Annotated in this window: 53 protein-coding genes; 13 read left to right on the forward strand and 40 right to left on the reverse strand. The window is 55.1% G+C overall.

The genetic code is table 11. The features are described 5' to 3' along the window. Positions 1–239: 239 nt before the first annotated feature. Entirely contained in the window at positions 240–650 is a 411-nt protein-coding gene (locus IAE55_RS23410; RefSeq protein WP_200634024.1) for a MerR family transcriptional regulator, read from the reverse strand. 608 nt (positions 651–1,258) lie between these two features. On the opposite strand from IAE55_RS23410, the gene IAE55_RS23415 reads away from it, so the two are divergent. The 3 genes from IAE55_RS23415 to IAE55_RS23425 all read left to right on the forward strand — a co-directional run bounded on the left by IAE55_RS23415 (position 1,259) and on the right by IAE55_RS23425 (position 3,970). Next, positions 1,259–1,561, forward strand: a complete 303-nt coding sequence (locus IAE55_RS23415) for a hypothetical protein (RefSeq protein ID WP_200634025.1) — start codon at positions 1,259–1,261, stop codon at positions 1,559–1,561. A gap of 99 nt (positions 1,562–1,660) precedes the next feature. Continuing rightward, a complete protein-coding gene (locus tag IAE55_RS23420; protein ID WP_325168678.1) occupies positions 1,661–2,824 on the forward strand; it encodes a winged helix DNA-binding domain-containing protein in 1,164 nt (387 codons plus the stop codon). 252 nt (positions 2,825–3,076) lie between these two features. After that, a complete protein-coding gene (locus IAE55_RS23425) occupies positions 3,077–3,970 on the forward strand; it encodes a helix-turn-helix domain-containing protein (protein ID WP_442793345.1) in 894 nt (297 codons plus the stop codon). A gap of 39 nt (positions 3,971–4,009) precedes the next feature. On the opposite strand, the gene IAE55_RS23430 is transcribed toward IAE55_RS23425, so the two are convergent. Continuing rightward, positions 4,010–4,387 (reverse strand): winged helix-turn-helix transcriptional regulator, encoded by a 378-nt coding sequence (locus tag IAE55_RS23430; protein ID WP_145162569.1) that lies wholly within the window; start codon positions 4,385–4,387, stop codon positions 4,010–4,012. Positions 4,388–4,649: 262 nt separating this feature from the next. On the opposite strand from IAE55_RS23430, the gene IAE55_RS23435 reads away from it, so the two are divergent. Continuing rightward, positions 4,650–5,189 (forward strand): NAD(P)H-dependent oxidoreductase, encoded by a 540-nt coding sequence (locus IAE55_RS23435; RefSeq protein WP_145162566.1) that lies wholly within the window; start codon positions 4,650–4,652, stop codon positions 5,187–5,189. A 117-nt stretch (positions 5,190–5,306) separates the two neighbouring features. Here the strand turns inward: IAE55_RS23435 and IAE55_RS23440 are convergent, their stop codons facing one another. Further along, positions 5,307–5,954, reverse strand: coding sequence for a FusB/FusC family EF-G-binding protein (locus IAE55_RS23440; RefSeq protein ID WP_145162564.1), 648 nt, complete (start codon positions 5,952–5,954; stop codon positions 5,307–5,309). Between the two features lie 700 nt (positions 5,955–6,654). Here IAE55_RS23440 and IAE55_RS23445 point away from each other — a divergent pair. After that, positions 6,655–8,190 carry an ABC-F family ATP-binding cassette domain-containing protein gene (locus IAE55_RS23445; RefSeq protein WP_145162561.1) on the forward strand — a complete coding sequence of 512 codons (1,536 nt, stop codon included), beginning with the start codon at positions 6,655–6,657 and terminating at the stop codon, positions 8,188–8,190. 132 nt (positions 8,191–8,322) lie between these two features. Here the strand turns inward: IAE55_RS23445 and IAE55_RS23450 are convergent, their stop codons facing one another. The 11 genes from IAE55_RS23450 to IAE55_RS23500 all read right to left on the reverse strand — a co-directional run bounded on the left by IAE55_RS23450 (position 8,323) and on the right by IAE55_RS23500 (position 23,514). Continuing rightward, positions 8,323–10,149: an APC family permease gene (locus IAE55_RS23450; RefSeq protein ID WP_145162558.1), complete on the reverse strand. Its 1,827-nt coding sequence runs from the start codon at positions 10,147–10,149 to the stop codon at positions 8,323–8,325. Between the two features lie 196 nt (positions 10,150–10,345). Next, positions 10,346–11,764 (reverse strand): hypothetical protein, encoded by a 1,419-nt coding sequence (locus IAE55_RS23455; RefSeq protein ID WP_145162555.1) that lies wholly within the window; start codon positions 11,762–11,764, stop codon positions 10,346–10,348. Between the two features lie 76 nt (positions 11,765–11,840). Further along, positions 11,841–12,815, reverse strand: coding sequence for an aldo/keto reductase (locus IAE55_RS23460; RefSeq protein WP_200634026.1), 975 nt, complete (start codon positions 12,813–12,815; stop codon positions 11,841–11,843). Between the two features lie 99 nt (positions 12,816–12,914). Next, positions 12,915–13,784, reverse strand: coding sequence for a DMT family transporter (locus IAE55_RS23465; protein ID WP_200634027.1), 870 nt, complete (start codon positions 13,782–13,784; stop codon positions 12,915–12,917). Positions 13,785–14,000: 216 nt separating this feature from the next. After that, positions 14,001–15,407 (reverse strand): YfcC family protein, encoded by a 1,407-nt coding sequence (locus IAE55_RS23470; RefSeq protein WP_200634028.1) that lies wholly within the window; start codon positions 15,405–15,407, stop codon positions 14,001–14,003. A gap of 4 nt (positions 15,408–15,411) precedes the next feature. Further along, the gene (locus tag IAE55_RS23475; RefSeq protein WP_200634029.1) at positions 15,412–16,608 is read right to left on the reverse strand and encodes a M20 family metallopeptidase; all 1,197 of its coding nucleotides are present in this window, start codon (positions 16,606–16,608) and stop codon (positions 15,412–15,414) included. Positions 16,609–16,831: 223 nt separating this feature from the next. Then, entirely contained in the window at positions 16,832–17,722 is an 891-nt protein-coding gene (locus IAE55_RS23480) for a LysR family transcriptional regulator (protein WP_200634030.1), read from the reverse strand. 339 nt (positions 17,723–18,061) lie between these two features. Further along, positions 18,062–19,657, reverse strand: coding sequence for a PTS sugar transporter (locus tag IAE55_RS23485; RefSeq protein WP_200634031.1), 1,596 nt, complete (start codon positions 19,655–19,657; stop codon positions 18,062–18,064). 342 nt (positions 19,658–19,999) lie between these two features. After that, positions 20,000–21,673 (reverse strand): class I adenylate-forming enzyme family protein, encoded by a 1,674-nt coding sequence (locus tag IAE55_RS23490; RefSeq protein WP_234489809.1) that lies wholly within the window; start codon positions 21,671–21,673, stop codon positions 20,000–20,002. An 84-nt stretch (positions 21,674–21,757) separates the two neighbouring features. Then, complete coding sequence (fabF, locus tag IAE55_RS23495) at positions 21,758–22,996, reverse strand: beta-ketoacyl-ACP synthase II (RefSeq protein ID WP_200634032.1); 1,239 nt, start codon at positions 22,994–22,996, stop codon at positions 21,758–21,760. 62 nt (positions 22,997–23,058) lie between these two features. Continuing rightward, positions 23,059–23,514 carry an acyl-CoA thioesterase gene (locus IAE55_RS23500; RefSeq protein ID WP_145162534.1) on the reverse strand — a complete coding sequence of 152 codons (456 nt, stop codon included), beginning with the start codon at positions 23,512–23,514 and terminating at the stop codon, positions 23,059–23,061. A gap of 265 nt (positions 23,515–23,779) precedes the next feature. Between IAE55_RS23500 and IAE55_RS23505 the strand changes: the two genes are divergently transcribed. Further along, complete coding sequence (locus IAE55_RS23505) at positions 23,780–25,660, forward strand: S-layer homology domain-containing protein (RefSeq protein WP_200634033.1); 1,881 nt, start codon at positions 23,780–23,782, stop codon at positions 25,658–25,660. A 41-nt stretch (positions 25,661–25,701) separates the two neighbouring features. On the opposite strand, the gene IAE55_RS23510 is transcribed toward IAE55_RS23505, so the two are convergent. The 5 genes from IAE55_RS23510 to IAE55_RS23530 all read right to left on the reverse strand — a co-directional run bounded on the left by IAE55_RS23510 (position 25,702) and on the right by IAE55_RS23530 (position 28,736). Further along, entirely contained in the window at positions 25,702–26,487 is a 786-nt protein-coding gene (locus tag IAE55_RS23510) for a GNAT family N-acetyltransferase (protein WP_145162528.1), read from the reverse strand. 146 nt (positions 26,488–26,633) lie between these two features. After that, complete coding sequence (locus IAE55_RS23515) at positions 26,634–27,002, reverse strand: hypothetical protein (protein WP_145162524.1); 369 nt, start codon at positions 27,000–27,002, stop codon at positions 26,634–26,636. 17 nt (positions 27,003–27,019) lie between these two features. Further along, on the reverse strand, positions 27,020–27,766 hold the full coding sequence (locus IAE55_RS23520) for a class I SAM-dependent methyltransferase (protein WP_145162521.1): 747 nt from the start codon (positions 27,764–27,766) through the stop codon (positions 27,020–27,022). Between the two features lie 162 nt (positions 27,767–27,928). Beyond that, the gene (locus IAE55_RS23525; protein WP_234489810.1) at positions 27,929–28,282 is read right to left on the reverse strand and encodes a hypothetical protein; all 354 of its coding nucleotides are present in this window, start codon (positions 28,280–28,282) and stop codon (positions 27,929–27,931) included. A gap of 142 nt (positions 28,283–28,424) precedes the next feature. Next, positions 28,425–28,736: a B12-binding domain-containing protein gene (locus IAE55_RS23530; RefSeq protein WP_181153119.1), complete on the reverse strand. Its 312-nt coding sequence runs from the start codon at positions 28,734–28,736 to the stop codon at positions 28,425–28,427. 427 nt (positions 28,737–29,163) lie between these two features. On the opposite strand from IAE55_RS23530, the gene IAE55_RS23535 reads away from it, so the two are divergent. Beyond that, on the forward strand, positions 29,164–29,394 hold the full coding sequence (locus tag IAE55_RS23535) for a hypothetical protein (RefSeq protein WP_186382041.1): 231 nt from the start codon (positions 29,164–29,166) through the stop codon (positions 29,392–29,394). A gap of 76 nt (positions 29,395–29,470) precedes the next feature. Next, positions 29,471–33,094, forward strand: a complete 3,624-nt coding sequence (locus IAE55_RS23540) for a CheR family methyltransferase (protein WP_200634034.1) — start codon at positions 29,471–29,473, stop codon at positions 33,092–33,094. Positions 33,095–33,165: 71 nt separating this feature from the next. Here IAE55_RS23540 and IAE55_RS23545 read toward each other — a convergent pair whose 3' ends face one another. The 3 genes from IAE55_RS23545 to IAE55_RS23555 form a co-directional block, all read right to left on the reverse strand. Then, entirely contained in the window at positions 33,166–33,381 is a 216-nt protein-coding gene (locus IAE55_RS23545) for a hypothetical protein (protein WP_200634035.1), read from the reverse strand. Then, positions 33,351–34,412 carry an LLM class flavin-dependent oxidoreductase gene (locus IAE55_RS23550; RefSeq protein ID WP_152399807.1) on the reverse strand — a complete coding sequence of 354 codons (1,062 nt, stop codon included), beginning with the start codon at positions 34,410–34,412 and terminating at the stop codon, positions 33,351–33,353. Before IAE55_RS23550 ends, IAE55_RS23545 begins: the two co-directional genes overlap by 31 nt. Before the next feature lie 155 nt (positions 34,413–34,567). After that, positions 34,568–35,155: an NAD(P)H-dependent oxidoreductase gene (locus tag IAE55_RS23555; RefSeq protein WP_116233299.1), complete on the reverse strand. Its 588-nt coding sequence runs from the start codon at positions 35,153–35,155 to the stop codon at positions 34,568–34,570. A gap of 124 nt (positions 35,156–35,279) precedes the next feature. Here IAE55_RS23555 and IAE55_RS23560 point away from each other — a divergent pair, with 124 nt between their 5' ends. Then, positions 35,280–35,717 (forward strand): MarR family winged helix-turn-helix transcriptional regulator, encoded by a 438-nt coding sequence (locus IAE55_RS23560; RefSeq protein ID WP_105445443.1) that lies wholly within the window; start codon positions 35,280–35,282, stop codon positions 35,715–35,717. Positions 35,718–35,851: 134 nt separating this feature from the next. On the opposite strand, the gene IAE55_RS23565 is transcribed toward IAE55_RS23560, so the two are convergent. The 4 genes from IAE55_RS23565 to IAE55_RS23580 all read right to left on the reverse strand — a co-directional run bounded on the left by IAE55_RS23565 (position 35,852) and on the right by IAE55_RS23580 (position 39,263). Then, positions 35,852–36,868, reverse strand: a complete 1,017-nt coding sequence (locus IAE55_RS23565) for an SDR family oxidoreductase (RefSeq protein WP_145162509.1) — start codon at positions 36,866–36,868, stop codon at positions 35,852–35,854. Between the two features lie 87 nt (positions 36,869–36,955). Next, positions 36,956–37,699 (reverse strand): hypothetical protein, encoded by a 744-nt coding sequence (locus IAE55_RS23570; RefSeq protein WP_145162506.1) that lies wholly within the window; start codon positions 37,697–37,699, stop codon positions 36,956–36,958. A 117-nt stretch (positions 37,700–37,816) separates the two neighbouring features. After that, positions 37,817–38,140, reverse strand: a complete 324-nt coding sequence (locus tag IAE55_RS23575) for a DUF6944 family repetitive protein (protein WP_234489811.1) — start codon at positions 38,138–38,140, stop codon at positions 37,817–37,819. 172 nt (positions 38,141–38,312) lie between these two features. Then, positions 38,313–39,263 carry a bile acid:sodium symporter family protein gene (locus IAE55_RS23580; RefSeq protein ID WP_200634036.1) on the reverse strand — a complete coding sequence of 317 codons (951 nt, stop codon included), beginning with the start codon at positions 39,261–39,263 and terminating at the stop codon, positions 38,313–38,315. A 183-nt stretch (positions 39,264–39,446) separates the two neighbouring features. On the opposite strand from IAE55_RS23580, the gene IAE55_RS23585 reads away from it, so the two are divergent. The 3 genes from IAE55_RS23585 to IAE55_RS23595 all read left to right on the forward strand — a co-directional run bounded on the left by IAE55_RS23585 (position 39,447) and on the right by IAE55_RS23595 (position 41,853). After that, the gene (locus IAE55_RS23585) at positions 39,447–39,944 is read left to right on the forward strand and encodes an RNA polymerase sigma factor (RefSeq protein ID WP_313958244.1); all 498 of its coding nucleotides are present in this window, start codon (positions 39,447–39,449) and stop codon (positions 39,942–39,944) included. After that, complete coding sequence (locus tag IAE55_RS23590) at positions 39,941–40,651, forward strand: zf-HC2 domain-containing protein (protein ID WP_200634037.1); 711 nt, start codon at positions 39,941–39,943, stop codon at positions 40,649–40,651. The genes IAE55_RS23585 and IAE55_RS23590 overlap by 4 nt, the downstream gene beginning before the upstream one ends. A 164-nt stretch (positions 40,652–40,815) precedes the next feature. Further along, positions 40,816–41,853, forward strand: coding sequence for a C40 family peptidase (locus tag IAE55_RS23595; RefSeq protein ID WP_200634038.1), 1,038 nt, complete (start codon positions 40,816–40,818; stop codon positions 41,851–41,853). Between the two features lie 120 nt (positions 41,854–41,973). Here the strand turns inward: IAE55_RS23595 and IAE55_RS23600 are convergent, their stop codons facing one another. The 14 genes from IAE55_RS23600 to IAE55_RS23665 form a co-directional block, all read right to left on the reverse strand. Continuing rightward, entirely contained in the window at positions 41,974–43,368 is a 1,395-nt protein-coding gene (locus tag IAE55_RS23600) for a sugar porter family MFS transporter (RefSeq protein ID WP_200634039.1), read from the reverse strand. Between the two features lie 279 nt (positions 43,369–43,647). Beyond that, complete coding sequence (locus IAE55_RS23605) at positions 43,648–44,997, reverse strand: AraC family transcriptional regulator (protein WP_200634040.1); 1,350 nt, start codon at positions 44,995–44,997, stop codon at positions 43,648–43,650. After that, the gene (locus IAE55_RS23610) at positions 44,972–46,453 is read right to left on the reverse strand and encodes a sensor histidine kinase (protein ID WP_200634041.1); all 1,482 of its coding nucleotides are present in this window, start codon (positions 46,451–46,453) and stop codon (positions 44,972–44,974) included. Before IAE55_RS23610 ends, IAE55_RS23605 begins: the two co-directional genes overlap by 26 nt. Then, positions 46,450–47,439 (reverse strand): sugar-binding protein, encoded by a 990-nt coding sequence (locus IAE55_RS23615; protein WP_200634042.1) that lies wholly within the window; start codon positions 47,437–47,439, stop codon positions 46,450–46,452. The genes IAE55_RS23610 and IAE55_RS23615 overlap by 4 nt, the downstream gene beginning before the upstream one ends. 297 nt (positions 47,440–47,736) lie before the next feature. Continuing rightward, entirely contained in the window at positions 47,737–48,744 is a 1,008-nt protein-coding gene (gene pdxA / locus IAE55_RS23620) for a 4-hydroxythreonine-4-phosphate dehydrogenase PdxA (RefSeq protein WP_200634043.1), read from the reverse strand. Between the two features lie 2 nt (positions 48,745–48,746). Next, on the reverse strand, positions 48,747–50,045 hold the full coding sequence (locus IAE55_RS23625; RefSeq protein ID WP_200634044.1) for a four-carbon acid sugar kinase family protein: 1,299 nt from the start codon (positions 50,043–50,045) through the stop codon (positions 48,747–48,749). 39 nt (positions 50,046–50,084) lie between these two features. Next, positions 50,085–51,047, reverse strand: coding sequence for a 2-keto-3-deoxygluconate permease (locus IAE55_RS23630; RefSeq protein ID WP_145162479.1), 963 nt, complete (start codon positions 51,045–51,047; stop codon positions 50,085–50,087). Positions 51,048–51,224: 177 nt separating this feature from the next. Then, complete coding sequence (locus tag IAE55_RS23635) at positions 51,225–52,919, reverse strand: sigma-54-dependent Fis family transcriptional regulator (protein WP_145162476.1); 1,695 nt, start codon at positions 52,917–52,919, stop codon at positions 51,225–51,227. 237 nt (positions 52,920–53,156) lie between these two features. Next, positions 53,157–53,648, reverse strand: a complete 492-nt coding sequence (locus IAE55_RS23640) for a GNAT family N-acetyltransferase (RefSeq protein WP_234489812.1) — start codon at positions 53,646–53,648, stop codon at positions 53,157–53,159. Further along, positions 53,629–54,003 (reverse strand): MerR family transcriptional regulator, encoded by a 375-nt coding sequence (locus IAE55_RS23645; RefSeq protein ID WP_145162473.1) that lies wholly within the window; start codon positions 54,001–54,003, stop codon positions 53,629–53,631. The genes IAE55_RS23640 and IAE55_RS23645 overlap by 20 nt, the downstream gene beginning before the upstream one ends. Positions 54,004–54,066: 63 nt before the next feature. Then, on the reverse strand, positions 54,067–54,807 hold the full coding sequence (locus tag IAE55_RS23650) for an SDR family oxidoreductase (protein WP_145162470.1): 741 nt from the start codon (positions 54,805–54,807) through the stop codon (positions 54,067–54,069). A 132-nt stretch (positions 54,808–54,939) separates the two neighbouring features. Further along, entirely contained in the window at positions 54,940–55,341 is a 402-nt protein-coding gene (locus IAE55_RS23655) for an ester cyclase (protein ID WP_145162467.1), read from the reverse strand. A gap of 47 nt (positions 55,342–55,388) precedes the next feature. Beyond that, a complete protein-coding gene (locus tag IAE55_RS23660) occupies positions 55,389–55,739 on the reverse strand; it encodes an ester cyclase (protein ID WP_200634045.1) in 351 nt (116 codons plus the stop codon). A gap of 114 nt (positions 55,740–55,853) precedes the next feature. Next, on the reverse strand, positions 55,854–56,405 hold the full coding sequence (locus IAE55_RS23665) for an NADPH-dependent FMN reductase (RefSeq protein ID WP_200634046.1): 552 nt from the start codon (positions 56,403–56,405) through the stop codon (positions 55,854–55,856). Positions 56,406–56,598: 193 nt separating this feature from the next. Here IAE55_RS23665 and IAE55_RS23670 point away from each other — a divergent pair, with 193 nt between their 5' ends. Continuing rightward, positions 56,599–57,369, forward strand: a complete 771-nt coding sequence (locus tag IAE55_RS23670; RefSeq protein WP_234489813.1) for an ArsR/SmtB family transcription factor — start codon at positions 56,599–56,601, stop codon at positions 57,367–57,369. Positions 57,370–57,671: the final 302 nt, after the last annotated feature.

Consider the following 57,671-nt stretch of genomic DNA (forward strand, 5'->3'; position numbering starts at 1 on the left):
GGTAATTTTTCTTGCAATATCAGGAAGCCATGGCTCTGGAGTTTATACTTTGATATTATAAATAGAACAGCGGAGAAGCTCGGCTTCCCCGCTGTTCTTTTTGCTAAATAAATCAAAGCCTGAACACGAATGCAGCCGGTACATTTTTGTGTGCTTAATATCTATCGTTCACTCATCCATCTTGTACACGCCAGCCGTTTATCCATATTGTAAATCGGCACTTCCTTAAACCTTTTTGTTCATGAAGATTGGTTTGATTGCTCGGCTGAGTTGCTCACTGTTCCTTTCGTTCTCTGGCGTCTCATTTGTTCAATACGCTGTTCCAATTTTTGTTGTGCTACAGTCAGCGTTTGAATTTGCTGTAAGATTTCTGCATGTTTTTCCTCATAGGCACCGAGCAATTCCTCACAGAAATCATCGCTGTCGTAAGCATCATAATTCTCAGGACAGTTCAATATTCCATTAATTTCCCTCGTCGACAGACCGATGTCTAAATAAATCTGTATCGTTTTGATCCGTTTAACATCAGATTCGTCGAATTCACGATAATCATTATCCATACGTTTTGCTGTCAACAGATTTTTCTTTTCGTAATATCTGATCGATCGAGTGCTGGCACCGGTCGCTTTGGATAGCTGGCCTATTTTCAAGGTATCGCCCCTTTCAATGTAGTGAACAAATTCCCCAATTATATAGCAGCACCGAACATCCCGCCAAATAAGACTAAAGAATCTTCTTACACTACTATGATTTTGAATTAGGCATGACGATGAATTCAAGCAGACGCCCACTGTCCGTCCCATCATCTGAATGTTGGTTCGCCGTATTTTTTTGATTAGTGATAGCTCCTGAAAAAAGGAATCCCTTTTTCCACTATTTACCCATTATACCGCATCGTTCTCTACGCAGACAGCGCCCCAGCCACTGCACTGGGATATACTACAAGTCCTTTTATTCATTACGTGAATTTCAATAAACCAGCTTTAAAGGAACGCTGGAATTGAACTCCACTGCCTTTTGCATCACTCCCCAATAGCGTGTTAATGTGGAGACATCTGCCCCAAAAGTACCAATAATTGGACAGTTCAGATCATTCTCTGCCCCATTTCCTAAATCGGGAGGGATTTATATTTTTAGGGTTTGTTATGTTCTGTGGACAAGCCTTTCTGTCGTCTGGTGCGCTTTCAGCCTGCTTGCCTTCTGGCCATGGTACGGTCCGGGGCAAGAGTTTCCCTTGTTCCAGGATATCGTCACAGTCATGCTGTTTCTCCCTACCGTTTCGATGTTGTGCTATTCGCTGCTTCTGCAAGCCGTTTCCAGGTTAGTTGCAGCTTATTGGAAGCCGCGGCCTGGAGTACTGCCGCTTGTATGGTATGTTCTGGTGTCCTGCCTATTGCTGTTCTATCTGAATCATAAAAGCATATCGGCCCGGCCGCCGCTGATTCTGCTCTTCTCAGTTCCCGGCCTGCTGCACTATTGGATTTCCACCATGCTCCGTATTTTGGCTTCCGTCCCGAAAACCCACAGCGATCCCCGGGACGAGGATCACAAATTCCTTTGACCGTACTCTCCAAACCCTGACATATTGTTGTCAGCGTTGATGGCTATACTGAAGTTATAAGATCGTATAGACCATGAACCTTAAGGAGGCGCTGCCGTCGTGACCGAGCCGATGCCCAAGCCAACCGATACATCCCCTTTTACGAAAAATGTTCCCACGGTGCTCAGCCGCCGAGCCTTGAACCGGGCACTGCTCGAACGGCAGCTCCTGCTGCGCCGGGCAGAGATGCCGGTGCTTGACGCGCTGCGGCATCTGGCCGGCATGCAGGCCCAAGCCCCAATCCCGCCGTATTACGGCCTGTGGGCCAGGCTGGCCGGTTTTCGGCAAGAGGAGCTGTCCCGGCTGATTGAAACGCGTCAGGCCGTGCGCATCGCGATCATGCGGTCGACGATCCATCTCGTGACGGCCGAGGACGCTCTGGCGCTGCGCCCGGTCATTCAGCCCGCGTTGGAGCGCGGCCTGAAGGGAGGCTACGGCAAGGAACTGGCCGGCCTGGATACCGGCGCTGTCGCCGCAGCCGGCCGGGCCCTCGTGGAGGAGGCCCCGCTGGCCTATGGCGAGCTCGGCGCCCGCCTGCAGGAGCGCTGGCCGGACCGCAGCCCGGCCGCGCTCGCCAACACGGTGCGCACGCTCGTGCCGCTCGTGCAGGTGCCCCCAAGGGGCCTGTGGGGCGCCAGCGGCCAGGCCCTGCACACCACCGCGGAGGCGTGGCTGGGCAGCCCGCCCGCGGAAGCTTCCAGCTCCGGACTCGAGGAGCTGGTCCTGCGTTACCTGGCCGCCTTCGGTCCGGCCTCGGTCAAGGACATCCAGGCCTGGTCCGGACTGACACGGCTGAGCGACGTCATCCGCCGGCTCGAGCCGCGTCTGCGGACCTTCCTGGATGAAAAGGGCGTCCTTCTGTACGACCTGGCGGACGCCTCCCTGCCGGCGGAGGATACACCCGCACCTCCGCGCCTCCTCGGCGAATTCGACAACATGCTTCTCTCCTTCGCCGACCGCTCCCGGATTATGGATGAGCGCTACCGCCGCCGTATCTTTACGGTGAACGGCATCATCCGGGCAGCGGTGCTCGTCGACGGCTTCGTTTGCGGCATGTGGAGCCTGGAGCGGAACAAGCAATCTGCCGAGCTCGTGATCAAGCTGTTTGAGCCTATCTCGGACGCCGATCAGGAGGCATTGGCCAACGAGGGCCGCCGCCTGCTGGATTTCGCCGCAGCGGATTGCCCAAACCGGGAAGTCCACTTCAACCTTTCCGAGCTCTAACACCGAAGCCTAGCTAGTGGTTGCTGTGGTGTGTCTTCTTTGAACAAAGGGGAGCGCGACGGCCCTTAATGACCGAATTTATTCACCACGTGGAAACCGCCCAACTTTCCCGTTCGCACCCGACGATTCCGCCCATGCCTCCCATATTCCAGCCCGAATGGCCTGCCCATCCCGGGCTTTTTCGCATGTTAGCAAGAACGGTCAAAACGCACCCTCTCCCATCTGCTATGCTGATATCAAAGGAGGGGCACGCTGGTGTATTCAAATCGGATTCAACACAGCATCCGGTTCATGGAGGAACAGCTTCACGAACCGCTGATACTTGAGCAGATTGCGGCGGAGGCCGGATTCTCGCCGTTTCATTTTCACCGTCTGTTTCGCAGGGAGACCGGGCTGAGCATCGCGGAATATTTGCGAAGCCGCCGGCTGTGTCTCGCCTCGCGGATGCTCCTGTACTCGGAGGAGCCGATCATCGGCATTTCGCTGCAGTGCCATTTTGAGAGCCAGGAGGCGTTTACCCGCGCCTTTAAAAAAATGTACGGCATGCCGCCAGGGCGATACCGGAAGATGTTCAGTCTTTATACCCAGACCCATGCCGCTCAAGGAGGAGAAATGAACATGATTGAGGAATCGATGGTAAAAGGCTGGATGCTGAGCGGCAGCCACCCGCATCAGTATGAAATCGGCCTGGACCGTCACAACGTCCATCAAGGGAACGCCTCGGGTTATTTGAAAGCCGTCACCCCGGAAGGCCCGAACGTGTTCGCCACGATGATGCAGCAATTTAAAGCTGATCGGTGCCTGAAACGTAGAATGCGCTTCTCCGGCTTCGTCCGGACGGAAGGGGTTACCGAGTTCTGCGGATTGTGGATGCGCGTCGATAATCAAGCCGAGGACGTGCTGCGGTTTGACAATATGAACAACCGCCGAATTGTGGGCGACACGCATTGGAACCACTACCCCATCGTGCTTGATGTCCCGGACAATGCCGCGACGATTTCGCTCGGCGTGCTGCTGATGGGACCGGGGCAGGTATGGGTGGACAGCTTCCGGTTTGAAGAGGTTGACGAGAGCGTACCCATCACGAATTTGGAGATCGTCTACGAGCTCCGGGACGAGCCGTCTAACCTGACATTTGAAGAGTGACATCCAATATACAGTAAGGGAGGGCCCTCAGGCCCTCCCTTACATAGTTCCGTCCGCTTCGGAGGCGGTATCCTCCTTGGCGGCATTCGCCTTGAATTCCATATGCTCAAAACCCCAGCTGCACATATCGTGGAGCACGGATCTCAGCGACTCCCCATGTTCCGTCAAGGAGTATTCTACCTTGGGAGGAACCTCCTGATATACCTTCCGGTGGATCAATCCATCCTGCTCAAGCTCACGCAATTGGTTGGTCAGCATGCCCTGTGTAATATGGGGAAGTTGTCTGCGCAGCTCCCCGAACCGTTTCGTCCCCTGGTGCAGCAGTATAAACAAAATGAGCGGCTTCCACTTGCCTCCGATCGCCTGCAGCGTCGTGATGATTCCTCCCGTGTTTCCCGTCCCGTGGTCCTTACTCATCTCGCTAGCTCTCCCCTTTCCCACCGAAGCGGCAGTGCTGTCTTTGCTGCCATTGTACCAGAGTACACGGAATGGTGACAGTACTCTTTTGAATCGTACATAGTATGATTTTTCGTACTACTCGGCAATACGCTCTCCTGATCCAGAGTACGGTTTGCAAGACTTAGTCTGTTAAAACTGCGTACTTTTCAAGAGTATCGGCCCTGAACCATACTGGAGGTGCAACACTCATAACGCATACCGCCCGAAAGGATGATTTGAAATGAAAACCATGGTCATTGTATCCCACCCGGATCTGTCCAAGTCCAGAGCGAACCATGCGCTTCTCGAAGCGCTGCCGAAGCATACCGATATCCACGTCCGCGATCTGTATCAGGAATATCCGGATTGGCAGATCGATGCGGACCGGGAGAAGCAGCTGCTGCTTGCTTACGACCGGATTATTCTCCAGTTCCCTTTTTATTGGTACAGCTCACCGCCCCTTCTCAAAAAATGGTTTGACGATGTGCTGACATCCGGCTGGGCTTACGGCCCCGGAGGCGAGCATTTAAAGGGCAAAGAATTCATCGTCGTCACTACCGCGGGCGGCACAGATAAGTCATTTCAGGCCGGAGGAGACAACTGGTTTACGATCAGCGAGCTGTTAAAACCGATCCACCTTACGATTGCCCACTGCCACGGTACCTTCCTTCCCCCGTTCGTGGTGTACGATGCCAACCGGGCCAGCCAGGAGCAATTGAAAGCGGAAGGTATCCGGTTCGCCGAGTATATCCAGACGCCTTCGCCTGTGCTGATTCACTAAACCGTCTCCTGATAGCTCAAAGGGAAAATAAAAACGGGCAAGGCCACCTCGGCCTGCCCGCTGTATTTCTCCCGGAATCAACCCGGGTTCTTCTGAATTTTATGCATGGTCAGCATGTTAGTTCAAGACATCCTTCATAAACCGTTCCAGTTGAAACACATCGGTAATATTCTGGTTGCACTTGGCGCTGTCGATACACATATAATTTCCGACCCGCCCGAAATGATCCAGTGCCGAACCTTTGGCTTTCGTCTGCGCGGTCACGAAGGCCACCTCTTCATGCTTGTTGCAGAGGCAGCAAACCCCCTTCTTGTTCGTAGGGGTGAACCGGCCCTCAATGCCTGTCATTTTCCCGTCCAGGTTGTAGACGATGAACAGTTTATTCGTTGAAATGTCGGTCCAGCCGATATAGGTCAGGAAGCGGAAATCGAGCTCGGCCAACAGTGGAAGCTTCAGCTTTTTAACTTTGGGATAAAGCTTCTTCAGCTGCTGTTCCGTTACCTGCGGAAAGGCCGTAACGTATTGCTCCAGCTCGCTCAAAAAAGCATGGAATTCCTCGGCACGGTTTAGAGTCGGAATCCGGTCGAAGAACCGCTTCTGCACCTCCGTCGCAGCAGGGAACATCTCTATGACCCGGGTCCAAGTCGTGTGCCGGATCGCGGATATGACTTTCTGGTCGGCTGTGGTCTTGATGTTATATTCGAGGCGCCCCACCAGGCGCTTGATCAAATTATATTCGTGGTTTTCCATAAATGGCGTTAGCATGTGTTTTCCTCCTCATTTCACCAAAAAACGGAGTACCTCAAATAAGGCACTCCGTCGGTATCGAAAAAAATACGATGCGAGAAGTTCCTTGTATTAGGTCAAAAGGGCATACGTATCCCGTGAACGAACTCACGAAATTTTTGCACTTTTGCCGGCTACAAGCAAACAACTGCCACTTATGGATTCCCCTTTCGAACTTCTGCACATACATCGACATTATAAATTCTCATGTCAGCCTTGTAAAGATATCTCCGGGCAAAGGATTCTTAACCGCCTGCGGCGGGTGGAAGAGCTAAGCTATCCCGGGCAGGTGTCCGATTGACAACTGCAGGAAGCCTCGCTTATACTGTGTGGCGTAACGATAAACTTGAATGAGGTGGAAAGGTAATGGAAATTTTGTCTACTGTTCTTAGAAGAGATTTGGCTTGATACGGGAGAAGTCTGCCCTTTTTTAGCCATCTCGAGAACAGTCGATATGATTTCCACATCTTTTCCAGCTTTGGCATGTAAGCGGGTAGGGTGTGTTCACCTTACCCGCTTTCTGTATATTAAAGCGGGGCTGTAGGATACCTAATCACCAGGTACAGACCCCTAGGGCCGGAGTATCTTGCAGTATTTACAACCGGATCGTCACGTCATTTCGCTGTCCTCCTGATGGCTTCATTTGTTCGCAATCAATGAAACCTAAGGAGAGAGAACCATGAGCATATTAAATGTCACAAATCTTACGCATATGTACGGAGATCAAGTTACTTTTCGCCATATTGAGTTCCGCCTGCTGCCGGGCGAGCATGCCGGACTGGTGGGCATGAACGGCGCCGGCAAGTCGACACTGTTCCGCCTGCTGACCGGAAGCCTGCTGCCGGAGGAAGGACGGATCGAGTGGTCGCCGCGCGCCAAGGTCGGCTTCCTGGAGCAGCACATCTCGCTGCAAGAAGGAATGACGGTCCTGCGGTATTTGGAGCGGGCCTTTCAGCACTTGTTTGATATGGAACGCGAAATGAATGAAATCGCGGCCCGATTCGGTGAGGCGGGAGACGGGCTTGACGCGATGCTCAGGCGCTACGGTGAGCTGCAGGATGGGCTGGAGCAGGCCGGCTTCTACGCCATTTCCGCCAAAATTGAGGACGTGGCCCGTGGGCTGGGTCTTGCCGAGATCGGCCTGGACACCGACGTAAGCCGCTTAAGCGGCGGCCAGAAGACGAAACTGCTGCTTGCCAAGCTGCTGCTGGAGGAGCCCGATGTGCTGCTGCTCGACGAACCGACCAACTACCTGGACGCCGTGCATATCGAGTGGCTGACCGGCTACTTGAAAAAGTACCCGCACGCCTTTATCGTTGTGTCGCATGACGAGCATTTCCTGAACGAAATCACGAATGTGATTTTTCATCTGGCCCATCAGACCTTGAAACGCTATACGGGCAGCTATGCCGCGTTCCAGAAACAGTATGCGCTCGCCCAGAAGCAGCAGGAGGCCGCCTATGAGCGGCAGACCCGGGAGATCGAACGGCTGGAATCCTTTATTAATATCAACCGGGTCCGCAAGGCGAAGCAGGCCAAGAGCCGCGAGAAAATGCTGAGCCGGATCGAGCGGGTCGAGAAACCGGGAGAAGGCCCGGCGCCCCGCTTTGAGTTCCGGGCGGAAGGAAACCTCAGCGGCTCGGTGCTGATCGAGGCCAGACGGCTTCAGGCGGGATACGCGGTGCCGCTGTTCCGGCCACTTGACCTTACTGTCAAGGGAGGTGTCAAAATCGCCATCATCGGGGAGAACGGCGCCGGCAAGTCCACGCTGCTAAAGACCCTGCTCGGCGGTATCAACGCACTGGGCGGCGCCGTAACCGTTCAGAACACGGTCCGGACCGCTTATTACCAGCAGGAAGACACCCCGTCTTCGGACACGCCGCTGCAGTATGTCTGGTCCTTGCGTCCGGATTTGACGGAGAAGGAGATCCGCCGCACGCTGGCCATGGCCGGCCTGAGCGCCGATCATATCCGTAAGCCCATGCGGACGCTGAGCGGAGGAGAGCAGGCCAAGGCCCGGCTCGCCGAGCTGATGCTTACCCGGAGCAATCTGCTCGTTCTGGATGAACCGACGAACCATTTAGACGTCCGCGCGAAGGAGTCTCTGCAGAAGGCACTGGCCGCCTACCCCGGCACCGTGCTGCTGGTGTCCCACGAACCCGCCTTCTACGAAGACTGGGTCACGGACATCTGGCGGGTGCAGGATTGGAAGTAAGCCCAATAGGCAAGGCGATCAAGGCGCAAATCACGAATGCAGTATCGTTTCGCATCTACTGATCTTCGAGGAAGAAGCTGCCGCACCGGAAGAACCCGGTCGGCAGCTTCTTTTGTGTAACGGGTGAACCGACTACTTTTTCAAATGGTACGGCACCGTGGTGACGATGATATTTTTCCGGTAAAGCAAAAAGGCACGGATCAGCAGACTCGACTGGTTATGCAGAATGTTGTGCCAACTCTTCTTGGGAATAAACTGCGGGATAAGCACCGTCACCCGGTAGTGCGACTCTGAAGCTTTGTACTCCACGGTATCCACGAATTTCGTCAGCGGCTGGATAATGCTGCGGTAAGGCGACAACAGCGTCACCAGCCGAATGTCGGGCTGCCACTGCTTCCACTTCTCCTCCATCTTCCGCTCCGATTCCCGGTCATAGGCTACATAAACAGCGATGATCTGGTCGGGCGACAGCGACTTGGCGTAATTGATCGAGTTCTCCACCACATGGGTGATCCCGGCGACGGGTACGATCATCACATTACCCTCGACGGGAACGGCCGGCTCGCAGGTCGTAATCCGCAGCTGGTCGCCGACGGCCTCGTAGTGCCTTTTGACCGCATGAAATATATAAACGATCAGCGGCAGAAAAATCAGCACAGGCCACACCTGGCCAAACTTGGTAATAAAGAAAATCATCATGACCGTGAAGCTGATCAGCGCCCCCACAAAGTTGATGATCAGCTTGCCCAGCCAGCCTTTCGGCTTTTCACGAATCCATTTGACCAGCATCCCCGTCTGGGCCAGCGTAAACGGAATGAATACCCCCACCGCATATAGCGGGATTAAATGCTCCGTGCGCCCCTTGAAGGCGATGATCAGAATGATCGATGCCGTGGCCAGAAACATAATGCCGTTGGAATACCCGAGGCGGTCTCCGCGAACGGTAAACATCCGGGCGATGTATTTATCCTTGGCCAGGTTGACGGCAAGCAGAGGAAAGGCGGAATAGCCGGTATTAGCCGCAAGAACGAGAATAAGGGCGGTTGTCGCCTGGATAAAATAATACAGGAAGCTCCTCCCAAAGGTGGTGGAGGCGATTTGGGATACGACCGTTTCTTTATCATTCGGTACGATCCCGTAATAGTAAGCGAGAAAGACGATGCCGGCGAACAGGATTGCCAGCAGCGTACCCATCGCCATCAAGGTTTTGGAGGCATTGTTCGGCGCCGGGTCGCGAAAGTTCGGAATGGCATTGGAGATGGCCTCCACCCCGGTGAGCGCCGAGCTCCCTGAAGCAAAAGCCCGCAGCAGCAGAAACAGGGAGATCCCTGCTACCGGCGTGCCTATTGGCGCGTGCAGGGTTGGCGGCACCTGTCCGGTTGCGATTTTGTACAAGCCTACCCCGATCAGAATGAATAGCGCGAGCACGAACAGGTAAACCGGATACGCCAGAATTGAAGCCGATTCGGTAATCCCGCGCAGGTTCAGAATGGTAATCAGAACGACCAGCGCACAGGCGATGACCACATTATACGGGTGAAGGCCGGGAAACGCCGACGTAATGGCATCCGTCCCGGACGACACGCTGACCGCCACCGTCAAAATATAATCGACCAGTAGCGAGCCGCCGGCAATCAGTCCCGGATTGATCCCCAGGTTCTTTTTGGAAACGACATACGCTCCACCGCCGTGGGGATAAGCAAAGATAATCTGCCTGTACGATAAAATGAGGGCCAGCAGCAAAATCAGAATGCCGATACCGATCGGGATCGTGTACCAGAAGGCTACTGCGCTGACCGTTACCAGCACGAGCAAAATTTGCTCGGGACCGTAGGCAACGGAGGACAGCGCATCGGAGGACAGGATGGCCAGCGCTTTGGTTTTATTCAGTTTTTGTTCACCCAATTGGCCGGACTTCAGCGGGCGGCCGATCAGAAATCTTTTGACGGCTGACAACATGAATAACACCTCGATCTCTGTCGATAGTATGGTTTCCTTAGGGTATCCCTTTCCCAGCCAAACGACTCCGGGTATATCTAGGAATCCCCTCCCCAAACATTTAAACCGCCGCAGGGCATGAAACAACAAAAAAGCCTTCCGTTTTAGGAAGGCCTTGTGTGAATGGATAGAGATGGCAGGAATCATCGAAGCCCGGCTATACCAAAAAGATCGCCACGGCCGTGGTCACCGCCAGCCCGATCAGCACGGGCTTCAAGTTCCGTCTCGCCAGCTCGAACGGGCTGACGCCGCAAATGGCCGCGGCGGGAATCAGCGCCCAGGGGATCAGCGTGCCGCCGCCGACCCAGATCGCCGCCACCTGGCCGAGGGCCGTCAGCGTGGCTGCATTGGCATGCGTGGCGGCTGCGAACAGCTGGGCGATCGAGCCGGCGAGCGAAATGCCGGAGAAACCGGAGCCGTCGAGTCCGGTGATGGCCCCGGTGATCGTCAGCGTGACGGCGCCCACCGCTCCGTTCAGCGGCACCACATGCGCCAGCGCGGCGCCCAGATCGTTGACGATGCCGTTCGAGGATTCCGGCAGCACCTTGCCAAAGAGGTCGGTAAACGCCGCATCGCCGAGGTAGAAAAAGGCGGCGATCGGAATGACCGGACCGAATACTTTAAACCCGAAGGTGAAACCGTCGATCAGGTAAGAGGTCACCTTTTCAAGCCCTTGGTTCCGGTGCGCAAGCAGCGTTACCGCGATCAGGATCAGTACGGCCGTGCCCCCTACGAGCGCCGTGGCGTCTCCGCCCTGCAGCTTCAGCACAAACATGGCGGCTACGTCGATCAGGAACAACACCGGGATGATAACCGCCAGCCACACCCTCACGCGTGGAGTAAGCGGCGCTGCCGATTCTTCCGCTATCCCGCCTTCGCCCGTAAGGGCACCCGCCCCGTTGGACCCGGCGACCAGACCGTCGCGCCACGTGCCGTTCTTCATGTCCCTTCGCATCATCCAGTAGGCCGTCACGGTTGTCACCAGGCCCATCACGATGACGAGCGGAACGCTCGCTTCCATGACCTGCGATACGTGAAGTCCCGCCGCGTCGGCGGTCAGCTTGGGCGCGCCCTGAATAATATAGTCCCCGGAGAGCGCGATGCCGTGCCCGAACAGGTTCATCGCGATGGCCGCGCCCAGGGCGGGCAGCCCAACGCGGGCAGCGACCGGAAGCAGCACCGCCCCGATCAGCGCGACCGCCGGCGACGGCCAGAAAAACAAGGACGTGACCAGCATGATCAGTCCGATTCCCCAGAAGGCGACCGCCGGTGTCCGGATGAACCGCGTCAGCGGAGCAACCATCGTCTCGTTAATGCCGGTGCGGATCAACACCCGGCTCATCGCCACGATGATCGAAATGATCATGATGGTGCCCATCAGCTCTTTGGTCGCATAAATAAAAGAATTAAAGACGCCCGACACCGAGCCGCTCAGCGTCTCGGTCGCCAGCCATCCGAGCACGAAGATGCCTGCCACGCAGATCATCGTCGTGTCCCGCCGCTTGATCAGCAGCGCCATAATGAACACGATAAACGCCAAGTACACATAGTGTAAGGCCGTTAAATGAATGACCATACCGGTCACACCCTTCCCCTGCTGCAATTGTGCTATATGCTATGCGGGGGCCTGGGCATGTGTTCATGTCTATGGCTCAGGACAAACGGTAGGTGGCGAACGGCTCACCGTTTCGGAACGGCTCGCTGATGCGGTCCAGTTCTTGGATCGTCTCCTCGCTCAGGGTCATTTCTACGCTGCGCAGGTTGTCTTCCAGCTGGCTCGTGCGCGTCGCCCCGACGATGACGGTCGAAACCGCCGGACGTCCCATCAGCCAGGCCAGTGACAGGCTGCTTGGCGATAATTCCAGACCGGCAGCCAGCCGTCCAACCTCTTGGCTAAGCCGGATGTTGCGGTCAATGACAAACCGGCTGAAGTTCGGATCGGTATCGGCCCGGGATTGCTCCGGCGCCCGGTTCTCCAGCGAATACTTTCCAGTGAGGATGCCTCCGGCCAGCGGAAAATAAGGGATGATGCCGACGCCTTGATCCAGGCACATCGGGACCAGCTCCCGTTCCGGCGTCCGGTCTGCAAGCGAGTAGCTGACTTGTGTGGACACAAACCGGTTCAGCCCTTTGGCTTCGCTGATGCCGATCGCCTTCATCAGCTCCCAGGCGGCATAATTGGACGCACCGATGTAACGGACTTTGCCGGAACGGACCATATCGTCCAGCGTCCGAAGTGTTTCTTCCAGCGGGGTATGCGGGTCAAACGTATGAATCTGGTACAGGTCGACGTAATCCGTCTGCAGCCGTCTCAGGCTGTTCTCCAGCTCCTGCATCAGATGGTACCGGGAAGAACCGCGGCCGTTAGGGCCCTGCCCCATGACCAGCCCGGCCTTGGTGGCAAGCACCGCCTCCTGCCGTCTGCCTTCCAGCGCCAGGCCGATGATGCGCTCCGACTCGGTCCCGGCATAAATATTGGCGGTGTCGATAAAGTTCACCCCGCGATCCAGCGCGTGGTGGATGATCCGGATGGAGGTATCCTGATCCGCCCGCTTTCCGAAGGCGTTCGTGCCTAATCCCAGGACGGATACTTCCAGTCCGGTATGGCCGAGGTAACGGTATTTCATCAGTTCATTTCCCCTTTACGATAAAGTGAGTGTTCAGCGGCACGTCTTGAGTCTTAAGTCATTGTGCAGCTCAGGTTCATATTCCTTGCTCCCCGGGCCTTAGCTTTCCGCCGATGCTTCCGCCTTCGGCTTCCCGCCCCCGTTGACGAGCCAGATCCCCAGCAGCACAAGCACAATGCCAACCGCCACGACGGGGTTCAGGCTTTCCTTCAGGAACAGGCATCCGCAGACGACCCCGACGACAGGCACCAACAGCAGCGAAATCGAGGCTTTGCTGGCCTCCACCTTGGACAAAATGTACGACCACATCACAAACGCCAGCGCCGAGCCGACGACGCCCGAGAACACGACATACACGGCCGGCATGACGCCCCAGTGGCTCGTCCCGTGCTCGAAAATCGCCGAGTACAGCAGCAGTCCTGCTGCGCCGGCCACCATCTGCCAGGTCGTAAACTGGAGCATGTCGCTGCCCGCAAGCTTTCGCTTGATGAGAAGGTTGGACAACGCCCAGGACAGACCTGAGGACACTGCGAGCAGCAGCGCTCCGGTGCTGCCTCCCCAGTGGGCATCCATGGCGATGAAGAGTCCGATGATGCCAATGATAATGCCGGCGAGTTTGCGCAAACGCAGCTTCTCTCCCGGAAGCCAAAAATGGGCCATCAGCGTCAGCCAGAGCGGCATGCTGTACGTGAGGACCGACGTCAGACCGGCGCTTAGATCCTCCAGCGATATCTGGATCGCCAGGTTAAAATACATCGTCTGCAAAATGCCGCATACGATATACCACTTCAAATCCTTCCAGCGGGGCAGCGGCACCTTGCGGAAATAACAAACCGCCAGAAGTACGAGCGCCCCAAGCGCAAAGCGGTAGCCGGCAAAAAGCACCGGCGGAAACACGCCGTTGGCCAGCTTCATAAAAACCCAATTGGAGCCCCATATTAAACAGAGAAGACCGATCAAACCATTCATGTTCACACCCCGGATGTCTGAGATTGAAACCCCCGCCCGCAGGGTGCAGACCGGTGAACCCTGCCTGCGGCGGTTTCAGCTATCTTTCATGTTAGTCCAATTTCGGACCCATGTGAAGAAAGAAAAATCGCACCTCCATGCGGTTGGCACGGCGGTACGATTGGATTCCTTGCAGATTTTGGCCCGGCACTGACACGGCTATCCGCTTCTGCAAGGCTAGTATTTGATAATGTTGGCAATTACGATCAGAATCGCCCCAATGGCGATCCACATGCACATCAGCGGCCAGAAAAATTTCACCCACTTCTGATACGCGATGCCGGATACGGCCAGGCTTCCCATCAGCGCCGAGGACGTCGGCAGTATCATGTTCGTAATTCCGTCCCCAAGTTGGAAGGCGAGCACCGTCGTTTGGCGGGTTACGCCCAGAATATCCGACAGCGGCACCATGATCGGCATGGTCGTTACCGCCATCCCGGTTCCGGACGTAATAAAGACGTTCATTACGTTCTGGAACACGTACATGCCGAGCACTTGAACGGATCCCGGCAGCTCGCCGACCACAACGGCCAACCCGTTCACGATGGAATCGATCACGTTGCCTTGGTCCAGCACGACCATAATTCCCCGGGCAAAACCGATGATCAGTGCGCCGTACGTAATCGACTTGGCGCCTTTGACGAATTCCGAGGCGATCCGGCTCGGTCCGTACCCGGCGCAGAAGCCGGACACGATGCCCATGGTGAGGAACAGCGCGGCGAGCTCCTCCATCCACCAGTCCTTTTTCGATACGCCCCAAATCAGGGAAGCAAACCCGATCACGACGGTGGCGATGGTCAAGTAATGCTTGAGCTGCATGGGAGGCAGCTTGGAGAAGTCGAGTTCCTGCTTGTCCGCATTCTTCTCCAAATCCTGGACAAGGCTGCGCTCCGGATTTTTTCTCACTTTACCGGCGTACCGGACAATATACAGACTGGTAACCGTAATCAGACACACGAGCAGGATGATCCGCAGCCAAGCGCCTGAAAATATCGGCACCTGGGCGATAGCCTGCGCCAAGCCCACATTGAACGGGTTCAGAATCCCTGCGGTGAACCCGCACGATGCGCCGAGGGAGATCATCGCGGTGCCCGTCAGGGCGTCAAATCCGAGCGCTCGGGCAATGGCGATGCCGATCGGCACGAAAACCATGACCTCGGTCGACATCCCCATCGTGAAGCCGGCGACCGAGAAGAGTGTAATAAAGATAGGTATGACCCAGCGGCCCTTGTTTGAAAACCTTTTGGCGACCCGGCCGGTAATGGCTTCGATCGTCCCCGTGGAGGAAATAATTTCAAAGGTGCCGCCGATAATCAGGATAAAGAAAACGACGTCCGCCGAGTCAATCAGCCCGTGCACAATCGCCTTCGGTATGCTGACGATGCTAACCGGACTGGCTTCCACCTGGTGGTAGGAACCGGGAACGACCAAGGATTTGCCTGTCGCCTTGTCCTCGGCCCGGTCGAACTCGCCGGCCGGAATGACGTAGGTGAGCGCCGTGGCCACCAGCACCAGGAAAATCAAAATGACATACGTATGAGGCATTTTAAACCATTTGCGGGATGCAGTATTAGCAGTGTTCATCGGTTTACCCCTCGTTTCTCTGCGCTTTCCATTGGTCAAATTCGCTGCGGACCTCGCGCAGCGCTTCCTTGTCGGTACACAAATCGTAAGCCGTCAGCGCCAGCGCCTTGGCCGCACGGTTCAATTCGATCATGCCTTCCTCCGAACCGGCCAGCGCGGCGAATTCCGGCGTATGCGTCGTAGCGTCGCCAAGCCGGATATACGGGTGGATTGCGGCGGTCATCTGGCTGACGTTGCCGATGTCCGACGATCCGACCCCGCCTTTCTCCGGCGGGTCGTTCACTTCAATGCCGAGGTCCTCCAGATTGCGGGCGAACAACCCGGCTAGTGCCTTGTTATTGTTGCGCTCCGCATAAATCAATCCCTCGGCGATGTCTACGGTAGCGCCGACGCCTTCGGCCGCGCTTCGGACAGCACGGTATACTTTTTCCCTGACCGTCTCCAGCTCCTGAACGGTGGATGCCCTAAGGATGAACACCGCCTCGGTCAGTTCCGGCACGACGTTGGGCGCGTCCCCGCCTTTTGTAATGATGCCGTGTATCCGCACGTCCTCTTTCATAAACTGCCGCAGCGAGTTGATCGCCACATACGCGTTGACCAGCGCATCCAGCGCGCTGATACCCTTTTCCGGCGAGGAGGATGCGTGGGCCTGCTTCCCGTGGAAGGTAAAGGTCGCATCTACGCAGGCGAGCGCTCCGCGCAGCACCATCGTTTTGTTCTGCGGATGAACCATCATGGCCGCGTCGACATCATCGAAGACGCCGTCCTGGCACATGATGATCTTGCCGCCGCCCTCCTCTTCGGCCGGGGTGCCCAGCACCACGATTTTGCCCGGAAGCTCCGGGCATGCGTCCTTCAGCGCCAGGGCCGCTCCGACGGCAGCCGTTCCGATCAGATTATGCCCGCAGGCGTGGCCGATGCCCGGCAGCGCGTCATATTCGGCGAGCAGCGCGATCGTCGGTCCGCCCGGTGTTCCTTCCCAGGTTGCGCGAAAGGAAGTCTCCAGCCCGGAGATGCCCTTTTCTACGGTAAATCCTGCTTCAGTCAGCGGCTCGGTCAGCCACTGCTGCGCCTGATGCTCATGGAAGCTGAGCTCCGGATTGGCATGGATTCTCAGCGAAATCTCCCGCAGCATGGCGTCACGCGCGTCAACTGCCTGAATCAGCTGCTGTTTTGGTTCTGTTCCTTGCTGTGCACTCATGGTTATCCCACCCTGTCGATATAAATGTTTCATGAAGCCGTCATTGGTTCCGGCATTGTTTCGTATATTTATGCATTAATATGTATTAAATAATAAGCGCAGCCGCAGGAAGATGTACAATCAAGATTTTTTCGCGCTGGACCTAAAGAATTTTTATGTAGGCGCTTCGTTTCATTCAGATTGGATAAAAAGAAGCCCCGCCCGATACCCAGGCAGGACTTCGTTAAGACGGATGTTCCGTTTTCATAAAATCGACGAACCGGTCCACGATGGCCAGCTCGAGCGATGGCTCCCGGTACAGCATCCAGGTGTTGCGCAGGATCGGCTCCCCGTTCTTTAGCTTAAGCTCCAGCGTGTACAAGCCGTCCTCCGGCGAGACGAACACGCCCGGCACGATGGAATAGCCCAGCCCGTGCTTGACCATTTCCTTGCATGTCTCATACGCATCCACCTGCATGGCGATGGTGGGCGGCGTGTCGTAATGCTCGTGCCACCAGGCCCGGATCGTCTGCCCAAAATGGGAGGACACCTGGCGGGCGGCCTTGGCCTTCGGCTCGCTGTAGTGAATATGCGGTAGCTCCGGCAAGACGGCCAAATCGATCGGCTCCTTGGAGATCAGGCAAATCGGCTCATCATGCAGCAGGAAACGGGATTCTACCCATGGATAATCCCCGCGGACGATGCCCACATGAATCTCCTGCTCCATCAGCGAGTCGAGAATCTCCGGGCTGAGCGCACAGGTGACGCTGAACTGCACCTCGGGATACAGGTCCCTGAACTTCTTGAGCAGCGGCGGGAGCTTGTAGAGGCCGTAATAACTGGCGACCCCTAGCCGGAGCGTCCCCTTCACCCGGCTGCGCATATTGAGGAGATAATCCTTCATATGATTCAGCTCATCCTGCGTCTTCTTCGCGTAAGCAGCCAACGCTTCGCCTTCCGGCGTTAAGTATGTGCCCTTGGCGTGTTTAACGATCAGAGGCACGCCGAACTCCCGCTCCAGCAGCTGAATCCGGTAGGTCAGCGCCGGCTGCGTCATGTACAGGCGTTCCGCCGCTTTGGTCAAGCTCTGCTCTTCGACGAGATGCTGCAGGATGGCAGCGTCCTTTTCATTCATATGGGTGGCCTCCTTTCTAAGGGTCCGTTGTTATTTTGTTTATCATACCATACCGGCTGCGGCGGACCGGCCCCATGTTATCTTGGAAAAAATGGAGTAGTTGTTTTAAACATTGGATGCCTTGTTGACCGTTAAACTGTCTTGTCCCAAATGTTGCGAAGGTGATAACAAAAGGATAACAGGAAAGCCCTAATCTCCTTGTAGAAGGGATTAGGGCTTCTTTCTGCTCAGTGTACTGATTACCTGCTTTACCTTCCTTGGAAAATTGCCTTCTCCGTGTTAAACCTTCCTCGATGAACCATCATTGAAATGACAACGCTGTTCCATCCTCGGCGAATGTTAGGCTGACGCCTCGATTTCCGGCTTCTGTTCGGACTTTCGGCCCGTCCTCCACGCCTTGTTCGCCACCAGCGTCACCAGCATAGCCAGAATCAGCGCCACGAGCATAGCCGCAGCAAAGCCGACCACGTTGTTGGACAGAAACGGCCCCATAAAGGACGGAACATACGCCGTTCCGCGCACATTAAACAGTCCCACCAGTCCCCCGCCGACGCCGGCTGCCCCGATGGCGCCCGCGAAGACGACCTTGTTCGAGAACATAAACGGGTACGCAGCCTCGACAAAGGTGCCGAAGCCCATGTTGATCAGAAAGCCCGGCGCGGCCACTGCCGCCTCTCCCCGGTCCCGCGGAGCGATGATGTTGGCCAGGGTGATTCCCGCGGAGACCATCACCAGTCCGACCATGTCGATGGCCCCCAGGAAGCTGTTGCCGGTCTTCTCCATTTCCAGCAGGACGATCGGCAGAATCGCCGCGTGATACACGCCGCCGATAATCGCCGGCCAGATCAGAAGGCCTGCGACCACGCCCGCGATGATCGGATTAAACGAAATCGCCTGATTGATGATGTATTTAATGAACTCACCGAGCTGAAGGGCAAACGGGGCGATCAGATAATACATGATCAATCCGGATATGAGGCCCGCCAATCCCCCGGCCACGATATTGACCGTCGTCATCGGAAACTTCCACTGCACGCATTTGACAAATAAATACTGCACCAGCAGGCCGGCACCGATGCCACCGACGATGCCCCCGATAATGCCGCCGTTCACTGACAGCACCCCGGCGATGACGCCTGCGACAATCGACACCTCGTCCATGTCGGAAATCTGCTTGGCCGCCACGACCGCCAGCACGACCGGCAGCGCCTTGAGCATCAGGTCGAATACCTCGCTGAGTCCCTTCAGCGCCGGGATCTGGCTGATCGCCAGCACGATCGCCATGGCGATGAAGCCCGGCAGCGAGGACTGCATGATGCCCTTCAAGTTGATCCGCCGCAGCGGGTTCCCCGCAGGTGCGGCGGGCTTGTCCCCGACGCTTCCGAGCACCGGGATGTATTTAATCCCCCAGTATTTGCACAGGGACGTCATAAACGAAACAGCCCGCGTCCGATTCGTCGTCCCGGTCGTGCCCGACGTGGCGATGACGTTCGCCCCCTTGGAGCTGATCATCGCCATGGATGTTCCGCCGGTCCCCACGACGGGAATGCCCGCCTCGGCCGCGGCCTGCACCGCCTGCCGGTTGGGCCCTTGCGGATCGGCGCTCATCACGATCAGCCCGTCGATACCGCCGGACCGGATTCGGTCTGCCAGCTCCGCATCCGCTTCCGCCGCCGCCTCATTCGTATCTTTCAGCGTCCCTTCGTACCGCTTCGCCAGACGCTGCTCATCCTCATTCCATCCGTACAGCACGGCGGCGGTGTGGTCCTTGGCGACGTCCATCGATTCGGATGCGGCAATGAACTGCACGAGGCCGATGTCCACGCCTGCGCTCTGACACTGCGCCTTGATCTCCCCGATCAGTTTCTCGGGATCCTTGCCGCCGAGGTTAAACAGGTTGCCTCCGCTGCTGCCTGCAATCGCTATTCGCTTCATCTCGTTCTCCTTGTTGTGTGGCTTTCATTCTTTATCTGATTACCGTATTACCATATTATAAGGGTAAAAGGTTAGGCCGACAACCGTTTTACCTTCAGAAAATAGGCCTCTCTCTGCGTTACTGCTGGCACCCGGTAGTTAAGCCGTATCTAGGGTTCCTCATTTCGGTTCGACGTTCGGCGGCATTTCCAACCGCCATCCACCTTCTCCTTCACCCAAGCAGCTTCGCCTTTCCCCTATGACTGGCCGAAGGCAGCAAAAAAAGGACACCCTGAAGGGTGCCCTTTCACCGAAGCTTATTTTTTTATAACGAACCGTAAACAGCGCGTTTTCTGCCCGTCTTTATTGTCTCTCAAACAATCCGTTCTTCTGGTCCTCTACCGCCATCTGCTTCACGACAAAATGCTTCTTCTTGCCGGTTGCGGTATACGGCAGCTCGTCAATGAACCGGTAGAAGCGCGGCTTCTTGTAATTGGCCAGCATCGGATGATCGCTGCAGTACTTGTTCAATTCTTTGGCCGTCAGCTCCGGATCCTCCTTGATCACGTAAGCGACGATCGATTCGCCGCGCAGCTCGTCCGGCGCGCCGACGACGACTGACTCCTTCACTTTCGGATGCTGATTCAGAATTTCCTCGATCTGCACCGGATGGATATTTTCGCCCGAGGAGACGATCATGTCATTTTTACGGCCGACTACAGTCACGAACTCATTCTCGTCCCAGGTCCCCATGTCCCCGATGTACACCCAGCCTTTATAAAAGACCCGCTCGCTCTCATTCGGGTTGTTCACATAGGCATACGTGGATTTGCCCGGCGACTTGACGATGATCTCGCCGACTTCGCTGCCATCGCGCGCCACGACATCATCCGGTTCCGCCCGTCTGTCCGGGTAGACCTTAACGACCACGACATCGTCGTCGGTGCAGGAACGTCCGGCCGATCCCGCCATTTCCGGCAGATCGTAAGGACGGAGGAACGTGTTCCAGAATGCTTCCGACGTGCCGTAGCCATTGAAAATATTCGGTGTCAGCGTCTCCTGGAATTTGATGCAGTCCTCCCGCTCCAGCGGCGCACCCATCGTCACGATGCCTTTTAATTTGGACAGATCCACAGGATTTTTCTTTTGGGCGTCATAGAGCATCTTGAGCATAGGCGGCGCCCCGATCAGGAAGGTCAAGTTGTATTTCTCGGCGAGTTCCAGGCATGTTTTCGGATGGAAGTATCGAAGAATGACGATTTCGGCCCCCACATACAGGGATGGAGTCGGTCCTCCGGAATGAATGCCTCCGCGGTGGAACCAAGGGCTCATATTCATCGTTTTGTCGGTAGGGTTGAGAGGGAAATGCATCGCCACGTCGTGGGCGGACAGGATGTCGTTGATGTTGTTGATTGGAACCCCTTTCGGCTGGCCGGTGGTTCCCGAGGTATACAGGCGTGTAATTTCATCGTAGATGTGGCATGGCCGCTCGATGTCCGGGTTATGCTCCGGCTTGTCCTGCACATAATCGCTGTAGGTGATGTGATCCGCAGGTGCCTCTTGATTGCCGTTCATATCGACCATCACGATTCGGCGGGGGCGGTGTTTGGCCATGGCCAGCGCCTGCTCGGCCGTTTCCTTGATTTCCGCATCGTAGATGTAGACGGCAGGCTTGCTGTCATCGAGGATGAACGCGGTTTCTCCGGGGGAGAGCTTGAAGTTGATCGGGCAGTTGATCGCGCCGATTTTCTGCGGAGCCAGGTAGCTGAACACGAATTCAGCCGAGTTGAGCAGCTGGTACACAATGACCTCATTTTTGCCGACTCCGTCTCCGAGCAGGGCATGCGCAAGGCGGTTTACTTCCCCGTTCAGCTGGGCATAAGTCCAGGTGCGCTCCCGGACGGGATCGGTCAAGGCCGGACGACCGGCAAACCGGTGCACGTTCCGCATAAATCCGTTGATATACGTAAACTCATTTTCAAATGTATCTTTAAACATCCGAACATCATAAGTAAATTGTTGTTCCATGGTACCCATCTGACTTCCTTCCTTCATATTTAAAATATCAAACCTTTGCGAGACTCCGAAAAGCGGAACCGGGCCTCTTGCCCGTCCGCTTCATTAATTGTTCCCGTTGTATTCCCCGACGATCAGGGACGTATTTTGTCCGCCAAAGCCAAAAGAATTGGACATCGCGATACGGACCTTCGCCGCTCTCGCCTCATTCGGCACATAATCCAGATCGCATTCCGGATCCGGCTGCTCGTGATTAAGCGTCGGTGGTACGATCCCTTCGCGGATCGCCTGAATGCAGGCAATCAGCTCCGTGACGCCGCCCGCACCCATCAAGTGGCCGGTTGCCCCCTTGGTCGAACTGACCGGGATTCGGCCCGCCCCTTCGCCAAACACGGCTTTCAGGGATTTGGTTTCGATTCGGTCGCCAAGCGGTGTGGACGTTCCGTGCGCGTTAATATAATCCACGTCGGACGGAGACAGCCCGGCCTGTTCCAAGGCCTGTTGAATGCACCGCACCTCCCCGGCTCCCTCGGGCTCCGGCGAAGTCACGTGGTAGGCGTCCGAGCAGTTGGCGTGGGCGAGCAGCTCAGCCTTAATGTCGGCTCCCCGGCTCTCAGCCGATTCGAGCCTTTCCAGAATGACCGCGCCGGCTCCCTCGCCCATCACGAACCCGTCGCGGTCGAGGTCAAACGGCCGGCTCGCTTTGGCCGGCTCGTCATTCCGGGTCGACAGCGCCCGGGCCGACGCCAGGCCGGCGTCCATCAGTCCGCACAGGATGGATTCCGCGCCGACGGCCACGACCGCATCCACTTGTCCGGACTGCAGGAGCATGGATGCCATTCCGATGGCGTCCGCACCGGAAGAGCAGGCGGTGTTGACCGTATAGCTCGGGCCTTTGAAGCCATACGCGATCGAAATTTGGGCGGCAGCAATGTTGCCGAGGATTTTGGGAACCAAATACGGGCTCACGCGGGCGCTTCCCGTTCCGGTCATCTGCTCCTGCGCCGCCGCTGCCGTCGTGATGCCTCCCAGCGCCGTTCCCAGCACGATGGCCACCCGCTCGGGCTTCGCGTCGAGTTTACTGTCAGCCAGCGCCTCTTGGGCTGCCACCAGGGCAAACTGCATGAAAATATCGGTCTGTCCGGCTAACTTTTTCGGTATGTAGTCCGTGGGGTTAAACGCTTTGACTTCGGCTGCAATCTTGACCGGCAGCTCCGAGGCATCAAACCGCGTAATGCTTCCGATCCCGCTGTTTCCTTTCAAGAGATTGTCCCAGTAGGCCGGCACGCCGATGCCGATCGGGGTTACGGCCCCCATACCTGTAATCACTACGCGCTCCTTCACTCAGAAAGCACCTCCTCTCTCTTTTTGCCGCAAAATATATCGTCCTTGCTTGTAGATTATGCTTAGGCCGATGGCTTGCCTGCCAACGCGCCGCTCCATGTGCTGCTGATCTGCTTCCACAACTCCGGGAAACGCTTCTCCACGTTAAAAGGAAGCCCCTGGTCATCCACATACGTATGGGACGTCGTCCCCTCGCATGCCAGCTTTCCGTCCTGCTTCAGCACCTGATAGGTGAACGTCATCCGGCTCCGTGACAAGGCTGTCAGCGACGTGCGGACCGTGACGGGCTCCTCTGGGCGGAGCATTTTTTTATAATCACAATCCGCCTTCAGGCAAACCAGCGAAATGCCGTTACCATGAAAGGTTTCCATGTAAGGAAATCCGTATACGTGCATGAATCTCATGCGCCCGTTCGTGAACCAGTCAAAAGCTTTGGCGTAATAGGAGATTCCCGCCGCATCGCAATCCCCCCAGGTCACAATCATCTCCATGTCATTGCTGAGAAAAGAATCTGCCAATCTCGCTCCCTCCTTTCGCTCGTGCTATTTTTCACACTGAACATTATACTCCGATTATCAAAAATAAAAAGTAATTTGCTAACTTTTATAAGGTGGATCGCTCTTTACCTGTGATTCCAATCCACAATTGAATCCGTTGTCCATTCAAGGATTGCCCTGCCGGCATGTTTTCAAACCGCGAAAATTTTGATTGAAATACGCCTGAGAATCACTACAATTCAGATTAGACTTATTGGTTATTATTTCATGTCCAATTGGGGGAAATATGTTGAGAAATACGTTGATTAAAGTCCTCTCGTCCGCGGCGCTGCTCAGCGCCATCGCCGTACCCGCCGTTAGTGCGGAAACCGCCACCACCCAGTTCTCGGATATCGCCGGATCCTACGCCAAGGATGCCATTAACGAGTTAGTCGAAAAGGGCATCGTTAATGGAAAGGGCGACGGCAAGTTCGACCCTTCCGGAAAAATTGAAAGACAGGATTTTGCAATCATCCTTGCCAAGGCATTAGGTCTGGACGTTTCCAGTACACCAACGTCGCCGACTTTCTCGGACGTACCTTCAGACAGCTATGCCTATGCTTCTGTCGAGGCCGCCGTCAAGGCGGGGCTGATCAAGGGGCAGGGGGACGGAACCTTCGGCACCGGCTCCAATTTGTCGCGCCAGGATATGGCGGTCCTGTTCGTTCGCGCTCTGGGCGTCGATTCTCAGGGGAAAGGCTCCATTTTAAAATTTTCCGACGCGAGCTCCATTTCCGACTATGCCAAGGATGCTGTCGGCGCCGCGGTTGAGCTCGGATTGATTAATGGAGGCACCGACGGCAAATTTGATCCAAAAGGCGGTGCGGCGAGAGAAGCAGTGGCGCTGGTGGCCAGCCGTTTTTTTGACGCCAAGGAGATCATAGACAGCCAAACGCCGCCTTCGCAGCCGGATCCAGCTCCAACCACGCCAGCGGAACCGGCCAAGCCGACCACTCCAACCCCTCCGGCAACCTCTGTGCCATCCTCATCGGGCGGAAGCAGCAATAGCGGGGGCAGCTCTAATGGGAATAATGGCGGCAGCACGCCTAGCCAGCCGGAAACGTCAGCGCCGGCGGTTATCTTGGTTTCCCCGTCTCCACTAAATATTGGAGATCCGATCAAATTGATCAGCAGCAAAGTAGGCAAAGTGTATGTTGTGCCGTATGCAGCAACTCCAACGAGCAAAGCGGATCTAGATTCACTGGATGATCGGTTTAAGAGTTCAGTTCTTAACGCGAATCTGGTGACGGAAATGCGAACATCTTCGTTGACAGCCGGAGAATACAAAGTATATTTCGTAGATCAAGACGGGCGTATGTCGGCGCCGTCTGCTAAAATCGTGCTTCAGGATAATCCCAGGATCGTTTTAGCGAATGAAGGGGAGTCTTTTGTCCTTATAGGAAAGGGAGGCGCCATTCTAAAGGGTTTTACCGATACCGCTCCTTCTGGTGCTAACAGAAAAATCAACGATTGGGTTCGAGTGAAGTGGCACGGTAAATCTTTAGAAATGATCTATAATTCAACACAACACAATTACAAAGTTTTTGAAGGTGACAATCGGGTAGGTACAATAGAGGTAAGCTCTGAATCTTCCCCTATCTCTATTGAGCCCTCTGAAGGTGGACTGCATATTCAGCCAACCGAAAAGGCTACTGAAATAATAAAAGCTGTATTGCGGTTTACCCTAAAGAGTTACAGTAGAGAGGAAGAACCTCAACAAGAGTTAGGCCATGTTGATTTGCCGGTTCATTTTGACCTTGCACCTTCCGTTACCGGGGTGACTTACCAAGATGGTGAACTCACGGTGAAGGTGGATCAGGAGCTTTATCAAGTGGAAGGTTCCCCGATCAATATCAGAATCAGCTACTCCCCAAGCGGCCAGTTCGGTATAAATGATGTATTCTTTATTCAAGATGAAGAGTTTGGAGTTTCTCTAAGTGAAGATCTCAGGCTTTTTACAATAAAAATAACCGAATCCGCGCTTAACGTTCTGCCTTTTAGCGAAAACGGAAAATTCCGCCTGATTATCTCGGGACTTAGAGACGCGGCGGGCAACCTGTCCGAAGAGGAAACCTACGACGTGAACATATCAAACGTCGACCGAAACCCCACTTCTGAAGGCGAATAACTCATCAAAAAAACGGCCAACATCCTTGGCCGTTTTTCCATTTACCCCTCCTGCCCCACAACCTTCATCCTCAGCAGCCGGGTCCGGGTCACCATCCCTGCGCTTTCCAGTGTCCTCTTGGACGCCTCGTTGTAATACCAGCAGCCGCTGAGCGGCCGGATTCCCTGTGCATGGCACCATGCTTTCAGCCACAAAATAATCTTTCGCCCTATTCCCTGATGGCGGTACGACTCGTTCGTGAACATGCCGATACTGGCGGTGCCTTCGATCAAGGCCGAGCGTTCCACAATGCCGATTCCCAGCAGCTCACTGCCCTGATACCAGGTAAAGAGCTCCCCCTTTTGTATTCGCAATGCGCAAGAACCACCCAGAAAGTCTCCGCTTACCCGCTGGATGTCCTCTAGATCGGCAAGCTCCGCGGGACGTAATATGTCTGGTTCGGGGCCTAGATCACTCGTCAAGTCCATCCCGCTGTCCTGAAAGAAATAGGCCTGCTTGGCGATAGCCATGTCAAGGTCCAGGGCCAAGCTGAGCAGCAGCTCATTTCCCGTCGACACGAACACCTCATTCACCTGATGCTCTTCAAGCACCCGCCGCAGCAGGACCTGCGCATGCCTCTGGTGAGGCCGGCGCAGGTAAAACTGCGTCAGCAGACTTTGATCATGAATGGCGTAATATCCTATCGACGCGTTTTCAGACAGGATGATATAAAATTGCGAGGCCAGAATATACTGCTCGTGAAAGGTATCAAACGGCGAAGACAGGCCTTTTATGTACTCCTGCAGAAGTTCTCGTATTTCTTCGATCCCACACGCTCTGGTGTCCATGCTCGAAGCACCCCTTCCAACCATCCTTTTCCTTCATTTTACATCGGCTTCCCGCTGGCCGAAACTACAAAAAAAGACCATTCCCACACGGAATGGCCTTGTGTCCCACAGAGCTCCCAGGAGGATCGCTTGCTGCTCGCCCCCCGTTAGATTTTAAATGCCCCCATCAAGGGCATAATCATCTGCAGCATATTCATGCCCACCCGAATATTCGGAATGATCTGGCCGAACATGCCCATGATTCCTCCGGGTTGACCATCTGTCTGGCGCTGCGCATTTCCCTGACGACCGCCGCCAAACAAAGCGCTCAAGATGCCGGATACCTGCACTTCTTTATCCCGTGTCGGCGGGCCTGTCATCTTCGACCGTCCTCTGGCTGCGGACAGTACAACCTGCCCGTTCTCAATACCCGTTACGTAGCCTACATACTGCGTACCATCCTTGAGCACTACCCAAACCGGCTGCCCCAGCAACTGGGCGGCTTGTTTAGGATCGACAACATACTCCTGCTTCATGAATCTCACCTCACTTCTCAACTATCTGATCCGCCCGCCAATCCCTTGCCTCCGATCCATACCGCATAAGACAATACATCGCCGAACTCTTCGTAGAACTGATGATTCCTTTGCAGCAGCTGCAGCGCTGCCGGATCGTCCAGCCACTCTATATCGAACATTTGGTATGGATCAAAAGATATGCTCACTCCCTGCTCCTGCAGCGAAGCCAAACGGTCCGAAGGAAGCCGCGCGTCCAGACTGCGGAAACCCGCCTGCTTCAATAGCTGCTCCCATTCTTCCAAGGAAGGAATGTCCCGGGCGCCGTATAGCTCCTGCGACGCTTCCTTCAGCCCCGGATGGTCCTGCTTCCGGACCATTTCCCGGTCGTATAACAATCCGCCGTCCTTGAGCACGCGGTGATATTCCTTCAAGGCGGCCGGAATGTCCACAAATAAGGTAACCGATTCGACAAAAACGACATCGAACCCGCCGGCTTCAAACGGAAGTGAGGCGGCATCCGCAATCCGGAAGTCGACCTCTACCTCCATGGCCTCGGAACGCCGGCGGGCTTTTCCGATCATGCCGTGATGCACATCGACGGCGGTTACCCGGTAGCCCATTTTCGCCAAATGACAGGCCGTTCTCCCGGTTCCGCAGCCTACCTCCAGAATATTCGCCCCGGCCGGTATGGCGTCGCGCTCAAGGAGTGCCAAGGTGCTGTCAAAGCCGCCTGGATGAGCAGCCCCTTCACCCAACGCAGCCAACATATCAAAGTACTTCAACGTTTTTCGCCTCCATCAGGCACTCCGTCCGGTCTTCGGCCCGCCATGGCGGACGGACAGGTCTCCCGTTTTCCTTTTAAAAAAAGACCCCTGCATTCCCTATCGTCTGCAGAGATCAGTTCACATCCGGCAAAGCGCCAGTATATATATCGTATATTCTATTTAGATGAAGAGGAACGGTATCAGGAATAATAAAGCAATGGAAGTCCAGGCCAAAGCCCCGTATCCCGGCGGGTAACCGTAACCGTAGCGGCCGCCATAGCCGCCGTAAGGACCGTATCCCGGGTAGCTGGATGTCTTGGCTTTTTGCTGCAGCTCGCTTAGCTGCTTGCTGGCTTTTCCGGGGTTCGTGGACAGAATGGTCGCACGGGGAGCAGCGTCGCCGAGCTCCAGTCCATGATCCGAAACTCCCTTAATCGTGCCATACACTTGCGTACCATCCTTAAGAACCGCACAGACGTGCTTGCCGACATACGATCTGCACGTATCAGCCGATGGTGATTGGATCAGCATCATGCCTATTCCTCCTTCCCACTTCATTCCTTTATCCTATTCACCTGCATTCGAAGTCGAAAGGGGAATATGACCATTTATAGGGAGCCCTCGCCAGAAAGGCCTTGATGCCCATATTCTCAAAAAAATATGGTTCCCATTTTAATCAAGTCATCCATGTTCCGGTTATAAAAAAGAAACCCGCGTCTCCTAAAGACGGGGTTTCAATCACATCCGGCTTCACTAATCCGGCATACCGGGTCAGCAATATATCGCAGACGCATGAAGCCAGATGCTCATAGGCGACTGTTATCAAGTTTTGCTCCCACAGCGAACCGACATATCGCATGGCCGGCGCCAGCCACTGCTCGTAGATATACAGGCTGTTCCTGCCGGACTCAACTTGCTCCATAAGGCTGGCCCAGCATTCTTCTGTCCTTCCGCCAATCATTTGTTCAGCGAGCTGTTCAATGCCCATATTTATGCAGCGGCAGCCTCCTTTTCCGTCGGTTATGGATATATCACGACTCATATATTAGTTATATATACTATCATCCATACGGATAGAAAGGAATGTAGATTCAACACAGGTTTTGTCGAATTTGACGACCTAGGGCATGTTCCTCTACGATGAACACAAATAAAAAATGATAGACTTGAAAACTTTGGGAGATTATACCCATGATCTTTATTATAATAAAATTAGCCCTTATCCGAGGGGCAAGGAGGAACATGCTTGTATATCGTTTACTCAACTGTCGTTGTACCCGCCGATAAGGCCGACGAAGTTATCCATATTTCGCCCAATGAAACAAGCCAGCACTTACGAACGATTGCTCGATTGGGTGACGCAGCTGATTTACGAAGCTAAACCTTCACTCATGGACCGGTATGGCGAGAAAAGAGTGCAGAAATGCAAAGATGATAATGCGCACCACATGCGTCATCTGGAAACGGCACTCGAACTTGACGATTCACGGGTATTTAGCGATTATGCCGTTTGGCTGAATGGTATTCTGAACAATTACGGCATGGAAACGCATACGCTGACGGATAACTTCCGATACCTCAGCAATCTCTTTCCACAGTGGATGAATTGGACGAGCCCACTAAGCGGGCCTTCGGCCAGTACCTGACCGATGCGATAAATCGGCTTGAGGCAGATCAAGATTGATTGCTTTTCAAGAATGATAACGGAAGGGGTAGATGCGGATGAACGGGAATGGACGTAATGAACTGCAAGCTGCAGCACCGGTATCGACACAAGAACTGACGCTCGTGAGTAAGGATACACAGGATTTGGACCCCAGCTTTGTGGTGGGTCTGGGTGCATCAGCCGGCGGACTGGAAGCATTGGAGACTTTCTTTGACCAAATGCCGACAGACACGGGGATGGCCTTCATTGTCGTTCAGCACCTTTCTCCGGATTACAAAAGCCTGATGGACGAGATACTGCGCAAATACACTTCCATGCCCATTCGCGAAGCCAAGAACGGCATGAAAATCAACGCGAATCATATTTATTTGACCCCTCCTCGTAAAATCCTCACCGTTGTGGAAGGACGTCTGCAGCTGACCGATTCCATTCCGCATGCAGCCCTGCACCTGCCGATCGATATGTTTTTCCGCTCACTTGCCATGGCCTACGGCACCAAAGCCGTAGCCGTGATTATGTCCGGGACCGGCACCGACGGTTCACGGGGAATACATGACATTAAGGAAGCCGGGGGACTCGTCATTGTACAGGACAGTCAATCGGCTAAATTTGACGGAATGCCCAGCGGCGCAAGGCTGTCCGATAACGCCGACGTCGTGCTGGCCCCGAAAGAAATGACCGAAAGGCTGATGGAGCACGTGCATGGCGCAGCGTACGAGAGCATGACAACGGTCCGGGAAGCCATTACGACCGAGCAATACATTCAGCTCATTTTTGAGAAAATCCGCCAGGAATGCGGCGTAGACTTTACCTATTACAAACGAAACAGCGTGCTGCGGCGGATCGAGCGGCGGATGGCCATTCATAACGCCCCATCTATGGCGGCTTACATGACCTATCTGGAGGAACACCGCGAGGAGCTGCAGGCACTGCGGAAGGATCTTCTGATCGGCGTCACCAATTTTTTCAGGGATCCCGAAGCGTTCCAGACCATTTATGACAAGGTACTCCCGGAAATTTTTGAGCGCAAAAGCCTCTCCAAGGAAATCCGCGTGTGGGTAGCGGGGTGCTCGACGGGGGAGGAAGCCTATTCGATCGCGATGCTGATGCGCAAATATGCGGATACGCTGGATGAGCCCTATCTGATTAAAATATTCGCCACCGATCTGGACAAGGAATCGATCGAATACGCCAGCCAAGGCATCTATACGCAGAGCAACATCAGCCATCTTTCGGAAGAAGATCAGGAGCGCTTCTTTATTAAGGACGACGATATGTTCCAGGTGAGCAAAGACATCCGCAAGATGGTTGTGTTCGCTCCGCAGAACATCATCAAGGACCCCCCGTTCAGGAATCTCGACCTGATCACCTGCCGGAACATGCTGATTTACCTGCAGCCGGAAATGCAGCAAAAGGTGCTTTCCCTGTTTCATTTTGCGCTGAATCCGGAAGGCTTCCTGTTCCTTGGGCCCAGCGAAACGATCGGGCGCTTTGCAGGGCAGTTCGATTTTGTGGACCGGCGCTGGAACATTTTCTCGCACAAAAACGGAAAAACCGAAACGGAATCACGGCTGTTTTCACTCGAAGGGGGGATTTCGCAGACTCAGTCCTACCGTAAAACCGCGCCTCCCCCGGCTGCTGTCCGCGATCCGGCATTACCTAAGCGTCTGGACGATCTGCAGGGAGCGCTGGTCGAGGAGCATATTCCGCCCGGCATGATAGTGGACCAAAACAACGATGTCATTCACCTGAATGGTGCGATCAACGATTATCTCATGCTTACCCAAGGCAAACCCAGCTGGAATTTGTACAAAATGATCGACCCGAACGTATCCGTCGCGGTATCGGCCGCCGTCCAGAAAGTCCGGCAGGAGCGGCGCGGCGTCGTCTACCACTCCCTCGGCATCGCCACCAACGCCGGCGAAACGGTGGTGGACCTACACATTCGGCCGTTTTCGCTAAAGAATAAATCGTTCGATAAATACGTGCTCATCCTGTTCTTGGACCCCGAGGAGCCGGATGCCGCGGCGCAAATGGTCCTGGAGCCGTTCGAAATCGACCGCAACGTCAGCTCCCGGATCATTGAGCTGGAGCAGGCGCTCCTAATGGCGGAGGAATCCCTTCAAGCCACCGTTGAGGAGCTCGAGACGTCCAACGAGGAGCTGCAGGCGACGAACGAAGAGCTGGTGGCCGCGAACGAGGAGCTGCAGAGCGCCAACGAAGAGCTGCAGTCGGTGAACGAGGAGCTGGTGACTGTCAATACCGAATACCAGTTTAAAATCCAGGAGCTCACCGACGTGAACAACGACATGAACAATTTTCTGGTCAGCACGCGCATCGGTACCATTTTTCTGGACAAACGGATGTGCATCCGCCGCTTTACCCCGGCCATCACGAAGGAGATCAACCTGCTGGAGGTCGATTACGGCAGGCCGATCGAGCACATCTCCCACCATTTTAAATACGATACGCTGGTGGCCGATGCGAAGCAGGTGCTGCAAACGCTCGTTCCTTTTGAGAAAGAGATCCAGAGCCAGGACGGCACCTGGTACAGCATGCGCATCCTGCCGTACCGTACGGAGCAAAACTTCATCAGCGGGGTCGTGCTGACGTTCGTGAACATCACGGATCTCAAGGCGGTAAATGAAGAGCTGACCAAGCTCAGCTACGCCGTCGAGCAAAGCCCGAGCATAACCGTCATTACCGACGTCGGCGGGTCGATTGAGTACGTGAATCCGAAGTTCACCGAGATTACCGGATTTAGCCTTTCCGAGTCGCGGGGAAACAGCCTGAAGGCCTTTTGCAAGACGTCCGCGGGAAGTCCCACGGTCGATCTGATCATGGAAACGGCCAAAAACTGCGGAATCTGGAAAGGCGAGCTGAACAGCACCAAGAAGAACGGGGAATTGTACTGGGAATCGGTGAAGCTCATTCCGATTAAGGACAAGAAGGGCGAGATCATTCACTTCGTCAAACTGTCCGAGGATATCAGCGAGCGCAAGCAGGCGGAGGAGATGCTCCGCAAGACCGAAATGCTGTCGGCCGTCGGCCAGCTGGCTGCAGGCATCGCCCACGAAATCCGCAACCCGCTGACCGCGCTGAAGGGCTTCACCAAGCTGATGTCCAAAAAGGGGACGGGCAACGACTCCTATATAGGGATCATGCTGAACGAGCTGAACCGCATCGAGCAGATCGTCAGCGAGCTGTTGGTGCTGGCGAAGCCGCAGGCGGTCGATTTTGTCCAAATGGACCTGGAGCCCATCCTACATGACGTCATCATGCTGCTGGAATCGCAGGCCAACATGAACAACGTGGAGATGAACATCGACCTGAAGCCGGGCATGAGGGTGGTCTGCGTCGAGAACCAGCTCAAGCAGGTATTCATCAACGTGCTGAAAAATGCGATTGAAGCGATGCCGCGCGGCGGCGAGGTGAACATCCAGGCCAGCCTGAGCGACAACCACAACATCACCGTGCGGTTCGCCGACAACGGCTCCGGCATTCCCGAGAGCAAGCTGGCAAAGCTAGGCGAGCCGTTCTATTCCACGAAGGATAAGGGAACGGGCCTCGGCCTCATGGTCAGCTACAAGATCATTGAGAATCACCAGGGATCGATCCGTTTTGAAAGCGCTGAAGGCGAAGGAACGACGGTCACGATCACGATTCCGGGCGTGGCGTAAGGGGACGTGTGGCTGGCAGCCTCAGCCTGAGCATAAAAAAAGAGGGGGACAAAATCCCCTCTTTTTTGTGATTATTGAAATGTGTGGACATGCAGCAGCCGGCGGCACTGAAGCGCTGCGTTAAGCCGTTTGCTCATGGCACCCGTGTGCCCGCGGGTTGCTATCACGCCTGAGCACACTTGCCCGCTGCCCGGTTCGCCAGCCGCATTATTCCTTCCGCTCTCGCATACCCGCGAGCCCCCGGCCGCAGCAAGCCTTACTCCTTCGGCTCTCCCGCGGCTTCCCATTTCGCAATCTCCTCGCGAACGAGCGGCGCCACTTCGGTTCCGAGCAGCTCAATGGCGCGCATCACGAGATGATGCGGCATGGAGCCGACCGGCACGTGCAGCATAAAGCGCGTGACGCCCACGTTTTTGCGGAGATGGATGATCTTCCGGGCGACCGTCTCCGGATCGCCGACGTACAGGGCGCCTTCGAAGCTGCGGGCGTTGTCGAAGCTGTTGCGGTCATAATGGCCCCAGCCCCGCTCCCGTCCCAGCACATTCATGCTGTACTGGGTGGAAGGGAAGAACAGGTCGGCGGCCTTCTCCGTCTCCTCGGCGATAAAGCCGTGCGAATGGGAGCCCACCGCCAGCTTCGACACGTCGTGGCCCGCGTGGGCAGCCGCCCGCTTGTACAGTTCCACCAGCGGCGCAAACTGCGTCGGTCTGCCTCCGATAATGGCCAGCACCAGCGGCAGGCCCAGCAGGCCGGCACGGATGACCGACTCCTGGTTGCCTCCGCTGCCGATCCAGACGGGCAGCGGATCCTGAACCGGGCGCGGATACACGCCCAGGTTGTGAATCGCCGGGCGGTGGCGGCCCTCCCAGGTCACCTTTTCAGAAGACCGAATTTTGAGCAGCAGCTCCAGCTTCTCGTCAAACAGCTCGTCGTAATCGTTCAGATCGTATCCGAACAGCGGGAACGATTCGATAAAGGACCCCCGGCCCGCCATAATTTCGGCGCGTCCGTTTGAAATCCCGTCGACCGTGGCAAAATCCTGAAAGACCCGCACCGGGTCGGCCGATGACAGCACCGTGACCGCGCTGCTGAGCCGGATTCGCCGGGTCTGCGGTGCAGCCGCCGCCAGCACGAGCGCCGGCGAGGACGCCGCATAGTCCTTCCGGTGATGCTCGCCTACTCCGAATACGTCCAGCCCCACCTGATCGGCAAGCACAATTTCCTCAACTACTTCGCGCAAACGCTGCGCGTGGCTGATGACCTCACCCGTCTCTACGTCCGGTGTCGTTTCCACAAAGGTACTGATGCCTATTTCCATGGGATCCCCCTAGTTCAATAGATTGGTATACTCTAACCGACCGCCGCAGCGGCCTACTTTTTCTTAATTGCGTATATCTTTATATTGAACTATTTTCGGGTCCATTTCAAGCCTTCCCGCAAAAATCCCCATTCGCCTTCCTGCTCCATCCCCGGTCAACGTGCGACGGTTCTAAAATACCGATACACCCGGTCCAGCTTCGCCTCATGCTTGCCCTTAGGACTTTCCATATTTCCGAACTCAAAAAATTTGACCCGCTTGATGCCTACGAACCGGAACAACGCCTTCCGCATCAGCACTTTGTGTGCGTTATTCAGCCACAACAGGGGATATAGCGCCGGCCCCTTCATGGAGGAGATGCATACGACCGATCTGCCCTTCAGCAGCCCTTCCGGCAGCAACCCGCCCTTGTCCCTGTAAGCGAAGCCCGAAGCAAACATCTGGTCGATGAATCCGAGCAGCATGGCCGGCGGCCGGCCCCACCAAATCGGGTAGACCAGGACGATTTTATCCGCCCACAGCAGCATCTCCCGATACTTCTCCAATGCGGGGTCCTTGTGCATATCCCGTCTCCGTTTGGTCTCATTGAAGATCAGAACCGGATTAAAGCCCTCTTCATAGAGGTCGAGCGTCCGGATTTGCGAAACCGCCGGATTCTCACGGCTGCCTTCCAATACTTTCTGCAGAAACGAATAACTTAAGCTTTGATGATTCGGATGCGTGTAAATGACCAGTACCTTCATCGTGCCACCCCATTTACTTATCATTTGATAACCAAATCCTACCACGCCGGCAATTTAGTTGTCAAATGATAATTGTTTATTGATAATAATTTTGATATGTTCGTGAGGAAGAGGTGGTGACATCATGGATGAAAATAAGCTTTTTGACAAGTTGATTGCCTTTACGGCCGCCGTACATCAGGTCAAGCACGAAATGACTCAAGGCATCAAACCCGAAGGTATTACACCGGTCCAGTACAGCATGCTCGAATACATCGCCGTAAGCCAGCCGGTGACCTTGAGCCAAATCAGTGACTGCCAGCAGATGTCCATGCCGAATACGAGCCGGGAAATCAAGAAGCTGTGCGACAAGCAGTTATGCGAAAAATACGATGACCCCAGTGACCGGCGCAAACAGTATGTCCGCCTGACCGGCGAAGGAGAGCGTGTGATGAAAGAGGCCTTCGGCCACATCGGCGCACGGTTCCTCACCCGGCTGCAGGACGCTTCCGAGCAGGATCTGCAGCAGATCGTTCATGCGATGGACGTGCTGCACTCCCGGGTATTTTATACGGATAAATGATGATGTGAAATGGCCTGTATGATCTCAGGATTATGAAAACATGGTTCTTTCCATACACGCAAAAAAGGCGCCTGTCTCCAGGCACCTTTTTATAAACGAAGTATCTATTCTTGGCAGCTCCGCTGCCTCCAGCCTTACCCTTTAATCCGCTCAGCCGCTTCCTGCAGGGCTTGAACCACCTTGTCGCACCAGATGTCGAACTCAGGATCCTCGGTCTGGTGCTCCGGATGGGCCAGAATATACTGCACCGTCTCCTTAATACCCTGATCCACCCGTGTGGTCGCCACAAAATCGGGAACGAGCCGCTTCAATTTGGCATTGTTAAAGACAACCGTGTTGGCCTTGTCTCCCAGCAGGCTGCCCCTGAAATCCTCCTTGCTGCAGGCATCGAGGAACTCGGATGCGACATGAACCGCATTCAGCTTCACGCCCAGAGCGTCGGCGATGATCTCGTAAATCTGGTTCCAGGTGACCGATTCATCCGATGTAATGTGCACGGACTCGCCGATCGCATGGATGTTGCCCATGAGGCCAATAAAGCCTTTGGCAAAATCCCGGTTATGTGTCATCGTCCACAGCGACGTACCGTCTCCGTGAATAATGACGGGCTTGTTCTCCAGCATCCGTTTCGCCACCTGCCAGCTGCCCTTGCTTCCGTGTACGCCAAGCGGTATCGAGCGCTCGTCGTACGTATGGCTTGGCCTTACGATGGTAACCGGAAAGCTCTGCTCGCGGTACTGCTTCATCAGGTAATCCTCGCAGGCGATCTTGTTCCGGGAATACTCCCAGTATGGATTGGATAGCGGAGTTCCTTCGGTGATGAGGTAATCGGATAAAGGAGACTGGTATGCCGAAGCCGAGCTGATGAACATAAACTGCTTCGTACGGTCCTTGAACAGGCGGTAATCCCGCTCCAAATGCTCCGGCACAAAGGCGATAAAGTCGGCCACGACGTCAAACTGGAGATCGGCGATCAGACCGGCCACCTGCTCCTCGTCGTGAATATCGGCCTGGATGATATGAGCCCCTTCCGGCAGGGCATCATTCCGGTGTCCGCGGTTCAGCAGGTACAGCTCGCAGCCCTGCGCCAGCAGCTGCTTCGTAATGGCGGTACTGATCGTTCCCGTTCCTCCAATAAATAGCGCTTTCATAAAAAGACACCTCCATCAAGATGGTCTAGAAACTTTTGGATTCCTTAAGCCCATCCTAACGATAACACGGGAATGCCCGCCAGACAATCAAGAGAAGTAACGATGCAGGCTCTTTTTCATTTCCGCTTTCTGTGCGGCAAATTGTTTGTGCCGGTGGCCGTTGGCCCCCGAAGGGTGGGGAAAGCCCCATAGGCACTGCCCGGCGTCCAGCGCTCCTTGCTCAGCCAGAAGCCGGAGGATGCTTTCCACGGCTATTCCAAGCGGAATGATGAAGGGGCGATCCGGAAAAATGCTCAGCTCTTCGGTGATGCCGGCTAGTGCCGTGTCCCTTAGACTTGGAGTCCCCATCAGGCTCGGGCGGCTGCCGTTGTAATTGGCCCGGTTGACGAAGACGGGATAGCGGAGCACCGAACTGGTATGCAGCAGCTCCCGCTCTGTGCCAAATAAAGCCTCACTCGTGCGGATCCCCAAATACTTCGGCATCCCCAGCTCGTCCAGCATGGAGATCAGGTTTGCGCGCAGACTGCCGGCAAAGCTGGCCGCCTCCTTCGCCTTCCGGCACACCGCCTCATCGCCCAATCCTTGATCCATGGCATGCCGCGCCGCTTCATAAGCGATTCTCATCTGTGTAAAGCCCGGGGTCAAGCCCACGATAAATAGGCTCGCGGATGAATGAACATAATCATTATGCGGAGCGTAAAATGTCTCTACCAGGCCGTCTGCCGATAGACGCAGTTCCGGAATCAGAAGGTCCTCCCGGGTGAGCCGCCCGTCTGCCGGCAGTGACCGAATGGCGCGTCGGAACGTGCTCAAGGCACTTGATAACAGCAATATCATCCCTCCAGTTATGCCGTAACGCGGGGATATGTTCGCCTGCTGTGCATACCTGATCCCGAACGTTTTCGGAAGTGGCTCCCCCGCTTGTTATCCTTATCCTTGCCCCGCCGGTCAGGACCCATCCCCTGCGATTACCTCCAGCGAGTTCCCCAGGGACTGCAGCAGGTTGCCGGCGACCATCATGTCGTTCACTTCCTTGCTCGATGCAGAGCTTCTCAATCTGGCGGTTAGTTCCGCCTGCGCGGCATTGGCAATCGCCTGCATCGCATTACCGATAAGCTGCAGCTTCTCTCCTTCCTGCTGCTGCTTTTTGCGGGATGAGAGCACTTTCGTCTGGCCAATGGCCGCAACGTTGGTCCCCCATGCCTGGAGCCAAGCAAACGCCGCAAGCTGCTCCTGAATCTTCCTTTGCTGTGACCGCATCTTTGGTCGCATCGTATCCCTTCTTTCAATCTACAATCTACGAGAGGTCTCTACTGCTATAACATACGCTTCTCTAGCACGGCCCGCCGATGGCGTATGTCCTTCCCGGTGCGGCGCCTGTCCGATTGCTAAGGAAAAAGAGGCTTGTCACATGGACAAGCCTCCTGCAATTTCTAATATTGTCTTACCGATTCTTACCCATCTCCGCCTGCTCATAGCGCCGGGCGAACCAGGTGGCAAGGAGCGAGCCGGAAATGTTGTGCCACACGCTGAATATCGCGCTCGGCACGGCGGCGACGGGGTTGAAATGAGCCGCGGCGAGCGTCGCCCCCAGGCCCGAATTCTGCATACCGGTCTCAAACAAGATCGCTTTGCGTTTGCTCAGGTTCATGCGGAAGAGCTTGGCAAACAAATAGCCAAGAGCATACCCGAGCAGGTTGTGAAGAATGACGACCGCAAAAATCAGCAAACCGCTTTCGATGATTTTGGTGCGGCTGCCGGCCACGACGATCGCCACAATCAGCACAATGGCCAGGGTGGAGATGAGCGGGAGTGCCTGAGCGCTGGCTTCGGCCTGCTTTTTAAACAAGGACTTCACGATAACCCCGAGCACGATCGGCAGAATGACTACCATCAGAATGTCCTTGATGAGTGCACCGGCATCGACCGGCATCCAGCGACCGGCCAGCAGGCTGATGAGCGCAGGTGTAGCCAGCGGTGCGATAATGGTAGACACGGAAGCGATGGATACCCCCAGCGCAACATCCCCTTTCGCGAGCAGCGTCATCACATTGGACGAAGTGCCGCTCGGGCAGCATCCGACGAGGATAACGCCTACGGCGATATCCGGCGGCAGGTTTAGCACCAGCGCCAAAACATAGGCCAGCAGCGGCATAATGATGAAATGGCCAACCACGCCGATCAGCACTTCGAGCGGCCGGCGGAAAACTTCGCGAAAGTCGGCGGAGGATAAGGTCAGCCCCATGCCGAACATGACGATTCCCAAAAAGATCGAAATGTAGCCCTTTAACGGGATAAAGACATCAGGTAAAAAAAAGCCCAGACAAGCGAACAGAATGACCCAAACCGAAAACGTGCCACCGACAACCTTGCTTACTTTTGCAACAGCATTCATCTCTCCGAACCTCACTTCTTGTGTAATAGAAATCATTCTACGACAAAACCCGTAAATCGTCTACGAATTCCGGAGAATTGGAGAGGGTTGCTGTTGCAGGAATGTACTGGGCAAAGGCGCCTTCGTTTTTTTGTATAGCGTGTAACGAATCCTGTTGATCGGGGTCTTATAACTGACAAGGAGGTGAATCGCCTGGAGGATCTTCAGCAAATCTACGATCAATATTTTCAAGAGGTATACCGTTTTGTACTCTCGCTCTGTCGGGATGAACACATTGCCGAAGAGATTACCCAAGAGACGTTCTATAAAGCGCTCAAGCGGATCGACACCTTTCAGGGGACATGCAAGATCAGCGTATGGCTATGCCAAATCGCGAAGAATACATATTTCTCGTACTGGGAAGGGCAAAAGCGTTATCCGCGTGCTGAACCGGAGACAGATCCCGTGAGCCAGCTGAATGTGGAACACAAGGTTATCCTGGATTCGGAAGCGCTGCGGATTCACCGCATTTTGCACGAACTCGGGGAGCCCTACAAAGAAGTATTTACGCTGAGAGTATTTGGCGAATTACCCTTTGCGGACATATGCAGCATATTCGGCAAGACGGAGAGTTGGGCACGAGTGACTTTTCACCGGGCTAAACAGAAAATTCAGGATCGCTATCAGGAGGAGGAACAATGAACAAACCTTTTATATCATGCCAAGTCATTCAAGACTTGCTGCCGTTATATCACGACGATGTGTGCAGTCCGGATACCCGCGAGCTGGTCGAAGGCCATATTGAGCTTTGCCCGGATTGCCGGTCCGTATTAGAAAAAATGAAGGATAATCTGATGCTGAGTCCGGAGACCACCCGTGAACATCAAACCCAGGCCAGCAGCCTTCGCCGGATCGCCGCGTACTGGAACCGCTCCAAGGCTGCCGCTTTTATCAAAGGACTAACCATTGCTACCGTCATTTGCGGGCTGCTGTTCGGAGGCTACCTGTTATTAACCGGTTGGAATATCCGGAGTGTACCCACCAAATTAATCGAGGTTACAGACGTTGGCCTGATGAAAAACGGAACCATCGCGTATCACGTCAAAATGACCGATGGCTATAACGTGAAGCAAGTCAGCTATAATCTCGATGAGAACGGAAATTTTTATATGACTCCCCTTCGCCCTGTCATCAAATCGAAGGCCTTTGCCGATATTGGCCTGGCGAATACGTATTACTGGATCAATCTCGACGAGCAAAAAGCGAATCATGACCCTGACGGCACCGGAGCTGAGATCAAAGCGGTTTATTTGGGGACCCCGGAGGATCATATCCTCATTTGGAAAAAGGGCATGACGCTGCCACCCGCCAGCGAGGCGGCAGAGGACCAGCTCGCTACGAACGAATGATTCCGTTTCATTAATTTACCAATGCTGAAGAACAAAACCAATCGCCCTCCCTCTCGTCCAACTATACAGGGACTTCTTGGTAAAGATACCCGCCGGGAGTCCCTGTTCCTATGCGGTTCATCATCCACGAACCGTCAATCCAGTTGAAACAAGGTGATGATAACATGATGAGAAAAAAAGGGGCGGTTCTTGCCGGCCTGACCGCTGCCATGATCGCAGGCACTTCGGTCTATGCGGATGCTGCTCCGGCATCCTCCAAGCCGATCGCCGTCTATCTGGACGGCCGGCAGCTGCAGACCGAAGTGCAGCCGCTGAATGTCGGCGGCACGGTACTCGTGCCGATGCGCGGCCTGTTTGCGCGCCAAGGGGCCAAGCTGGCCTGGGATAACGCCACGAAGACGCTGAAGGCCACCAAGGGAGCCACCACGCTGACCTACCGGATCGGCGAGCATACGGCGAATTTGAACGGACAAGCCCTCGAAGTGACGGTGCCCGGCCAAATCTCCGGCGGATATTCCCTCGTGCCGCTGCGCTTTGTGAGCGAAGCGCTGGGCAGCGAGGTCGCTTGGCAGCCGGATGCGCACACGGTGCGGATTACTTCCAAAGTTTCGCTTGAGACTTCTATCCGCTGGGGTGTGAACCTGCGGAGCAAGCCGGATTCAGCGAGCGATGCAACGTCACTCGGCATGCTTGCCGCCGGACAGAAGGTGCATGTCATCCGCGAGGTGAACGCCCTCTGGCTGGAGGTGGAGACGGAAAACCATCAAACAGGATACATATCGGCCAAGCCGAAATATACCGACTATGCCAGCGCCTCGCTTGCCGACATGCAGGCGGACGAGCTGATCGCTTACGGTAAGAAGTTCCTCGGGACCCCTTACGAGTTCGGAGCTTCTCCGGACCAGACCAAGACATTCGACTGCTCTTCCTTCGTCAAGCGGGTTTACGAGGATGTGCTGTCGGTCGAGCTGCCACGCGTGTCCTACGACCAGGCGAAGGCCGGCAAGGAAGTGTCCTTAAGCGATCTGCGCAAAGGGGACCTGCTGTTCTTCAGCGCCCGCGGGCTGGATATCGGCCATGTTGGGATCTATATGGGCAATAATCAAATTCTGCACACGTACTCCAAAGAGCTCGGCGTTCACGTCGAAGCCTTTGACGGCCAGTGGAAAAAACGGTTCGTCACAGCGCGCCGGATTCTGTAACCCGGATTATAGGCTGAAACCGGTGGATGTCGGTAGTCCATATCCGGTTGTATCCAACACACAAAAAAGGGGAGTTTCCCAGGTTCATCGACCCGGGAAACTCCCCTTTTTATATGCGTATTATTTACCTTGCGCCCACATGGCTTCCATTTCCTCCAAGGACTTTCCTTTGGTTTCCGGTACCGCGCGCCAAGTAAACACGAGGCAAATCAGCGACATGACGCCGAAGATCCAGAAGGTAGCCGCCGGGCCTGCCGAAGACAGCATCGGCGGGAAGGCTTGGGATACGACGTAGTCGGCGATCCACAAAGCCATCGACGCAATGGCCGTCGCAATGCCGCGGACCCGGTTCGGGAAGATCTCCGAAATGAGGACCCATACCACCGGTCCGAGCGAGATTGCAAAGGCAGCAACGTAAATCAGAATAAAGATCAGGACCAGCGGGCCGGAGGTATGTCCGGTCTGGAACGCCGTTCCGATGACGGCCAGACAGATCAGCATGGCAGCTGATCCGACCATCATCAGCGCTTTCCGCCCCACTTTATCGATCAGCCAAACGGCCAGGATCGTAAACAGGAGATTGATCACGCCGACAAAGATCGTCTGAATGAGCGCCGCGTTCGTGCCGGCACCGGTCTCTTTAAAGATCTCCGGCGCATAATACATGACCGCATTGATGCCGGTCACCTGCTGCAGAATCGCCAGTCCGACACCGACGATCAGCGCCATGCGCAGTCCCGGGGTGAACAGCTGGCGGAACGATCCTTTTTCCTGGCTAAACGACTCCTTGATATCGCGCACTTCCTGTTTTGCCAGCTCTTCGCCGTGAATTTTGAGCAGGACTGGCAGCGCTGCGGCTGCGCGTCCTTGCTTGATCAGCCATCTCGGGCTTTCCGGAACGAAGAACAGAAGCACCAGGAACAGTACGCCGGGAATGACGCCAAAGCCAAACATCCAGCGCCAGGCACTCGACACATCCCAGGCGTCGTCGCCCATGCCGGCGATCCACAAATTGATGAAGTACACGAGCGAAATGCCTGTAACCGTTGCCAGCTGGTTTAATGCGACGAGGCGGCCGCGATATTTGGCCGGGGCGATCTCCGCATTATACAGCGGACACAAGGTGGATGTAATGCCGATGCCAACGCCGCCGATCATCCGGGCGATGATAAACCCGCTGAACGTATTCGGTATGGCCGAGCCGATGGATCCGATGATAAAAAGAAGCGCTGCCGCAATGATGACTTTTTTTCGGCCGAACTTGTCGCTCAGCATGCCGGAGAACAGGGCTCCAGGAATACAGCCGATGATCAAGCTGGAAACCGCCCAGCCTGTCTGGAAATCGTTCAGGTTAAAGCGCTTTTCCATGAAACCGATGGCGCCCGATACAACGGCTGTATCAAAACCAAACAACAGCCCGCCCAATGCGGCTACGATGGACACCAGCGTCACGAACTTCATGCTGATCTTCTGGTTATCCTGATCGCTGCTATGTTCCAATGTAATTGAGCTCATATGTTATCCCTTCCATGTCATTTATTTGGATAGAATGAACTACAGTTCAATGCAAACTTCTTTAGTTCAATCTATTGGATGAAATCTTAGAAATCATCACTAAAACCTACATCCATTGTAACATGGGGGACCTTTGCATCCGCTTTCGATTCCCTTCACTTATTTGCGGTAGATCAGCATAAAATCGCTCCGTCATTCGCCTGATAAGCCTGGACTAGCACAAATTCGGCTCGCATCACAAATAAGTCCATGCCCGCATTCGGCATGGACTTTTATCTCTCATTGGTGCTGCATTCTGTAGTCGGACGGCGTGAGGCCCGTCACTTTTTTGAATACCCGGCTGAAATAGTTCGGATCCTTATACCCCACCTGGTAACAGACCTCCTTCATGCTGTACCGGCCGTCTTTCATCAGCTCCTTGGCTTTGTCGATCCGCAGCCGAGTCACGTAGTCGATAAAGGTTTCCCCGGTCTGCTGTTTGAATACCTTGCTGAAATAGTAAGGATTCAAGTGGACATGCTCCGCCACATCCTCGAGCGACAGCTCCTCCTGAAATCGGCCCCGGATATACAGCACCGCCCGGTCCAGCATATTGGTGGTCCGCTGCTCCCGTTCTTCACGGATTTGGCGAATCGCCAATTCAACATAGGCGCTCTCTCCGGCATCGCCGGATCCGTTGATCAGCTTCTCTGCATGCGTTCCGCCGGCGCCCGAAGCCTGCACCAGGTCTTCAAAGCGGCAGATGCCGCCCCCTTCCTGATCATACCTGGAGGCGAAAACCGCCTCGTAATAAGACCGCTTGATTCCTTCCGCCCGATTCTGGACGGTTCCGATGCCCACCGGGACGGCCATCCCGCACTGCTCCTTCAGCACATCAGCCAACCGTGTGCCGAGCTCACGGGCGCCTTCGGCCAACGCCGAGTCGCCAGTCTGCCTCGTTCCCAACAGGAACAGGGCCATATGGCTGTGAATGAGCGAGCTGACGACCGTGCCGTAGCCGTCTTTCGGGGCTGCGTGCGCCGCCGTTTTTACGGCGTCGTACACTTTTTTCTTGGCGTCCCCTACTTCGGACAGTCCCAGCACCAAAGAACAGCCTTTGTCGACCGGGAGCTGCAAAATATCCGCCAGATGGCCCGTCTCCGTCTCATTAACATGGCCCGACATCAGATGCAGCGCGATTTCCGTCTCGGCCAGCGGCAGCAGCTGAAAGAACTGCTCGCGTACCGCGAGTTCCTCATCGCGCTTGTGCTGCTCCTCCTCCAGCTCCTGCACCAGCCGGCTTAGCACGGCAACGATCTGCTCCCTTTTGGCCGGCTTGACCAGATACTCGTGCACGCCGAGGGTGATCGCATGCTTGGCGTATTCAAAATTTTCATAAGCGGTGATAAGTACCATTTTGGCCTGCGGATTTTGGGCTTTAATCTCTTTTAATGCCTCCAGCCCCTGAATGCCCGGCATTCTCACGTCCATCATGACGATGTGCGGGCGGTGCTCTTCCGCCTTCTGTATGGCCATCCGGCCGTTCTCCGCATGGATCGTTTCAAACGTATCCGGCATCATCCGGTTCACAATCCATTCGATACCTTCCCGCTCCAGCGCTTCATCATCGGCGATCAGCAGACGATACATGGCCGTCCTCCTTTCGTGCGGCAGGGATGTTCAAAAGGACCGTCGTCCCCTTCCCGGGCTCGCTGACAATGTCAATCAAATCCTTCCTGTCATAAAACAGCTCCAGGCGCTTAAACACGTTGCGGGTTCCGAGGCCCGTCGAGTGCCCTGCGGGGTGCCGGGCTTCTCCGCCTCCCTGATCTCGCAGCCGCGGTGCGTCCGTATCCAGCAGCGACTGACGGACTTCCTTGCTCATCCCGATCCCGTTATCGGAAATGGCAATCCGTGTCCCACCCGGCATGGCAGAGACCGCAAGCCGAACCTCGGCCCCCTCTTCCATGCCTTCGATGCCGTGCACGAAAACGTTCTCCAGCAGCGGCTGCAGCGTCAGCACCGGCACGAGCACATCCAGAGCCTTCTCGTCGATATCCGTAACGAACCGGATGCGGTCGCGAAACCGCGCCTGCTGAATCGTGAAATACTCCTTCGCGTGCTCCACCTCATCGCGGAGCGGCACCGGCCGGTCCAGCTGGCGCAGATTGTAACGCAGCAGATTGGACATCGTGACCGTGAGATCGCTCGTCTTCTCGGCCCCTTCGATCAGCGCCAGCTTGGACAGCACGTTCAGGGAATTGAACAGGAAGTGAGGATTGATCTGATTTTGCAGCACCTCAAGCTCCAGCTCCTTGACGAGCCGGTCCTTTTCCAGCCCTTCTTTTTCCTTGCGGATCAGTGATTTCAAATTGTCCTGCATCTGCACGAAAGCCTCGGACAGAATCCGAAACTCATCGCGGCTCTTCATCACCGGCGGTTTCACCTGCAGGTTGCCGTCCGAAATTTGCCGGGCTGTCCGGGCCAGCTGCCGGATCGGTCTCGTGATGCGGAGGGAGATCCAGTAAGCCAGCAGGACGCTGATCAGCGTACTGAATATAAACAAGGCGACGCCCCATTGGTTCATCCGGTCGGTCTGCACCAGAATGCTCCGGTAGAGGGGCTGATAATAGCTCAGCTCCTGGTCGATCAGCCGGTACGCCTCTTCCTGGATGAAACCGGCCGTCTTCTCCGCCGCCGCATAGGAGTTGGCGTACGCCAACGGAGTCTTACCGCTTAACGCCTGCAGGATGCCGGATTCCTGCGCAAGAAACGTCTCCAGCAGGTTGCGGTAACTCCGTACGCTCAGCTCCGTGGTCGGAATGGCATCCTGGGCGTTCAGTTCCGCCTGCAGTTTTCGGAGCTGACTCTGATGCTCCTGGTAGATTTGCCGGCTCCGCTCGCTCCGGTCCGTCAGATACACATTGACGGCGCTTAAATTGCTGCGGGTCTCCGCATCGATTTGTTTGTATAGTAATACCCGGTCCAGCATCATATTATAGCTCTGCTGAACGGTTCGCCCGCTTTGAAAAATAAAAAACGATACCGCGTTCGTCAGGACAAACAAGGCGGGGATCACAATGAGCAGCATCCGGCGCATGTTCATGGGCCGTCCACCTCCAGCTTCAGCGCCGCCTTGTCCAAGACGCTCGTCGGGATAAAATGCTCGGCCGCAAAGGACTTGCCGTGAAAGTGCTCGTTCAGGAGGCCGATCGACCGGGCCCCCATTTCTTTTGGCGACTGCACAATGGACGCCGCGATTTCGCCCTGCTCGATCCCCTGCCGGGTCATGGCCAGATCGTCAAAGCCGTATACGCGGATTCCCGTCCTGCCCGCAGCTTGGATGCCCTCCAAGATTCCGGCCGCGTCAAGAGAGCTGAAGCCGACGATCGTCTGGATGTCCGGATGCTGCTTCAGCATCGCCTCAGCCTGCTTGGCCGCCCCGATCCGCGAAATGTTGGACGCGCGGACGTCCACGATGGCAAAGCCGGGAGCCGCAGAAACCACCGAGCGAAATCCCGCCAGGCGCAGCTGCATATTTTCGGCGCGTTCGCTTCCGATCATGACGCCGATCTTCCCTTTCCCGGCCGCTTCCTTCAGCACCAATTCGCCCATTCGTTTTCCCGCCCCCAGGTTGTCGGTTCCGACATAGGCCAGGCGGGAGCTGCCTGGTTCATCCGCGTCAACAGTAATCACCGGTATTCCTTGCTCTGTGGCTCTTTGAATCAGCGCATCGTATTCCGGATCCACAATTCCCTGCACAAGGATGCCGTCGGGCCTGGATGCGATCGCCCTTTCCAGCAGCCTCATCTGCTCGGCGGGATTGATGCGGATCGGGCCGGTATAATCAATCCGCATCCCCAGCTTGTCCGCCGCTTCCTCCGCCCCCTGCTCCATTTCCCGCCAGAACGGGTTGTCGAGCTCCTGGGCGATCAGCACGACATGCTTAACGGACGGATCGTCGGCCCGCTGAAGCCGGATCTGTCCGACCAAATCACCGATGGTCATGGACGCGAGGAAAAACCGGACCAGAATATACGCAAAAATGAGAACAAGAACAATCAGCCCGAAGGGCCAGATTCGTTTGAGCATGAGCATCCCTCCTTAGCCCAAAAGAGATATATCCGTAGAGATCGGCATTTTACCGTATATGCTACCTGTTATAACGGCCCAATATGGTCCTATAACATTTCTAAATAGTATGCGGAAAACCAGCCGCCCCTATCATTGTCAAGACATAAATCCGGGGTGTTCCCATTACAACAGTATAGCATTTGAATGAAAAGCCGCTGAGTTGTTTCCGAATATTTTCTGAACGATAAAGGAGGGAACCTGGGAAATAAAAAAAGATGGCCCCCATCTAAGGAGCCATCTACTTCTCAACTTGATTTATTGTTTCTTCGGTGCCAGCTCAACCGCCTGGCGGATCGCTTCCATCATGCTCTTCTCTTCCACGATCCCTTTGCCCGCAATGTCAAAGGCGGTGCCGTGATCTACGCTTGTGCGGATAATCGGCAGGCCGACGGTGATGTTCACGCCTGCGTCGAGGCCGAGCACCTTGACCGGTCCGTGGCCTTGGTCATGATACATGGCAACGACGATGTCGAAGTCGCCGCGGACGGTGCGGAAGAACAGCGTGTCCGCAGGCAGCGGTCCGACCACGTTGATGCCCTCGTCCTGGGCGCGCTGCACGGCGGGCACGACCTTCTCCTCTTCCTCGCCGTAACCGAACAGGCCGTTCTCGCCCGCATGCGGATTGATGCCGCAGACGGCGATACGCGGCTGAGCGATGCCGGACTTCGTCAGCGTCTCATGCGCCAATTGGATAACGCGGTATACGCGCTCCGGATTGATCATCTTCACCGCATCAATCAAGCCGACGTGAGTGGTGACGTGAATGACCTTGAGGTTCGGCGCCGAAAGCATCATGGAAAACTCGCTTGTTCCCGTCAGATCGGCCAAAATTTCCGTATGCCCCGGGTATTTGTGGCCGCCTTTATGCAGGGCTTCCTTGTTCAACGGAGCGGTGCAGATGGCGTCGATTTGCTGCTTCTTCGCCAAATCAATCGCTTTGGCTAAATATTCGAACGCCGCGTGGCCGGCTTCAGCCGATACCTGTCCAAGCGGAAGGTCTTCGCTAAGCAGATTAAGATCAAGGCAGTAGACGGTGCCGTGCTCATAGTTCAGACTGCTGAGCTGGTCCTCAGTCACCGCTTCAACGTTCAGGCTGCTGTTCACATAAGCCTTGGCCCGGTTCAGAATTTTGGCATCCCCGATCACCAGCGGATGGCACAGGTCGTAAATCTCCTGATTCTGCAGGCTCTTCAGAATAATTTCGGGGCCAACACCGGCTCCGTCCCCCATCGTAATGCCAATGACAGCTTTGGTTTCGCTCATTTTCATTCATCCTCTCCACTCATATAAATCAACGCATTCATCAAAGAACGCTCGTTACCAAATCCGCCGGCCTTTGTTACGGCCCAGTACTCTCTTGTATCAGCTCCGCCGCGCAGCTTCCCGAGCGGAAGCCCGGCCTCCACCTCGGTGCAGAGCTGCATCTGGTTCATGTTCAGCTGATTGCACACCGCCTTGGCGGTATCGCCGCCGGTCAGAACCAGGCCGGTAATGTCCTCGTATGTGCCTAAAACCTCCCGGGCGATCGCCCCGAGCTCTCTGGAAATCGTCTCGCCGATTTCGGTTTTTCCGATGGAGAGCTCGGCTTCCAGCCGCTTCGTCGCTTCTCTATTGTTGACCGACGAATCGACAAACAATACAAAATGCTTCTTGTCCGCTTCCTTGGCCAAGGAAGCCATGACGTCCGGCAGAGCGTACGTGCGCTTGATCAGCTCCACCGGGTCCAGCTCTACAAAACACGTATCCGGCATCGACCGCACGTTCTCCAGCTGCTGCTTGGTCACCTGCGACAAGCTGGCGGACACGGTCAGCGTCTTGGCGACCCGGAGCCGGTCCTCCAGACGGTCAGCGTTTCGCTCCAGCTGAAGCGCCTCCGGCAGGTGCTCGATCAGGCCGGCCGAACCGGCCCATACCGTCTTTTTACCCGCCCGGGCAAAAACCTCGGCGATTCCTTTCAAATCTTCATCCGTCGCCGCATCGCATATAAACCAGGTCCGTCCCGATGCGGTATGTTCCTCGATCGTCTGCATCAGCCGTTCCGCCGGTCCATGCAGCTGCGCAAGGTCGATCAGGACGATGCTCTGCTGACCTGCATACGGCCGGAACAGATTCGCGATGAAGCTGTCCTTGACCGGCGTTTTGGGATCGCGACCGAATTCGGTCTCCGAGACGCATTGCCCGTGGACATGCTGATAACCGTCAAGGGTTTGACGGTTCATCTTTGGATACGCCGGGGCAATCACGACCACTTCCGGCTGATGAACGGAAACGACGGCTGCCAGCTCGGCAGCCACGTTCCCCCGTAAGGTCGAGTCCATTTTTTTATATACTTGATGATACCCTTGCTGATAAAACAAAGTGCTTGCTTTAGAAACGTTGTCGTATGCTTCCTGTTCACCTGCCGCCCGGGTGTCCGTATCGATAATGGCAACATCCCCGTTCGGCATGGCCGGAGCCGCTTGGGAATCGAGATACACGGTTGATGTGATCCCGATCTTGGACAGCTGCACGCCGGCATCGTTAGCTCCCGTCAAATCATCTGCGATAATGTACATATGCTGCATGTTGAACGACTCCCTTACTTGATTCCTTGTCCGTGCCACTTACGCCTGTGAACTCCGCCGCTGCGCCCGTCTTGCGAACCAGGTCGTCAGAAGCGGGGTCAGAATCGCCGTCACAATGACGCATGCCGTTACCTGGAGTGTTGCATCCGCAGCAATGCTGCTGTAGCCGGAGTACACCGCGGCAACCGCCATCGGAACTGCCGAAGCGTTACCCGCTGTAGACGATGCCGCAATCCCGGCCACGCCGTCGCCGCCGGTCAGACGGTCGATCAGGAACAGGACGATGCCCGTGATCACGACAACACCAATCCCGAGAATGACACCGGAGAATCCGGCTTTGACCACGTTGGTCAGGTTAATACCAGCGCCGATCGCAAGCGAGAAGAGCGGGATGATGACATCCTGTCCCTTGCTCAGAAACTCGCGCATCTTCTCGTCGAGGTTCCCGAGGATCATGCCGAGCAGAAGCGGCAGAAGGGCAAAGACAAACGCCATAATCGGGAAGCTGGCCAGGCCGGCGACACCGAGAATGAGCATCGTAAAGAACGGACCGGATTCAAGCGACATGATCGAATACGCGGCGACGTCTTCCTTTTTCTTGCCGAGCTGTCCCATTAGCGCCATGTACAGGCCGCCGTTGGTGTCGGAGAATGCCGCGATGATGGCCAGAGCCGACAGCCCCAGGAACAGATTGTTCTGATCCGGGAAAATCGCTTTGATCAGCAGGGCGATCAGGAAGGTCGTACCGATTTTACCTACCCAAAGGCTGACGCCCTTCTTCAAAATGTAACCGGTTGCTTGAAACCGAATCGTCGATCCTAAACAAATATAAAAGGCGGCAAGCAGCGCGGATGTACCGGTCAACAGACCGCCTGTAAACGAGCTCTTGAATTCCGGCATATCGAATATTTGCGGAAAGAACGTCCGAATCAGGGCACCGATCAGCAAAGGGATCAACATCATCCCGCCGGGGACTTTGTCAATGGCTGCCTTTATTTTCATGGCTGTGTCATCTCCTGTGTTGTAAATTTAAACAGTTCGTTTTGTAAAAGCGATTACATAAAACGATTACATCGATTATGATAAACGTTTACAAAAAATAATGCAACACTTTTTAGCTAAATAAAATTCATTTAACCAAAAGTGTTGCATATTTAAACAACAATGAAGAATCCAATATCAGTCCTTAAGCTTTCTCCACAATGTCGACCGGTTGATGTTCAGGCGCTTCGCCGCTTTGGTCTGGTTAAAGCCCTCCTGCTCCAGCACCTTCTCAATGATCGCTTTCTCAATCTGTTCCAGCGTGCCGTTCAGCAGTTCTCCGCCAATCGCTCCGGCAGCCTCGCCTTTTCGCTGCAGCAGCTGTTCGATCAAGGCGTGCTCGATGACGTACCCTTTCTCCAAAAGCACCGCCTCCTGAAGCAGCGCCCGCAGTTCCGATACGTTGCCCGGCCAGCTGTAGTCCATCAACAGGGCCAGCCCTTTGTCCGTCATTTTAATGGCCGAGGTGCCCTGCGTTTGGTTAAAATACAGCAAAAACGAGGTGACCAGCTCCCGGATATCCTCTTTTCGCTCCGCCAGCGCAGGAACATGGATCCGGACGATTCCGTCCTCATAGGCTCCCCATAAATGCTGCTCTTCAACCATCGAGAAGACGAGGGTGATTCCCTTTCCCTGAAAAGCGTCCATCCTCCGCCACAGCTCGGCCCTCAGGCTGCTATCCATCATATCGAGCGCGTGGATATGCAGCGTCTTGATCTCTGCGTCGACTTCGTCGGGCTCCAGGGCCAGCATATCGGCAGCCTGGACGGAGGCGAGCAGGCCCTCCCCGCTGAACTTGCGGTCATGAATATAACGCGCGATCAACTCCTTGCCGGTCCCCCTCGGCCCGATCAGGACGAACCGGGATGCAGAAAGGCACCGGTCGATCATCGACAAACAAGCGTCCATCGCTTCGCTCTGATGAATGATCAGCGGCGGCGTGCCCGTCTTCACCTGCAAAACCGCCTCGGCCGGCGAATTCATATGGACGCGCGAAAATTCGCACACCAAATAAGCCCCATTTTCCACCGTGACCCGGGTTTTGACGATCTTCAGCGGCCTGCCTTCCGCATCGCTCGCATGGCTGGTCTCCCGGACCGCCGCCGTCTCCCGGAAAGCGTGGTGATCCAAGCCGACATGCGGAACGGGACGGGAATCGAAATGCTTCCACTGCTCGTACACGACCTGCCCGTTCTCTGACAGAACCATCACATCCCCTGCCGTGACCTGCAGCACAGCTCTGAGCCTTTCGATTTCCAGCCGGTTCTTCATCATCCAGCGGGAGACGGTCTTCGCCTCCTGAAAGGCATCAAAGATCGCTTCGCGCCCGGATTGGATCAGAATACCCACAAGCCCCAGCCGGGACGCCGTTTCGAAGGTCACCACATCCCCCATAATCAGCTGGTAGCCTTCCTCCTTGAGCTTTCTGAGCAGGCTCTCCGTCTCGTCCTCGTCATGAATCGTGAAGATATCGATCGGTATTTCCAGCAAATCGATGATGGCCTTGGCGCCGAGGGTGATGGCGGGAAAGCCGACAATCGCCTTTTTCCGCGGAAAATCGTTCGCCAATGTCAATACCCGCAGCATGTCATAGCCGGATACATGCACGTCGACGACGGGGATATCGATGGCCTCCCCGATCAGCTTGGCCGTTCCGCCGCGGCTGATGATGACGTCGACCCCTTCGGCCTCCGCCTGCTTGGCGATGGCAACCCCTTCTTGAAGATTTCCGACCCGGATCTGAAGATCCAGATCCTTCTCTTCCGCACGGCACGTCTCGATCAAGTTTTCCATGGCTGCATATGGAGCTATAAACAGGGCTTTTATTCTCATCTGATCCCACACCTATATTCCTTTAAGATTGTAGTTCAGTCATAGCATATAATCGGGTGGTATGCAATTTTAGTCTTGTCTGCGGGTAGTTTGGTGAAGGCGACGCGAGGAAAAGGTCATTTGATGGAGGAGGTAATTCAGAGCCAGCAGCTGCAGCCGAACCTGAAAAATACGGCGCAAGCCAATGGATCAGCCTGCGCCGCAAAGTACTTTCTTCCTTTTTTCTCTATACTCTCGTTATGATATCCCGAGTACCAGAATGTGCTGCGGACCCGCCGGCCCGATCCGGGTGCGTCCCTCATCACGGAAACCCGCTTTGAGATAGACATGACGCGCGGCAGTGTTTCTCATATTAACGGCAAGGACCACTTCATCGGCCGCCGGGAAATGCTGTTTGACAAACGCCTTCAGGCCGAGCAGAGACTGCGTCGCGTACCCTTGTCCCTGGTGCCTGTGATCGATGGAGAAGGCCCGCAGCAGCAGGGCATTGGGGTTGTCCGAGTACTGCCCCCGGTCTTCCCCTGCATCCAGAATGAAAAAGCCGACCGGCTCTTCATCCCCCAAAATGACGATCGGATGCCGCTCCTCCCGCTCCAGTGCGTTCTGTATGACTTCAAACGGCAGTGCGGTGAATTCATGCTGCTCCTCCGGCAGCGTAAAAGCTTCAAGTCCAGCCTCGTGATCCCGGTGATATAAGGCGAGCCGGACGTTATGCATGGTGTTTTTCATCGGAGTCTCCTTGAGCCATGTCTTCATAAAGGTCGATTTTGCGATTCAGCATAGCCTCGTATTTCTTAAACCGGGCCATTTGCTCCTGGACGTTCTGACGTTGTTCCCGAAGCCGCTCCAGCCGCTCCTGAATGGTGGTCGCGTGGTTGACGAATTGTTTAATGTCAGCGATGCCCATCCCCGTTTCCCGCAGGCAGCAGATGAACTCCAGCGCTTCGATATCTTTGGCTTCGTACAGGCGGATGCCGCTTTCGGTGCGCTGAACGCCTGGCATGATGCCTTCTTTTTCATAATATCGCAGCGTATGGATCGACAAACCCGTTTGGGCCGACACTTCCCCGATCGAGTAACTCATGCCTCTAAATCCCTCCTAAGCGAAAAAGCCCACCTGACGACAGGTGAGCCATGGTTATTCGTATTATAATTCCTGCCTGGTGGGCCTTACAATGATTTCATTGACGGCCGTTTGCGGCGGCTGGGATATGGCGTAGGCAATAGCGTGAGCGATGGCCTCCGGGGTTAAGGCGATGTCCATGGAAGCTTCGATGTCCCGCTTCACTTCTTCGTTCGTAATCGTGTGCACCAGCTCGGTGTCGACGCCCCCCGGACAAATAATCGTCGTGCGAATGTTATTGTGCGCTTCTTCTTGGCGCAGTGCTTCGGTTATTGCCCGAACAGCAAATTTGGTGCCTGAGTAAACCGCCCACGTTTTGCGGACGATGTGCCCGGTCACCGACGAGACATTGATGACGTGCCCCTGCCGGCGCTCCCGCATATGCGGCAGCACCGCCCCGATCCCATAGAGCACTCCCTTCACGTTTACATCGATCATCCGGTCCCACTCTTCGATCTTCTTCTCGTGCAGATAAGACAGCGGCATGATCCCTGCATTATTCACCAGCACGTCGATTTGTCCGTATGTGTCAAGGGCGAGCCGGGCCAGCTCCTCCATCTGCGCCTGCACGCTCACATCCGTCACTTGGTAGATCGCCGTACCTCCTTCCTGCTCAATCGCCGACTGCAGCTGCTTGAGCCGATCTCCGCGCCTTGCTGCGAGCACCATTTGGGCTCCGCTTCGGGCGAGGACCCTGGCCGTTGCTTCTCCGATACCGCTGGAGGCTCCTGTTAAAATAACCACTTTTCCTTGCACCGCGTTCATGATCATGAGTACCATCCTTTCTTTACGGGTAAGATGGTTCCCAGTATAGGACCTTGAGCGCGCTCTAGGTCAAGGCTTTCTGGTCATAGGAAAAAGACAGGTGTTTAACATATCGAATCCAGCGGTTTGGGTTTATCCCGCTTGAATTTGGCTCCACATCGTCACCATATCGATCCAGCCGCGATGTTCCGCGATTTTGCCGTCCCTAAGGCGGTACTGGCGGTACAGCGTCACATTCATTATGCGTCCGGTCGGTGCGGTGCCGAAGAACACGCCCTGATGGGTGCCACGGACCGTCATCCGAACGAGAACCTTCTCATCCTCGGCGATGATTTCCTCTACCGTATACTGCTTATCCGGAAAGGCCTCCAGGATTTTAGCGGCAAACTGCTTCAACCCTTCTTTCGATTGATAGCTGAGCTCCTGGTAGTCTTCAGTCGTAAATGTATCCGCTGCACTCAGATCGTTGCTGTTCCAGAACGCCTGAATAAAAGCTTCAACCACCTCGGTATTTTTTTGCTCCATCGTTGTCATAGGATCCATCTCCTCTAATTTATATTTGCCGTATCGTACAGGTGATGTCAGGCACCAGCTTGCAGCTGGGGGAGCAGCGTACCGGTGTCATACCATCCGAAGCGATGAATGATCCGCCCATCGTTCACCGTGAATTCGTGGAACTGCGTGATCCGTACCGTTTTTCCCGTAGCGGGAATTCCTGCGAATATCCCGGTGTGCTTGCCGGTAATGACCACCCTTGCGATGACCTTCTCTCCCTGGACCATCACGTCATCCACTCCGTATTGCCGTTCCGTAAATGCCTCTTCCAGTTGACCGATAAATGCTTGCCCCGTTTGGCTCAGTGTCCCTGCCTTCCATGCCTCTTCGATCCATTTTACTGCCGCTTCCACCTGCTGCTGCCGCGTTGTGTTCATAACGATCCGTCTCCTTTTTGTTGGTCATATTCAAAATACTCCGGCGCACTCGTCTAATGGTTGCAATTCATAGTGTTACCATTTGGTTACATATCGTGCAAAAAAATATGCTGTCTATCCGGCCACCCCTGCCGTCTCAGCTGAAAGCAGCCGGGTCATCTTTATAAATGGTCCAAGAACTGTGGCGACCCGTTCTCTCACTCCTGCATCCAAAGGCGCGCCATCCGGGCCAAACTCGTTCGAACCGTACCCTACGGAAATCCATTCCGGGCAATTGACGCCATGCAGGTTGCGGATGATCGTCTGCAGATGCGTCAGCGAGCTGATGCCAAGCGGTCCGCCTGCCGAGCTTACGGAAAGAACCGGCTTGCCTTCCACATGTCCCGGCGTCAAATAATCCAGGGCGTTCTTCAGTACACCCGAGATGGAGCCGTGGTATTCCGGTGTGGCCAAAATCAGTGCATCCGCATGAATGATCTCATTTTGCAGACGTACGGCCCCCGGATTTTGCCCTGCTTCCGGCGAATACAGCGGCAGCTGAAGCTCCCTCATGTCCACGAACGAAACCGTAATTCCGCTGCTGACCAGTTGGCTTTCCAAATAACGAAGGAGCCTGGTGCTCACGGATCCCGCATCGTTGCTTCCGGCAATCAAAGTCATTTTCATTTCCTACATCCTCCTCTGGATTCCCTGGCGCTGCATCAGCACTTAAACACCTGCCGGCTGACAAACGATTTGGGGTATGATAATATGTGACTATATTGTCACTCTTGATGAGATTATAATACGTTACTATATGGTAACATGTCAAGGGCATTGCTCCACTTTTTCAATGCATGAGGTAAAGGAGGTGTTACGATTGGAGGACAATCTAATATTTAAAGCCCTCGCCGACCCCACGCGCCGCACCCTTCTGGACCTGCTGCAGGCGCATGACGGGCGGACGCTGAACGACTTGTGCGCCCCGCTCGACATGTCCCGGTTCGGCGTGATGAAGCATTTGAACCTGCTGGAGGAAGCCGGACTCATTACGACAAGGAAGGTCGGCCGGGAGAAGCTGCACTACCTTAACGCCGTGCCCATCCGCCAGATATACGAACGATGGGTCAGCAAATACGCCGAACCTTGGGCGGCAGGATTAACATCACTTCAATTCGAATTGGAGCGTGAAACGCAAATGGAAACCAAACCGAAGCATGTCAACCGGATCGCCATTAAATCGAGTCCCGAGCAAGTGTGGCAGGCGATTACCGACCCGGCCAAAACGTCAAAGTTTTGGTTCAATTGTGCCATTCAATCCTCCTGGGAAATCGGCTCTTCCTTTGAACTGCTGGGCCCGGAGGGGGAAAAGAAGGTCAAGGGGGTCATCCTTGAACTGGATCGCCCGCATAAGCTGGCCGTGAGCTGGCAGTTTGTGAATCTGCCCGGCACGGAGAACGATGCGCCTTCCCGCGTCACGTGGGAGATCGTACAGCATGATGAATTGCCCGGCGTCACGCTCGTTACGGCCGTCCATGACGATTTCGAACAGGCGCTCCCTACCGCGGGCGTGCTGGAGAACGGCCTGCCGTTCGTCCTTTCGGGAATGAAAACGTTCCTGGAAACGGGGTCTACGCTGTCGGATATGTAAGGTTTCAACAAGCAGCGAAGCGGTGTACAGTATCACGAAAGCAGATTTCGCATCGTATTGCCGGAATTAAACATGAAGCATTTTTAAGGCCCAGTCGCGACAGTCTGCGAGTGGGTTTTTCGTGCTCTTATCTTCGATCTTCTCTGGCCCATAGCAGGACTTCTCAGAGCTTCTCTAACTTTTGTGCTTCCAAGGCGTTGTTATAAATAGATGTCAACGAGCGTCCTTTATAGGCTGTGTGAATTCCACCCTGCTTATATAACAGATAACCGATAGCGATGGAGAAGGGAGCTGAATGTTAT

Origin of the sequence: Paenibacillus sp. S28 (assembly GCF_016624415.1) — a bacterium.
GTDB lineage: Bacteria > Bacillota > Bacilli > Paenibacillales > Paenibacillaceae > Paenibacillus_AQ > Paenibacillus_AQ favisporus.

Excerpts from the sequence above, each read along its gene's own strand:
- IAE55_RS23560 (WP_105445443.1), top strand. The coding sequence starts at position 35,280 with ATGGATGAAAATAAGCTTTTTGACAAGTTGATTGCCTTTACGGCCGCC.
- IAE55_RS23540 (WP_200634034.1), top strand. The coding sequence starts at position 29,471 with ATGAACGGGAATGGACGTAATGAACTGCAAGCTGCAGCACCGGTATCG.
- IAE55_RS23530 (WP_181153119.1), bottom strand. The coding sequence starts at position 28,736 with ATGGGCATTGAACAGCTCGCTGAACAAATGATTGGCGGAAGGACAGAA.
- IAE55_RS23555 (WP_116233299.1), bottom strand. The coding sequence starts at position 35,155 with ATGAAGGTACTGGTCATTTACACGCATCCGAATCATCAAAGCTTAAGT.
- IAE55_RS23475 (WP_200634029.1), bottom strand. The coding sequence starts at position 16,608 with ATGAGTGCACAGCAAGGAACAGAACCAAAACAGCAGCTGATTCAGGCA.
- IAE55_RS23510 (WP_145162528.1), bottom strand. The coding sequence starts at position 26,487 with ATGGACACCAGAGCGTGTGGGATCGAAGAAATACGAGAACTTCTGCAG.
- IAE55_RS23505 (WP_200634033.1), top strand. The coding sequence starts at position 23,780 with ATGTTGAGAAATACGTTGATTAAAGTCCTCTCGTCCGCGGCGCTGCTC.
- IAE55_RS23450 (WP_145162558.1), bottom strand. The coding sequence starts at position 10,149 with ATGTTGTCAGCCGTCAAAAGATTTCTGATCGGCCGCCCGCTGAAGTCC.
- IAE55_RS23515 (WP_145162524.1), bottom strand. The coding sequence starts at position 27,002 with ATGAAGCAGGAGTATGTTGTCGATCCTAAACAAGCCGCCCAGTTGCTG.
- IAE55_RS23665 (WP_200634046.1), bottom strand. The coding sequence starts at position 56,405 with ATGAAAATGACTTTGATTGCCGGAAGCAACGATGCGGGATCCGTGAGC.
- IAE55_RS23430 (WP_145162569.1), bottom strand. The coding sequence starts at position 4,387 with ATGAGTAAGGACCACGGGACGGGAAACACGGGAGGAATCATCACGACG.
- IAE55_RS23650 (WP_145162470.1), bottom strand. The coding sequence starts at position 54,807 with ATGAACGCGGTGCAAGGAAAAGTGGTTATTTTAACAGGAGCCTCCAGC.
- IAE55_RS23635 (WP_145162476.1), bottom strand. The coding sequence starts at position 52,919 with ATGAGAATAAAAGCCCTGTTTATAGCTCCATATGCAGCCATGGAAAAC.
- IAE55_RS23550 (WP_152399807.1), bottom strand. The coding sequence starts at position 34,412 with ATGGAAATAGGCATCAGTACCTTTGTGGAAACGACACCGGACGTAGAG.
- IAE55_RS23545 (WP_200634035.1), bottom strand. The coding sequence starts at position 33,381 with ATGGGAAGCCGCGGGAGAGCCGAAGGAGTAAGGCTTGCTGCGGCCGGG.
- IAE55_RS23490 (WP_234489809.1), bottom strand. The coding sequence starts at position 21,673 with ATGGGTACCATGGAACAACAATTTACTTATGATGTTCGGATGTTTAAA.
- IAE55_RS23480 (WP_200634030.1), bottom strand. The coding sequence starts at position 17,722 with ATGAATGAAAAGGACGCTGCCATCCTGCAGCATCTCGTCGAAGAGCAG.
- IAE55_RS23615 (WP_200634042.1), bottom strand. The coding sequence starts at position 47,439 with ATGCTCAAACGAATCTGGCCCTTCGGGCTGATTGTTCTTGTTCTCATT.
- IAE55_RS23610 (WP_200634041.1), bottom strand. The coding sequence starts at position 46,453 with ATGAACATGCGCCGGATGCTGCTCATTGTGATCCCCGCCTTGTTTGTC.
- IAE55_RS23630 (WP_145162479.1), bottom strand. The coding sequence starts at position 51,047 with ATGAAAATAAAGGCAGCCATTGACAAAGTCCCCGGCGGGATGATGTTG.
- IAE55_RS23445 (WP_145162561.1), top strand. The coding sequence starts at position 6,655 with ATGAGCATATTAAATGTCACAAATCTTACGCATATGTACGGAGATCAA.
- IAE55_RS23625 (WP_200634044.1), bottom strand. The coding sequence starts at position 50,045 with ATGCAGCATATGTACATTATCGCAGATGATTTGACGGGAGCTAACGAT.
- IAE55_RS23575 (WP_234489811.1), bottom strand. The coding sequence starts at position 38,140 with ATGCGACCAAAGATGCGGTCACAGCAAAGGAAGATTCAGGAGCAGCTT.
- IAE55_RS23455 (WP_145162555.1), bottom strand. The coding sequence starts at position 11,764 with ATGGTCATTCATTTAACGGCCTTACACTATGTGTACTTGGCGTTTATC.
- IAE55_RS23640 (WP_234489812.1), bottom strand. The coding sequence starts at position 53,648 with ATGAAAAACACCATGCATAACGTCCGGCTCGCCTTATATCACCGGGAT.
- IAE55_RS23485 (WP_200634031.1), bottom strand. The coding sequence starts at position 19,657 with ATGAAGCGAATAGCGATTGCAGGCAGCAGCGGAGGCAACCTGTTTAAC.
- IAE55_RS23645 (WP_145162473.1), bottom strand. The coding sequence starts at position 54,003 with ATGAGTTACTCGATCGGGGAAGTGTCGGCCCAAACGGGTTTGTCGATC.
- pdxA (WP_200634043.1), bottom strand. The coding sequence starts at position 48,744 with ATGAGCGAAACCAAAGCTGTCATTGGCATTACGATGGGGGACGGAGCC.
- IAE55_RS23415 (WP_200634025.1), top strand. The coding sequence starts at position 1,259 with ATGCTGTTTCTCCCTACCGTTTCGATGTTGTGCTATTCGCTGCTTCTG.
- IAE55_RS23600 (WP_200634039.1), bottom strand. The coding sequence starts at position 43,368 with ATGAGCTCAATTACATTGGAACATAGCAGCGATCAGGATAACCAGAAG.
- IAE55_RS23460 (WP_200634026.1), bottom strand. The coding sequence starts at position 12,815 with ATGAAATACCGTTACCTCGGCCATACCGGACTGGAAGTATCCGTCCTG.
- IAE55_RS23595 (WP_200634038.1), top strand. The coding sequence starts at position 40,816 with ATGATGAGAAAAAAAGGGGCGGTTCTTGCCGGCCTGACCGCTGCCATG.
- IAE55_RS23440 (WP_145162564.1), bottom strand. The coding sequence starts at position 5,954 with ATGCTAACGCCATTTATGGAAAACCACGAATATAATTTGATCAAGCGC.
- IAE55_RS23470 (WP_200634028.1), bottom strand. The coding sequence starts at position 15,407 with ATGAACACTGCTAATACTGCATCCCGCAAATGGTTTAAAATGCCTCAT.
- IAE55_RS23660 (WP_200634045.1), bottom strand. The coding sequence starts at position 55,739 with ATGAACACAACGCGGCAGCAGCAGGTGGAAGCGGCAGTAAAATGGATC.
- IAE55_RS23580 (WP_200634036.1), bottom strand. The coding sequence starts at position 39,263 with ATGAATGCTGTTGCAAAAGTAAGCAAGGTTGTCGGTGGCACGTTTTCG.
- IAE55_RS23435 (WP_145162566.1), top strand. The coding sequence starts at position 4,650 with ATGAAAACCATGGTCATTGTATCCCACCCGGATCTGTCCAAGTCCAGA.
- IAE55_RS23525 (WP_234489810.1), bottom strand. The coding sequence starts at position 28,282 with ATGATGCTGATCCAATCACCATCGGCTGATACGTGCAGATCGTATGTC.
- IAE55_RS23655 (WP_145162467.1), bottom strand. The coding sequence starts at position 55,341 with ATGACAACGATGGAGCAAAAAAATACCGAGGTGGTTGAAGCTTTTATT.
- IAE55_RS23605 (WP_200634040.1), bottom strand. The coding sequence starts at position 44,997 with ATGTATCGTCTGCTGATCGCCGATGATGAAGCGCTGGAGCGGGAAGGT.
- IAE55_RS23565 (WP_145162509.1), bottom strand. The coding sequence starts at position 36,868 with ATGAAAGCGCTATTTATTGGAGGAACGGGAACGATCAGTACCGCCATT.
- IAE55_RS23590 (WP_200634037.1), top strand. The coding sequence starts at position 39,941 with ATGAACAAACCTTTTATATCATGCCAAGTCATTCAAGACTTGCTGCCG.
- IAE55_RS23465 (WP_200634027.1), bottom strand. The coding sequence starts at position 13,784 with ATGAATGGTTTGATCGGTCTTCTCTGTTTAATATGGGGCTCCAATTGG.